Origin of the sequence: Mesorhizobium sp. M8A.F.Ca.ET.218.01.1.1, assembly GCF_004791165.1 — a bacterium.
In the GTDB taxonomy this organism is placed as follows: domain Bacteria; phylum Pseudomonadota; class Alphaproteobacteria; order Rhizobiales; family Rhizobiaceae; genus Mesorhizobium.
Genome location: NZ_SRUZ01000010.1, coordinates 54474 through 111934 on the forward strand (window position 1 = coordinate 54474; position 57461 = coordinate 111934).

Annotated in this window: 50 protein-coding genes and 1 tRNA gene (2 of these 51 cut by a window edge); 17 read left to right on the top strand and 34 right to left on the bottom strand. The window is 62.8% G+C overall.

Features of this window, described 5'->3' with window-relative positions; translation table 11 throughout:
• On the top strand, positions 1-387 hold the 3' portion of the coding sequence (locus EN861_RS29570; RefSeq protein ID WP_135867287.1) for a VOC family protein. Its footprint begins 39 nt before the window's first position; only the last 387 of its 426 coding nucleotides appear in the window; its start codon lies off the left edge, out of view; it ends in the stop codon at positions 385-387.
• A 9-nt stretch (positions 388-396) separates the two neighbouring features.
• Here EN861_RS29570 and EN861_RS29575 read toward each other — a convergent pair whose 3' ends face one another.
• Positions 397-1347 (bottom strand): trypsin-like peptidase domain-containing protein, encoded by a 951-nt coding sequence (locus EN861_RS29575; protein WP_135867288.1) that lies wholly within the window; start codon positions 1345-1347, stop codon positions 397-399.
• Positions 1348-1517: 170 nt separating this feature from the next.
• Here EN861_RS29575 and EN861_RS29580 point away from each other — a divergent pair, with 170 nt between their 5' ends.
• From EN861_RS29580 to EN861_RS29595, 3 genes are all read left to right on the top strand, one after another.
• The gene (locus EN861_RS29580; RefSeq protein WP_135867289.1) at positions 1518-2390 is read left to right on the top strand and encodes a S1C family serine protease; all 873 of its coding nucleotides are present in this window, start codon (positions 1518-1520) and stop codon (positions 2388-2390) included.
• Between the two features lie 8 nt (positions 2391-2398).
• The gene (locus tag EN861_RS29585; protein WP_135867290.1) at positions 2399-3031 is read left to right on the top strand and encodes a helix-turn-helix transcriptional regulator; all 633 of its coding nucleotides are present in this window, start codon (positions 2399-2401) and stop codon (positions 3029-3031) included.
• 233 nt (positions 3032-3264) lie between these two features.
• Complete coding sequence (locus EN861_RS29595; protein WP_135867291.1) at positions 3265-4131, top strand: NAD(P)-dependent oxidoreductase; 867 nt, start codon at positions 3265-3267, stop codon at positions 4129-4131.
• Here EN861_RS29595 and EN861_RS29600 read toward each other — a convergent pair.
• From EN861_RS29600 to EN861_RS29610, 3 genes are all read right to left on the bottom strand, one after another.
• Positions 4128-4421, bottom strand: coding sequence for a type II toxin-antitoxin system RelE/ParE family toxin (locus EN861_RS29600; protein WP_127276902.1), 294 nt, complete (start codon positions 4419-4421; stop codon positions 4128-4130). The genes EN861_RS29595 and EN861_RS29600 overlap by 4 nt on opposite strands.
• Entirely contained in the window at positions 4418-4657 is a 240-nt protein-coding gene (locus EN861_RS29605; RefSeq protein ID WP_245464295.1) for a type II toxin-antitoxin system ParD family antitoxin, read from the bottom strand. Before EN861_RS29605 ends, EN861_RS29600 begins: the two co-directional genes overlap by 4 nt.
• Before the next feature lie 393 nt (positions 4658-5050).
• Positions 5051-7294 (bottom strand): OmpA family protein, encoded by a 2244-nt coding sequence (locus EN861_RS29610; RefSeq protein ID WP_135867292.1) that lies wholly within the window; start codon positions 7292-7294, stop codon positions 5051-5053.
• 198 nt (positions 7295-7492) lie between these two features.
• On the opposite strand from EN861_RS29610, the gene EN861_RS29615 reads away from it, so the two are divergent.
• Together EN861_RS29615 and EN861_RS29620 are read left to right on the top strand one after the other, a co-directional pair.
• The gene (locus EN861_RS29615) at positions 7493-7939 is read left to right on the top strand and encodes a YcgN family cysteine cluster protein (protein WP_127276920.1); all 447 of its coding nucleotides are present in this window, start codon (positions 7493-7495) and stop codon (positions 7937-7939) included.
• A gap of 250 nt (positions 7940-8189) precedes the next feature.
• The gene (locus tag EN861_RS29620; RefSeq protein WP_127276908.1) at positions 8190-8549 is read left to right on the top strand and encodes a hypothetical protein; all 360 of its coding nucleotides are present in this window, start codon (positions 8190-8192) and stop codon (positions 8547-8549) included.
• Between the two features lie 202 nt (positions 8550-8751).
• Here EN861_RS29620 and EN861_RS29625 read toward each other — a convergent pair whose 3' ends face one another.
• A complete protein-coding gene (locus EN861_RS29625) occupies positions 8752-9462 on the bottom strand; it encodes an SIMPL domain-containing protein (RefSeq protein ID WP_127276910.1) in 711 nt (236 codons plus the stop codon).
• Between the two features lie 134 nt (positions 9463-9596).
• On the opposite strand from EN861_RS29625, the gene EN861_RS29630 reads away from it, so the two are divergent.
• Positions 9597-9672 (top strand) — tRNA-Ile (locus EN861_RS29630).
• Between the two features lie 179 nt (positions 9673-9851).
• Here the strand turns inward: EN861_RS29630 and atzF are convergent.
• The 8 genes from atzF to EN861_RS29670 are packed head-to-tail and all read right to left on the bottom strand — an operon-like array spanning position 9852 to position 18146.
• Positions 9852-11672, bottom strand: a complete 1821-nt coding sequence (gene atzF / locus EN861_RS29635; RefSeq protein ID WP_135867293.1) for an allophanate hydrolase — start codon at positions 11670-11672, stop codon at positions 9852-9854.
• On the bottom strand, positions 11669-12019 hold the full coding sequence (locus tag EN861_RS29640) for a cupin domain-containing protein (protein WP_127870081.1): 351 nt from the start codon (positions 12017-12019) through the stop codon (positions 11669-11671). Before EN861_RS29640 ends, atzF begins: the two co-directional genes overlap by 4 nt.
• Positions 12012-12680, bottom strand: a complete 669-nt coding sequence (locus EN861_RS29645) for a cysteine hydrolase (RefSeq protein ID WP_127870082.1) — start codon at positions 12678-12680, stop codon at positions 12012-12014. The genes EN861_RS29640 and EN861_RS29645 overlap by 8 nt, the downstream gene beginning before the upstream one ends.
• The gene (locus EN861_RS29650) at positions 12680-14209 is read right to left on the bottom strand and encodes an ABC transporter ATP-binding protein (protein WP_135867294.1); all 1530 of its coding nucleotides are present in this window, start codon (positions 14207-14209) and stop codon (positions 12680-12682) included. Before EN861_RS29650 ends, EN861_RS29645 begins: the two co-directional genes overlap by 1 nt.
• Before the next feature lie 10 nt (positions 14210-14219).
• Positions 14220-14921 (bottom strand): isochorismatase family cysteine hydrolase, encoded by a 702-nt coding sequence (locus tag EN861_RS29655; RefSeq protein WP_127870084.1) that lies wholly within the window; start codon positions 14919-14921, stop codon positions 14220-14222.
• Between the two features lie 31 nt (positions 14922-14952).
• Positions 14953-15879 carry an ABC transporter permease gene (locus tag EN861_RS29660; protein ID WP_127278475.1) on the bottom strand — a complete coding sequence of 309 codons (927 nt, stop codon included), beginning with the start codon at positions 15877-15879 and terminating at the stop codon, positions 14953-14955.
• A complete protein-coding gene (locus EN861_RS29665) occupies positions 15879-17003 on the bottom strand; it encodes an ABC transporter permease (protein ID WP_135867295.1) in 1125 nt (374 codons plus the stop codon). Before EN861_RS29665 ends, EN861_RS29660 begins: the two co-directional genes overlap by 1 nt.
• 15 nt (positions 17004-17018) lie before the next feature.
• On the bottom strand, positions 17019-18146 hold the full coding sequence (locus tag EN861_RS29670) for a BMP family ABC transporter substrate-binding protein (RefSeq protein WP_127278477.1): 1128 nt from the start codon (positions 18144-18146) through the stop codon (positions 17019-17021).
• A 335-nt stretch (positions 18147-18481) separates the two neighbouring features.
• Between EN861_RS29670 and EN861_RS29675 the strand changes: the two genes are divergently transcribed.
• The gene (locus EN861_RS29675) at positions 18482-19153 is read left to right on the top strand and encodes a GntR family transcriptional regulator (RefSeq protein ID WP_127278478.1); all 672 of its coding nucleotides are present in this window, start codon (positions 18482-18484) and stop codon (positions 19151-19153) included.
• Positions 19154-19228: 75 nt separating this feature from the next.
• Here EN861_RS29675 and EN861_RS29680 read toward each other — a convergent pair whose 3' ends face one another.
• The 9 genes from EN861_RS29680 to EN861_RS29720 all read right to left on the bottom strand — a co-directional run bounded on the left by EN861_RS29680 (position 19229) and on the right by EN861_RS29720 (position 27814).
• Positions 19229-20140 (bottom strand): ABC transporter permease, encoded by a 912-nt coding sequence (locus EN861_RS29680; RefSeq protein WP_127278479.1) that lies wholly within the window; start codon positions 20138-20140, stop codon positions 19229-19231.
• On the bottom strand, positions 20137-21237 hold the full coding sequence (locus tag EN861_RS29685) for an ABC transporter permease (RefSeq protein WP_135867296.1): 1101 nt from the start codon (positions 21235-21237) through the stop codon (positions 20137-20139). The genes EN861_RS29680 and EN861_RS29685 overlap by 4 nt, the downstream gene beginning before the upstream one ends.
• Positions 21234-22757 carry an ABC transporter ATP-binding protein gene (locus EN861_RS29690; RefSeq protein ID WP_135867297.1) on the bottom strand — a complete coding sequence of 508 codons (1524 nt, stop codon included), beginning with the start codon at positions 22755-22757 and terminating at the stop codon, positions 21234-21236. The genes EN861_RS29685 and EN861_RS29690 overlap by 4 nt, the downstream gene beginning before the upstream one ends.
• A 2-nt stretch (positions 22758-22759) precedes the next feature.
• Entirely contained in the window at positions 22760-23854 is a 1095-nt protein-coding gene (locus EN861_RS29695) for a BMP family ABC transporter substrate-binding protein (RefSeq protein ID WP_189343778.1), read from the bottom strand.
• Positions 23855-23893: 39 nt separating this feature from the next.
• Complete coding sequence (locus tag EN861_RS29700; RefSeq protein WP_135867299.1) at positions 23894-25273, bottom strand: amidohydrolase; 1380 nt, start codon at positions 25271-25273, stop codon at positions 23894-23896.
• A 1-nt stretch (position 25274) separates the two neighbouring features.
• Positions 25275-25934: a glutathione S-transferase family protein gene (locus EN861_RS29705; RefSeq protein ID WP_135867300.1), complete on the bottom strand. Its 660-nt coding sequence runs from the start codon at positions 25932-25934 to the stop codon at positions 25275-25277.
• Positions 25931-26776: an aromatic ring-hydroxylating dioxygenase subunit alpha gene (locus tag EN861_RS29710; RefSeq protein ID WP_135867301.1), complete on the bottom strand. Its 846-nt coding sequence runs from the start codon at positions 26774-26776 to the stop codon at positions 25931-25933. Before EN861_RS29710 ends, EN861_RS29705 begins: the two co-directional genes overlap by 4 nt.
• Positions 26773-27423 (bottom strand): Rieske (2Fe-2S) protein, encoded by a 651-nt coding sequence (locus EN861_RS29715; RefSeq protein ID WP_135867302.1) that lies wholly within the window; start codon positions 27421-27423, stop codon positions 26773-26775. The genes EN861_RS29710 and EN861_RS29715 overlap by 4 nt, the downstream gene beginning before the upstream one ends.
• A 157-nt stretch (positions 27424-27580) precedes the next feature.
• Entirely contained in the window at positions 27581-27814 is a 234-nt protein-coding gene (locus EN861_RS29720; RefSeq protein ID WP_127276597.1) for an acylphosphatase, read from the bottom strand.
• A 910-nt stretch (positions 27815-28724) separates the two neighbouring features.
• Between EN861_RS29720 and EN861_RS29730 the strand changes: the two genes are divergently transcribed.
• The 5 genes from EN861_RS29730 (at position 28725) to EN861_RS29750 (ending at position 34432) form a co-directional block, all read left to right on the top strand.
• On the top strand, positions 28725-29651 hold the full coding sequence (locus tag EN861_RS29730; protein ID WP_135867303.1) for a transcriptional regulator: 927 nt from the start codon (positions 28725-28727) through the stop codon (positions 29649-29651).
• Positions 29652-29755: 104 nt separating this feature from the next.
• Positions 29756-31261, top strand: a complete 1506-nt coding sequence (locus EN861_RS29735; protein WP_127870095.1) for an alpha-N-arabinofuranosidase — start codon at positions 29756-29758, stop codon at positions 31259-31261.
• A gap of 114 nt (positions 31262-31375) precedes the next feature.
• Positions 31376-32650 (top strand): extracellular solute-binding protein, encoded by a 1275-nt coding sequence (locus tag EN861_RS29740; RefSeq protein WP_135867304.1) that lies wholly within the window; start codon positions 31376-31378, stop codon positions 32648-32650.
• Between the two features lie 58 nt (positions 32651-32708).
• Positions 32709-33593, top strand: coding sequence for a sugar ABC transporter permease (locus tag EN861_RS29745; RefSeq protein ID WP_135867305.1), 885 nt, complete (start codon positions 32709-32711; stop codon positions 33591-33593).
• Entirely contained in the window at positions 33590-34432 is an 843-nt protein-coding gene (locus EN861_RS29750) for a carbohydrate ABC transporter permease (protein ID WP_127276611.1), read from the top strand. The genes EN861_RS29745 and EN861_RS29750 overlap by 4 nt, the downstream gene beginning before the upstream one ends.
• Positions 34433-34483: 51 nt before the next feature.
• On the opposite strand, the gene EN861_RS29755 is transcribed toward EN861_RS29750, so the two are convergent.
• From EN861_RS29755 to rocF, 5 genes are all read right to left on the bottom strand, one after another.
• Positions 34484-35569, bottom strand: a complete 1086-nt coding sequence (locus EN861_RS29755; RefSeq protein ID WP_135867306.1) for an ABC transporter ATP-binding protein — start codon at positions 35567-35569, stop codon at positions 34484-34486.
• A gap of 351 nt (positions 35570-35920) precedes the next feature.
• The gene (locus EN861_RS29760) at positions 35921-39124 is read right to left on the bottom strand and encodes a multidrug efflux RND transporter permease subunit (RefSeq protein WP_135867307.1); all 3204 of its coding nucleotides are present in this window, start codon (positions 39122-39124) and stop codon (positions 35921-35923) included.
• Positions 39121-40227, bottom strand: a complete 1107-nt coding sequence (locus tag EN861_RS29765) for an efflux RND transporter periplasmic adaptor subunit (RefSeq protein ID WP_245511731.1) — start codon at positions 40225-40227, stop codon at positions 39121-39123. The genes EN861_RS29760 and EN861_RS29765 overlap by 4 nt, the downstream gene beginning before the upstream one ends.
• 583 nt (positions 40228-40810) lie before the next feature.
• Positions 40811-41866 carry an ornithine cyclodeaminase gene (locus EN861_RS29770; RefSeq protein WP_127870102.1) on the bottom strand — a complete coding sequence of 352 codons (1056 nt, stop codon included), beginning with the start codon at positions 41864-41866 and terminating at the stop codon, positions 40811-40813.
• A gap of 2 nt (positions 41867-41868) precedes the next feature.
• Entirely contained in the window at positions 41869-42801 is a 933-nt protein-coding gene (gene rocF / locus EN861_RS29775; RefSeq protein ID WP_135867308.1) for an arginase, read from the bottom strand.
• 133 nt (positions 42802-42934) lie between these two features.
• Here rocF and EN861_RS29780 point away from each other — a divergent pair, with 133 nt between their 5' ends.
• Positions 42935-43375, top strand: coding sequence for an Lrp/AsnC family transcriptional regulator (locus EN861_RS29780; RefSeq protein ID WP_095771477.1), 441 nt, complete (start codon positions 42935-42937; stop codon positions 43373-43375).
• On the opposite strand, the gene EN861_RS29785 is transcribed toward EN861_RS29780, so the two are convergent.
• Positions 43372-44424: a RelA/SpoT domain-containing protein gene (locus EN861_RS29785; RefSeq protein WP_189343774.1), complete on the bottom strand. Its 1053-nt coding sequence runs from the start codon at positions 44422-44424 to the stop codon at positions 43372-43374. The genes EN861_RS29780 and EN861_RS29785 overlap by 4 nt on opposite strands.
• Positions 44425-44626: 202 nt before the next feature.
• Here EN861_RS29785 and EN861_RS29790 point away from each other — a divergent pair, with 202 nt between their 5' ends.
• The gene (locus EN861_RS29790; RefSeq protein ID WP_127280187.1) at positions 44627-45694 is read left to right on the top strand and encodes a cyclic nucleotide-gated potassium channel; all 1068 of its coding nucleotides are present in this window, start codon (positions 44627-44629) and stop codon (positions 45692-45694) included.
• Between the two features lie 879 nt (positions 45695-46573).
• The gene (locus EN861_RS29800) at positions 46574-47722 is read left to right on the top strand and encodes a porin (RefSeq protein WP_135867310.1); all 1149 of its coding nucleotides are present in this window, start codon (positions 46574-46576) and stop codon (positions 47720-47722) included.
• A gap of 343 nt (positions 47723-48065) precedes the next feature.
• Here EN861_RS29800 and EN861_RS29805 read toward each other — a convergent pair whose 3' ends face one another.
• From EN861_RS29805 to EN861_RS29825, 5 genes are all read right to left on the bottom strand, one after another.
• Positions 48066-49742: a sulfotransferase gene (locus tag EN861_RS29805; protein WP_135867311.1), complete on the bottom strand. Its 1677-nt coding sequence runs from the start codon at positions 49740-49742 to the stop codon at positions 48066-48068.
• A 146-nt stretch (positions 49743-49888) separates the two neighbouring features.
• The gene (locus EN861_RS29810; protein ID WP_127278546.1) at positions 49889-52111 is read right to left on the bottom strand and encodes a mechanosensitive ion channel family protein; all 2223 of its coding nucleotides are present in this window, start codon (positions 52109-52111) and stop codon (positions 49889-49891) included.
• A 168-nt stretch (positions 52112-52279) separates the two neighbouring features.
• Positions 52280-53191: a formylglycine-generating enzyme family protein gene (locus tag EN861_RS29815; RefSeq protein WP_135867413.1), complete on the bottom strand. Its 912-nt coding sequence runs from the start codon at positions 53189-53191 to the stop codon at positions 52280-52282.
• A gap of 121 nt (positions 53192-53312) precedes the next feature.
• Positions 53313-54869, bottom strand: coding sequence for an arylsulfatase (locus EN861_RS29820; RefSeq protein ID WP_348630913.1), 1557 nt, complete (start codon positions 54867-54869; stop codon positions 53313-53315).
• A gap of 82 nt (positions 54870-54951) precedes the next feature.
• Positions 54952-55140, bottom strand: coding sequence for a hypothetical protein (locus EN861_RS29825; RefSeq protein WP_135867312.1), 189 nt, complete (start codon positions 55138-55140; stop codon positions 54952-54954).
• A gap of 891 nt (positions 55141-56031) precedes the next feature.
• On the opposite strand from EN861_RS29825, the gene EN861_RS36480 reads away from it, so the two are divergent.
• Positions 56032-56433 (top strand): helix-turn-helix domain-containing protein, encoded by a 402-nt coding sequence (locus EN861_RS36480; protein WP_245464380.1) that lies wholly within the window; start codon positions 56032-56034, stop codon positions 56431-56433.
• Between the two features lie 308 nt (positions 56434-56741).
• On the opposite strand, the gene EN861_RS29840 is transcribed toward EN861_RS36480, so the two are convergent.
• Positions 56742-57461, bottom strand: partial view of a trifunctional glycosyltransferase/class I SAM-dependent methyltransferase/polysaccharide deacetylase gene (locus EN861_RS29840; protein ID WP_135867314.1) — the 3' portion only. Its footprint extends 2193 nt past the window's final position; the window shows 720 of its 2913 coding nt (coding positions 2194-2913); its start codon lies off the right edge, out of view; it ends in the stop codon at positions 56742-56744.

Sequence of the window (57461 nt, forward strand, 5' to 3'; positions counted from 1 at the left end):
GATGTCGCCGGCACGGCGGCCTTCTATGTCGAGCATTTCGACTTCCGGGCCCTGTTTACGAGCGACTGGTACGTGCACCTGCGATCGGTGGACAACAGCAGGGTGAACCTCGGCATCGTCCAGGGCAACCACGAGACGATCCCGGAGGAGGGGCGAGGGCGGACCTCGGGCCTGCTGATCAATTTCGAGGTCAGGGATCCCGATGCGGTCTATGAGCGGATCCTTGCTGCCGGCCTGCCGATCCTGCGCACGCTGCGCGACGAGCCCTTCGGCCAGCGCCATTTCATCACCAAAGACCCCAACGGCGTGCTGATCGACGTCATCAAGCCGATCCCGCCCAGCGAGGAGTTCCTGGCGCAGTATGCGGAAGGCGCGGCGGGGGCTTGAGCGGCCGCCTCAGCTCGCCCTTGCCACCGGTGTCACCGCCACATGGCTGACGCCGGTGCGGCGCACCACGGTGCACTGGGTCTCGCGGCCGATGCGCTCGGCGTCGAGCATGCGCACGAGGTCGTCGACGCCGGTGACCGGTCGTCCGTCAATGGCGGCGATGATGTCGCCTTCCTTGAGACCCGCCTTGGCCGCCGGGCCGTCCTTCTCGACACTGCGCAGCCGTACGGCCGTGCTGGTCGAGACCTGCGACAAGAGTGCTGCGCGGCGCGGCAAATTGACGGTGTCGGCGGAGATGCCGATGAAGGCGCGGCGCACCCGGCCGAAGCGGATGATCTCGGAGATGACGAATCTTGCGGTGTTGGAAGCGACGGCGAAGGCGATGCCTTGCGCGCCGTGGATCATGGCGGTGTTGACGCCGATCACTTCGCCCGCCGACGACACCAGCGGCCCACCGGAATTGCCGGGGTTGAGCGCCGCATCGGTCTGGATGACGTCGTCGATCAGCCTGCCGGTCGAAGCGCGCATCGAGCGGCCGAGCGCCGAGACGACGCCAGAGGTGACCGTCCACTCGAAGCCGAGCGGATTGCCGATGGCAATCGCGATCTGGCCGCGCCGCAGCCGCTTGGAATCGCCGAGCGGCGCCACATCGGCGAAGCTGCCGTCGGCGCGCACCAGGGCGATGTCGGTATCGGGATCGCGGCCGAGCACGCGGCCCTCGCTGGAGGCGCCGTCCGGCATCGAAACGCGCACCGTCTTTGCATCGCCGACGACATGGAAATTGGTGACGACCAAGCCGTCCGGCGCGATGACGAAGCCCGAGCCATGGCCGCCCGGGCCGCCGATGCGCTCGATGCGGCAGACCGCCGGGCCGATGCGGTCGACGGCGTCGGCTACTGTTTCGGAATAGGCGTCGAGCAAGGTGTCATCGGATTGGATTTTGGGGGCGGCGAGGGCCATCAGTTGGGTTCCGTGTTTTCAGGCTTTTTCGTGACTATATGTGCGGAGCGGCCCGAACCGCCGCGACCTGACCAGATGGCCAGTCGAACCCGTAACTAGCCGTCAGGCGAGTACCTGCAGGCGCGCCGTCGAGCGATATCTGGGACATGCAAGAAACCCAGGAGACCCTTATGAGCGACTTCAATCTGAGCGCGTTTTCAGACGCCATCGCCGATCTGGCCGCCAAGGCCGCCCCCGCAACGGCGAGCTTCACCACCCATCATCACCGCACGGCCAGTGCCTTCCATTGGAGGGACGGTTATTTCGTCACCGCCGAGGAAGCCGTCGAGGCCGGCGAGGAGATCGAACTGACGCTGGCTTCGGGCGAGACAGTGAAGGCCGAGCTGGTCGGTCGCGATCCTTCGACGGGCGTCGCCCTGATGAAGCCGGCGGATGCGGCCAACGCGCCTGCCCTTGCCAAGGCCGATGCCGTTCGGCCGGGCAACATCGCCATTGCCATCGGCAACAGCCAGGGTTCGGCACTGGCTGTGTCCGGCTCGGTCGGCGAGGTTGGTCCGGCCTGGCGCTCGATGCGCGGCGGCGCCATCGACCGGCGCATCAATCTGGCCGTCGGCGCCGGCGGCCGCTTCGAGGGCGGCCCGGTGCTCGACGCCAAGGGCGCGCTGATCGGCATGCTGCTGTTCGGGCCGCGCGGGCGCGCGCTGGTCATGCCGTACGAGACGATCGAACGGGCCGTCGCCACCTTGCGCGAAAAGGGCCATGTCGCGCGCGGCTATCTCGGCGCCGGCCTGCATCCGGTTCGCGACCGCGACGCGCATGGCGCAATGGTGATGAGCCTCGACGACAATGGCCCGGCCAAGGCCGCCGGCCTCTCGCTCGGTGACATCATCGTGGCGTGGAACGGCGAGGCCGTGCATGGTCCGCGCGACCTTATCCGCCGGCTCGGGCCCGACAGCGCGGGCGCTTCGGTGACGTTGGGTGTCGTGCGCGGCGGCGAGCAGCGCGACGTCGTGCTGACTATCGGCGAAAAGCCGCTGAGCTGAGAGGATCGATGGAAACACTCGCCAGCGACCGGATCGGGACCGACAGTGCGGCTTCGCGGCGGCTGGTGGTGCTGATTGCGCTTGCCGATGCCGGACGCGCCGAGCGCCTGGCGGCATCGCTTGCCGCCAGCGACGACCTGTTGCCGATGGTCGTTGGCGGCGGCAGGGCCGACGTTGCGGTCGTCGACGACAGGAGCGGTGATGCCGTGCCGGCCTCGGTGCCACGGGTGCTGCTCTCGGCGCGTGCCAGCGCAGAGCGGCCTGCCGGCGAAGTGTTTGCCGTCATGCCCGCCGGCGCGGACGACCTGCTGATCGCCGCGGCGGCGCGGTTGGCCGCCGCTGGCTACAGCATATCGGGCAATGGCCGCGCGCCCGGACATCGCGAGGATTTCCACGCAGGCGAGCCGTTCGAGGATGAAGTTTTGGACGAGCACGCCGCCCGGCCAGCGCTGTCCCCGCGCGAGGCGGAAGTGCTGGCGCTGCTTGCCGAAGGGGCGCCCAACAAGGTGATCGCGCGGCGGCTCAACATTTCCGTGCACACGGCGAAGTTCCATGTCGCCGCGATCCTGATCAAGCTCGGGGCCGCCAATCGTACGGATGCCATCGCCATTGCGATGCGTCAGGGGCTGGTGCTGGTCTGATATTGCTCAGACGGCCGTTTCGATATCGGTCAGTCGAAGGTTATCGCCCTTGAAAAGCAATGGCATGGCTTCGAGCCTTGCCGTGGCGTAGGCAATGCAGTCACCGAAATTCAGCTCCGCCGGGTGCCATCGGCCTCCGCAGCGTCACCATGGCTTCCTGTCGCAAGCTCTTGTATCCCGCCGCGGCGCGGGCAAGGATCGCGCCGACGAAAAGTTGCAGGGAGGCGAAGAAAATGTCGCTCGAGGGAAAGACGCTGTTTATCTCCGGCGGGTCGCGCGGCATCGGGCTGGCGATCGCGCTGCGGGCCGCGCGCGACGGCGCCAATGTGACCATCGCGGCCAAGACCGCCGAGCCGCATCCGAAGCTGCCGGGCACCATCTACACCGCCGCTGAAGAGATCGAGCAGGCGGGCGGCAAGGCGCTGCCGGTGCTGTGCGACATCCGCGAGGAGGCGCAGGTCGCCGAGGCGGTCGCCAAAACCGTCGAGAAATTCGGCGGCATCGATATCTGCGTCAACAATGCCAGTGCCATCCAGCTCACAGGCACGCTGGAAACCGACATGAAGCGCTACGATCTGATGCATCAGATCAACACGCGCGGCACCTTCCTCGTGTCCAAAACATGCATTCCGCACCTGAAGTTGGCCAAAAACCCTCACATCCTGAATCTGGCGCCGCCGCTCGACATGAAGGCCAAATGGTTCAAGAACCACGTCGCCTACACCATGGCCAAGTTCGGCATGTCGATGTGCACGCTGGGCATGAGCGCGGAATTCGCCAGGGATGGCATCGCGGTCAATTCGCTGTGGCCGATCTCGACCATCGACACGGCGGCGGTGCGCAATCTCCTGGGCGGGGCGACCGTGGCGGCGATGAGCCGCTCGCCCGATATCATGGCCGACGCCGCGCATGCGATCTTCATGCGGCCGTCGCGCGAGGCAACAGGCAATTTCTACATCGACGAGGAGGTGCTGCGCGCCGAGGGCGTCAACGATTTCTCGGTCTATGCGCCCGGGGCTACCGGACCGCTGGCGGGAGATTTCTTTGTGCCGGACGAGGTGTTTGCGAATTCCGATACGAAGATCAGGACAGCCTTCTAGAAATGCCTGGGATAGTCCATGCGCTGATGCAAAATGCGTACGACGTTGATGGATCCCTGGCCCATTCGCAGAAACACCACGTGTGACCCGACGGCATACTTCAACAAATCCGGACGGATATTCGAGGCGCTTCTCGCGATCGTTGGGAATTGATCTATAAGTTTGACCACGGAGTGGATGGTGCGGATATACGCCTCCGCTCGCTCCGCGCCCCATTCACCTAAGGAATGGTCCCATATGGCGTCCAGGTCTGCTTTCGCCTTCGGCGAAAACCGGACGGTCCGCTTCACCGGTGTTTCTTGGACTTGAGAAAAGCCTCGATGTCGAATGGCTCGGGATCGCCAGAGTTGTCCCCCTCATCAATAGCAGCCCGAAGCTGCTCAAGCTTCAGTTCCTGTTCTTCCAAAAGACGCAGGCCTGCGCGAACGGCTTCGCTGGCTGAGCCGAAGCGGCCGCTCGCGATCTGTCGCTGGATAAAGGCGTCGTACTGATCACCCAATGTGATGGACGTGTTCTTGGGCATCATCAATCTCCGATACCAATAGATGGTATCAATTCGTCGGAAAGTTGACAAGCATTGGAGCGCGGTCTCTCATTCACGCCTGCCTTGCTCAGGCCCCTCAGCCGGCGTTGGCAGCGTATTCGGCCACCAGACCATCGATGGGCTTGATGCAAAAAACCCCGCCGGAGAGGGCCGGCGGGGCTCGATGCGTCCCGCTGGAGTCGGGACGGGGCAGGGAACGCCCAGTGCAGAATCTGGGGTGCGAAGCCCGGTGATTCAATGAGCCGGCTCCAAGGGCTGTACAATTCTTGTTGACCCGGCAGCGCTGCTGCCAGTTCCAGCCCATCCCGGTGACCGGGATGAGCTGCTATTGCCGACCTGATTCCAGAAATCACCGCAAGGCGCTGGAAACGCAGGTCAATTGTTGCTCGCCACCGGCGCCACCAGCGAGGTGATGCGACGGATGGCGACGCGCCTGTTCTCGCGGTTGGGCGCCGAGGTGTCGACCTTCAGATACTCCTCGCCATAACCCTGTGTCGTCAGATTCTCGGGCGGGATGCCGAAGGCATTGGTCAGCGCTTCCGCAACCGCTTCGGCACGGCGATCCGACAGTGCAAGGTTCGCCTCCGGCGTTCCGACGGCGTCGGTATGGCCCTCGATCAGGAAGGTCTCGGCTGGGTTCTTCTTCAGCAGTTTCTCCATGGCGTTGGCGACGCCCTCCAGTTTCTGCACCTCGGTGTCGGAGATCGAAGAAGAGCCGAATTCGAAGTTCAGCGTGTCGAGGTCAATGCGCCGAGCAATGTCACGCACGCGGGCCGAACGCTTGACCTCGTTGATCGAATAGAGGCGCTGCACCTTCTCCACCGGCGGCTGTTCGAGGAAGGTATAGTAGTCGTCGTCGCTTTCGACATCCTCGGAATCGAGAATGTAATCCCGGCGCGGGATGGTCAGCCGGATCGGCGGCAGGTCATCGCCGGGATCGCGCCAGTCGTTTTCGTCCTGGTAGCTGCGCTCGTCGACATAGCTCAGCACATATTCGCGACCGTCGGGCGCGATGCGCGACCGCTGCAGAATGTCGCCGTAGCGGTTGCGGATGGTGACGATCCGGAAGCCATTGTCGCGCTCGACCGTCTCGCGCGTGCGGCCCTGCGGCAGGTCCTCGTAGTAGACGTCCTTGGCGCCGCGGGTCAGGCGCGGGCGATCATTGCTCTGGACGAACGTCTGATCGTTGAACTGGATGATGACCCGGTCACCGATCTCCTTGAGCACGTCGACGCCCTTGGGCCGGCGGCGATCACGAATGTCCTCGTCAGGCGCGCGCTCGAGGCGCTTGCCCTGCTCCTGAGTCACAGGCACGATCTTTTCGGGCCTGATCGCCTCCTGGGCGGTCCTATCGTCCGTTGGGGGCGGACCCTGATCCACCGGCGCCACTACCGGCTTGCGGCCCTGGTTACCGCCCTCCTGGGCATTCTGCCCGCCATTTTGCTGCCCACCATTCTGCTCTTCGCCATTCTGGTTGGCGGGCTTGCGGCCGCCCTGGCCATTCTCGCCGCGACCCTTGCGCTTGGCATCCTTCTGGCTGTCGAGGATGGGGGCGGCGTTCTTGTCGGCGGGTGCTTCCCCCTGAACGGGGTTTTCGCCCTGGACAGGCGCGGCCTTCCCGCCGGTGGCGGGCTGCTCTCCCGTCGCCGGCTGTTCGCCGGTGGCGGGCTGTTTGCCGGTCAGCGGCTGTTCGCCGGTCGCAGGCTGCTCACCGGTCGCCGGCGGTTCGCCAGCCGGTTTCCTGCCGTGTTTCTTCGTCTTGTCCTGCGACTGCTCGCCCTGGGCGGCAGGCTGCTCGCCGGCGGGGGCCGGTTCAACCTTCGGCGTCGCTTCGCCGGCAGGAGCTTCCTTGGGCGTCGGGGCGGTCTCCGGCACGGCGGCCGGCGCCTCTTTCTGCTGATCCTGCTTGTGTTTCCTGCCGGGCTTGACCGGCTGGTTGTCGTTGGCGGGCGCTGCCTCGCCGGCGGGCGCCTGTTCGGTCTGCTGCTGCTGGTCGCGCTTCTTCCTGCGCGGCTGCTGCTCGTCGGTGGCGGGCGCTGCCTCGCCGGCGGGCGCCTGTTGGGTCTGCTGCTGCTGGTCGCGCTTCTTCCTGCGCGGCTGCTGCTCGTCGGTGGCGGGCGCTGCCTCGCCGGCGGGCGCCTGCTCAGCCTGCTGCTGCTGGTCGCGCTTCTTCCTGCGCGGCTGCTGCTCGTCGGTGGCGGGCGCTGCCTCGCCGGCGGGCGCCTGCTCGGCCTGCTGCTGCTGGTCGCGCTTCTTCCTGCGCGGCTGCTGCTCGTCCGTCGCCGGCGCTGCCTCGCCGGCCGGTGCCTGCTCAGCCTGCTGCTGCTGGTCGCGCTTCTTCTTGCGCGGCTGCTGTTCTTCGGCCGCGGGGGCGGGCTTCTCGGCGGCGGGAGCGGACTCCGTCTGCTGCTGCTGCTCGCGCTTCTTCTTGCGCAGCTGTTCCTGGTCGCTCTGCCCCTGATCGGTGGGCGTGTCCTGCGCCAGGATGATCAGCGGCGTCGCGCCGCGCTGCATGGGGCCGAACGCGGCTGTCCCCTGGAGCGGGGACGCGCCTAACGGCGCGGATGCCATCAACAGGCCAAGGGCTGTGCCTGCCAGAATCCGTGGTTGGCGTTTCATCGAAATTCTCCTTGTGGGGTCCCATCCTTGCCGAAACCGCTTTTAACGAAATTGGTTCCAGCGGCGCATCGTTAGGGGCCGTACGGGGCTATTGGCCGGCCTTTTGAAGGCAAATTCGTGTCATTCGAACGAGTTACCGCGCCATTTCCCGCTCTTGCAGCGCTTGACCTCGGCGTCGGCTGGGGCCACATGCCGGAAATGGAAACGCCGTTCTGGAAAACCAAGACGCTGGAAGAGATGAGCCCCACGGAGTGGGAATCGCTCTGCGACGGCTGCGGCAAGTGCTGCCTGTCGAAGCTCGAGGACGAAGACACCGGCGAAATCTACTGGACCAGCGTCGGCTGCCGGCTGTTCGACGCCGAAAGCTGCCGCTGTGCCGACTATGCCAACCGACTGGCGCGCGTTCCCGATTGCGTCGGGCTGACGCCGCAGAATGTGCGCACCATCAGCTGGCTGCCCAGCACCTGCGCCTACCGGCTGGTGGCCGAGGGCCGCGACCTCTACTGGTGGCACCGGTTGGTATCGGGCAGTGCCGAGACCGTGCATGAGGCCGGCATCTCGATGCGCGGCCGGGTCAAGGCCAGCGAGACCGACCTTGCCGAGCCGGAAGACTATTTTGACTATATGCTCGACGACGAGCCCTGAGGCGCGGACATCGGCAGGAGTTTGCCTGTCGGGAACAAGGACGAGGGAGGCGTTTGGCGCGGATATTGTTTGAATGCCGGCAAGGGATTTGGCCGGCGAGGGATTTGCAAATGACCGGGGCTTTGCCCCGCCGGCGCCAGATGAACCGCAGATGAACGGGCAGTTCGTAAACAGTTCAGGCAGGCCAGTGCATTCTCCCGCCATCGGTTTCACGAGGACGGGCGCAAGCCCGCAACAAGGAGAGAGAACCATGTACACCACCATCAAGACGGCAGCGCTTTCGGCTCTGGTCGGCCTCGGCGCGCTGACGGCCATCCCCGCCCATGCCGACAGCCTCTATCTCGGCTTCGGCAACAACCAGGATCCGCGCTTCGGCGTCTATGCCGGCGACGACGGCTATCGGCATCGCCGCGACGACTGGCGCCGCGACGGCTGGCGCCGCGGCTGCTCGCCGGATCGCGCCCTCGACAAGGCCGAGCGCATGGGCCTCTACCGAGCCCGCATCGTCGATGCCAACCGTCGCGTGGTCAAGGTGATGGGCCGTCAGGACGGCGACCGTGTCGTCATCGTGTTCGCCAACGAGCGCGGTTGCCCGGTCATCTATCGCTGAGGCTTAGGCCTGGAGGCTGATCTTCTGCGAAGACCAGCCTGGAGACACGACCTTCCATGAAGGTCGGTCTGGACTAGCGGAGCCCCTGTCCCATTGGGCGGATGCGGCTCGAAAAAACCCCGCGGGAGCGATCCCGCGGGGTTTTTCATGCGGGCCAAGGGACGGACGATGGCCGGCAGGACCGGCCATCCACTCAACCCGGTTACTTCAGTTCGAAGGTAACGGTGACCTGGACATTGTAGGCGTTCTCGCCGGCCTGCACCGGCGCTGCCCCGGCCGCGGCGTCGAAGGCTTTGGCGTTGATCGGCATCGGCGCCGGCCTGATGTTCTGATCCGTGATCTCGAGCACCCGGCCGAGGCTGACGCCGGCCGCCTCGGCCAGCGTCCTGGCCTTGGCCGTGGCGTCGGCGACAGCCTTCTTGCGCGCCTCGGTGACGGTGGCCGCCGGATTGTCATTGGTGAAGGCGATGCCGCCGCCCTGGTTGACGCCGAGCGACACCGCCTTGTCGAGGACCTCGCCTGTCTTGTCGACGTCGCGCACGCGCACCGAAAGCGTATTGGTCACCTGATAGGCGATGAGTTCGGCCTCCTGGCTGCCGTCGGGCTTGTTGGTGTAGTTGTAGCGGGGGTTGATCTGGATGCCCGCGGTCTGCAGGTCGCGATCCTTGATGCCTGCGGCCTTCATCGCGGCGATCACGGCGGCCATGGCGTCATTGTTGGCGTCGAGCGCGGCGCGCGCCGTCTTGGCTTCGCGCATGACGCTGAGCGTCAGGATCGCCAGATCGGGAGCCACGGTTGCTTCGCCCTCGCCGGACACGATGATGCGGGGCGGCGTCGGCAGGTCGGTGGCTCCAGCCATCGCCGGAAAGGCGATTGCAGCGGCGAGCGCGAGGGGCAAAAGATGTTTGGTCATGAAAATCTCCTTGGTCTGCGATCAGGTCGCAAGGGTCGCGTAGAGCGCGATTATGGGTTGATTTGGGCGATCTGCGAAAGCCCGCCGGTAAAGCCTTGTGCGGCGATGCGAAAAACATTAATCCAGCCCGCGTGGGGCCTGTAGCTCAATGGTTAGAGCCGGCGGCTCATAACCGCTTGGTTGGGGGTTCGAGTCCCTCCGGGCCCACCAAAAGTCTCATTCAAGTAGTTGATTTTGATAGATATTTCAGAGGCGGCCCACAACGTGGACTCGAACCCCTCTTTCTGACCAGAACTACCCCGGCGATTTTCCTTGCGATCTCGGAATCGCTTGGTCATTAAGTTCACCTTCGCCGTTTCCTGAAGCAGACATCGTCGGAGACTGCGTTTCTAGGTCGCGAGAATGTTGGCCCTTTCTTGGTCGCGTCTTACAAAACTGCGCCACCCGCCATAGGCGGAGATATCGGCGGCGTCAGTCAGGCCGGCGGTTTCCACCAAAAACCCCTTGGCTGCGCTGCCATCCTCGAGTTCGATCGTTCCTACGCCCAGCGGTGGGGGGATGGCGGCGACGAATCGTCCGAACGCCTCCGGACCCAGCCGCCAGACCTCGACGTCTATTCGCATTCCATCCCTGGAGACCCGGACAAGGCCCGGCTTGGGCACGGATTGGCCGGCAAGCGCGTAGAGCCGGTAGGCAGGTGTGGTTTTCGTTACTCTCGAGAATTGGGCGCCTAGGTCCCTTAGCTGACCGTTGAGCGGCATCCCCGACAGATGCGCGCCGACCACCACCAGATCAATCGTCTGGTCTTGTGCAACGTTGCCAGGCAAGGCACTCCCCGGCTGCGCCCAGCCGGTCGCGCCGAGCGGAAGAGCGCTCATGGCATGAACGTCGCGCGCGAGCGACGCCGTGAGCCAATCCCTGCCCACCATACCCAGCAGGGTCACGCTCATCGGCAGCCCATCGTCGCGCTTGCCGGTCGGCACGGCGATGCCGCACATATCGAGCAGATTGACGAAATTTGTATAGGTACCGAGCCGACTGTTGGTGGTGATCGGATCGGCAAGCACCGCCTGGAGAGCGTAATGCGTTGGTGCCGTCGGCACACAGAACAGGTCGACAGAGGCGATGATCGGGGCGAGCTTGGCCTTGTAGGCCTGAAGCGCATAGAGGCCGTTGAAGGCATCGGCCGCTGACAGGCCGCGCGCGCCGCCAATGATTTTGCGCGTTACCGGATGCATTGCGGCTTCGTTGGCGTCCATGAAGTCGCGGATCGCCGCGTAGCGTTCGGCAACCCAGGCTCCTTCATAGAGAAGATTTGCGGTGGCGTAGAAATCGGCGAACGGAATTTCGACCAGCCGGCAACCAAGCTTTTCCAGCAAGCCAAGCGCCGCCTCAAAGCCCGTCTGCATCGATGCGTCGCCGAAGAATTTCAAATCCGCCTTCTGCGGCAGGCCGACCGTCAGCACGGGTGGGCGAGCGGCAAGCGCCGGCACCTTGATGGCGCGCGAATAGGCATCGGCCGGGTCCTTGGCCGCCGCCACGCCGTACACTGCGTAGGCATCGTCTACGGTGAGCGCGAATACTGAGATGCAGTCGAGCGTACGGCAGGCTGGCACAACGCCGGCGGCCGAAAGCGCGCCGACTGTCGGCTTCAGCCCGACGATGTTGTTGAGACCGGCGGGGATGCGGCCGGACCCGGCGGTGTCGGTGCCAAGCGCGAAGGAGACGATGCCGCGCGCCGTCGCAACGGCGGATCCCGAAGAGGAGCCGCCGGGCACCAGGCTGGCATCGACAGCGTTCCTCGGGATCGGATAGGGCGTGCGCACGCCGACAAGACCGGTGGCGAATTGGTCGAGATTGGTCTTGCCCACCACCAGCGCGCCGGCGGCCTTCAGCCGCGCCACCACCGTGGCATCCTTGTCGGGCGTATAGGCATATTCGGCGCAGGCCGCCGTGGTCGGCATGCCGGCAACATCGATGTTGTCCTTGACGGCGAACGGCACGCCCCACAGCGGCTTGGCCACCGGATCGAACGGCCCGAGCTGTTTCGCCTGCGCCAGCATCTCTGCCTTGCCGGCGAGATGAATGAAGATGCCGGGATCGTGCGCCGCCTCGATGCGGGCGTGAACTGTATCGACCATGTCAGCAACGCTGACGCCGGCCGCATAGGCCGCGTGCAGGCCGCCGATGTCGAAGCGGATCTCGTTCATGTGGCCTCTCCCAGAATGATGACGGGCAGGTCCCACTGGATCAGCACGACGCAGCCGTCCTTGGTCCACACCGAATGCTCGGTCCCGACCGGGTTCAGGATGACGCTTCCCGTGGGATAGTCGCCATTCTCGTCGCTCTGCGTACCCTCGAGCACGACGATGGTTTCAAGCCCGACATGGCGGTGGCGCGGTACGCCGGCGCCGGGCCGGTAGTCGAGGATCGCCACCGACGGCTCGACCGGTCCGCCCTTGAGCAGCCAGTGCACCGTGATGCCTTCGCGAAAAGGCTCGAATGCCAGCTCGCGCCAGCCGCCACCGACGAGGCCGGCAAAACTCAGATTAGCCATCGGCAAGTCCTTGCAGCACCTGGTCGGTCGTCGCCGTCCAGCCGACAATGGCGCCTTGCGCCCGGATCATGGCGATGGCCGCCGCCTTGAACTCGGGAAAATAGCTTTCCGTCGCATCTTCGGCGAGCAGGCACTCATAGCCGCGATCATTGGCCTCGCGCATCGTCGTCTGGACGCAGACTTCGGTGGTGACGCCGGCGAAAACCAGTTGCCGCGCGCCGAGCCGCTTCAGTTCCTCATCAAAACTGGTCGCGTAGAAGGCGCCTTTGCCCGGCTTCTCGATGACGACCTCGCCGGGCAGCGGCGCCAGCTCGTCGAGGATCGCCGTTCCCGGCTCGCCAACGATCAGCACGCGGCCCATCGGCCCGACATCGCCGATGCGGATCGACGGATTGCCGCGGTCGCGCTTGGCAGGCGGCAGGTCGGAGAGGTCAGCCCTGTGGCACTCCATGGTGTGGATCACCGGCAGGCCGGCGGCGCGGAACCCCTCGATCAGTCTCTTCACCGTCGGCACGATCGCGGTGACCCGGCTGACATCGTTGCCGAGGCTGGCGCCGAAGCCGCCCGGCTCGGCGAAATCGCGCTGCATGTCGATGACCACCAGCGCCATCGTGTCGGACTTGAATGCAAATGCAAACGGCTGCGCATCGATTTCAGCCATCAATGATGTCCCGCCATATGTTCGCCGATGGTCTGCACGCTCGCCTGCGCGATCGGCGTTTCGTAGACCAGCGCGCCGTCCGACATGACGAAGATGCGGTCCGACAGTTCCAGCAGTTCGTCGAGGTCCTCCGACATCAGCAGCACGGCGGCCCCGGCATTGCGCGCCTTCATGATACGGGCGCGGATCTCGGCCACCGCCGAGAAGTCGAGGCCGAAGCATGGGTTGGAGACGATCAGCAGATCGACCCCGCCGGTCAGTTCGCGCGCCAGCACCGCGCGCTGCACATTGCCGCCTGACAGCGAGGCGATGGGCGACGACAGCGATGCGGTCTTGACCTTGAACTGTTCGACTAGCCTGGCGCTGAAAGCACGGATCGCACTGGCATTGATCCAGCTCACCGGTCTGCCATTGCCGTCCATGTCGAAGGTGCGAAAGGAGATGTTCTCGGCCACGGTCATTTTCGGCGCGCAAGCATTCTTCAGCGGCTCCTCGGGAATGAGCCGGACATTGAGCGCGCGCGCCTCGGCCCGCGTCGCTGCGTAGGTGGCGCCGCGCACCAGCACCTCGCCGGCCTCGCGCGGACGCTGACCGGCCAGCACTTCCAGAAATTCCTTCTGGCCGTTGCCGGAAATACCGGCGATGCCGACGATCTCGCCCGATCGCACACCGAGATCCTCGATACGGATCGACTTCAGCCCGGTGCGGTCAGGCGCCTTCAGCGATCTGACCTTCAGCACGATCTCGGCATCCGGCTTCGGCGCCGCACGGCTGTCGAGGGCGGCGATCGGCTGGTCGCCGATCATCATCGCGGCCATCGCCTTATGGTCCAGGTCGGCGACGCGGCCGGTTCCCGTCAGCTTGCCCTTGCGCAGCACGCTGACATCGTCGGCGAAGGCGGTCACCTCATGGAATTTGTGCGAGATCATCAGCACGGTGAGGTCGCCGGCTTTCGTCATGTCGCGCACAAGCCCCAGCACCTCTTGCGCCTCGCCGGGCGTCAGCACCGAGGTTGGCTCGTCCAGCACCAGGAAGGAGCGGCCAAGATAAAGCTGCTTGATGATTTCGAGCTTCTGCTTTTCGCCAGCAGCAAGCTCCGCCACCTTGACGTCGAGCGGCAGCTTGAACGGCATGCGCTCCATGAACACGGCAAGGTCGCTGCGCTCCTTGCGCCAGTCGATGATGCCAGGAACCTTCTCGCGCGAGATGACGAGGTTTTCCGCCCCTGTCAGCGATGGCACTAGGGTGAAATGCTGGTAGACCATGCCGAGCCCAAGCGCCGAAGCGTCGCGCGGACTGGCGATTGCCACCTCGCGGCCGTCGACCAGCATGTCGCCTGATGTCGGGTGATAAAATCCCATCATGCATTTGACCAGCGTCGACTTGCCGGCGCCATTCTCGCCAAGCAGCGCGTGAAAGGAACCTGCCGGCACTTTCACCGACACGGCGTCCAGCGCGGTGAAGCCGCCGAAGCGCATGGTCATGCCGATGGTTTCGACGCCGACGGCTTTTCGGACGCTGTCGCTCATCGCGGCCTCCTCATGGCAACTGAGCCACGAGCGCCGTCGAATTCGACACCGTGCCGAAGACGCCGCCTTGCATCTTGATCATCTTGATCGCCGCCAGATGGTTGCCGTGGTCGGTCGCCCCGCAGCAATCCTCCAGCATCATGCATTCATAGCCGCGGTCATTGGCCTCGCGCATTGTGGTGTGCACGCAGACATCCGTGGTGATGCCGGTCAGTACGATGTTCTCGATGCGGCGCTGGTTGAGGATCAGCTCCAGGTCGGTGGCGCAGAACGAGCCTTTGCCAGGCTTGTCGATGATCGGCTCGCCCTCGATCGGGTAGAGGTCGGGGATGATGTCCCAGCCCGGCTCGCCGCGCACCAGGATGCGCCCGCACGGGCCGGCATCGCCGATACCGGCATTGATGCGGCGCGAACGCCAGCGCTTGTTGGCCGGCAGGTCGGCGAGATCGGGCCGGTGCCCCTCGCGCGTGTGGATGATGGTATACCCCTTGGCCCGCATCGCCGACAGCACCGCCTTGATCGGTTCGATCGGCGCCCGCACCAGCGATAAATCGTAACCCATATGGTCGACATAGCCGCCTGGCCCGCAGAAATCGGTTTGCATGTCGATGATGATCAGCGCCGTGTTGTCGGGCCGCAGGTCACCATTGTAGGGCCACGGATAGGGCTCGGCATCGATGGTGTGCTGGGCAATCTCGGCTCTGGCGTTCATAGGCAAAACTCCAGTCATTTGGTGCCAAGTCTCATTTGGTGATCGACAATTCGCCTGGCGCGCCGGCAAGCGTTCGTGTCGGCGAGGAGGTGACGATCATGATGATGAGGGTGAGGATGTAGGGAGCGGCGTAAAACAGGTAGTAGCCTTGCGTGACGCCGACCGATTGCAGCGCCGGGCCGAGCGCGCCGGCTCCGCCGAACAAAAGGGCCGCGGCAAAGCAGCCGAGCGGGTTCCAGCGCGCGAAGATGACCAGCGCCACCGCCATCAGGCCCTGGCCTGACGAGATGCGCTCGGTCCAACTGCCGGGATAGTATAGCGATAGGTAGGCGCCGCCGATGCCGGCCAGCGCGCCGCCGACGCCGGTGGCGAGCAGCCGCACCGTGTCGGGGTTGAGGCCCATGGCGCGTGCTGCATCGGAACTGTCACCGACGACACGCACTATGAGGCCGGCGCGCGTGTTGCGGAACGCCCACCACAGTATGACGGAAAGCACCGCGCCGATCAGGAATAGCACGTTGACGTCGAGCGCCGCCTGCACCTGCGGGATATCGGACCAACCGCCGAACGGAATGGCCGGCAGGTTGGGCGCCTTCGGCTTGATGAACGGCTTGCCGAAGAAGAAGGCGAGGCCCGAGCCGAACAGCATCAGCGCGATGCCGATGGCAATGTCGTTGACCCCACGAAATTTGCAGATCCAGCCATGGAACAGGCCGAAAAACAGGCCGGCGAAAGCTGCGGCAAGCAGGCCGAGCCACGGCGAGTTGGTCATCACCGCGACCGCATAGGCGGTCATGGCGCCGAAGACGAGCGTGCCTTCCAGCCCCAGATTGATGCGGCCGGAACGCTCGGTGATCGCCTCGCCCAGCGAGACGAAGATGAAGGGCGTCGACACGCGGATGGCGCCGCCCAGAATGGCCAGCGGCACGCCCCAGAGGCCGATCTCGGTCGCGTCCATCAGGAGGCCCTTTTCCAGAGGTCGGGATTGAAGGCCTTGAAGCGGCCGTAAAAGGTTTCGCTGAACAGGATGACGATGAAGATCATGCCTTGCAGCACCAGCACCGTGGCGTCGGGCAGGTCCATGCGGCGCTGGATCAACCCGCCTGAGGCGTCGATGCCGCCAAGCAGGATGGCGACCGGAATGATGGCCAGCGGGTTGTGGCGGGCGAGGAAGGCGACGAGGATGCCGGTGTAACCATAGCCGGCGGCGAGCGAGGCATTGGCGCTGCCTTGCACGGCGGCGACCTCCAGCATGCCGGCAAGCCCGGCGAAGCCGCCCGCCAGTGCCGTGAAGCCGACGATGAGCGGTCCGACGGCCAGCCCCTGCACCTGTGCCGCGCGCACATTACCGCCGGCGATGCGCGCGGCAAAACCCCAGCGGGTCTTTTCGATGAGCACCCAGGAGAGAACGCAGGCGACCACGCCAACGACCAGCCCCCAATGCACGTCCATGCCCGGAATGTTGCCGATGCGGTAGATGTCCGCCAGCGGCTGGGTTGAAGGTTTGTTGAGCGAGGCCGGGTCGCGCAGCGGCCTTTCCACCAACTGGTTCATCAGCGCGATGGCGATGTAGGCCATCAGCAGGCTGGAGATGGTTTCGTTGACTGCCCGGTAGTGGCGCAGCGCGCCGACGGCACCGATCCAGATGCCGCCGGCGGCCATGCCCGCCACGCCCATGGCAAGAATGACGATTGACGATGGCGAGCCGCTGAGCGCCACGCCGATGGCAGCAGCACCAACGCCGCCCAGCACGATGGCGCCCTCACCGCCGATGACGACGAGGCCAAGCCGCGCCGGGAGTGCCACGCAGAGCGCCGCCAGAAGCAGCGGTGCGGCCCGCGACAGCGAGTTCTGGATCGAGAACCAGGAGCCGAAGCCGCCCCGCCACATGGTCTCGTAGAGCAGGATCGGCGACTTGCCGACCAGTGCGATGAACAGGCTGAACAGCGCCATGCCGACGACAAGTGCTGCGAGCGGAATGACGAAGGCTTCCGCCCGCCGCGCGATCCATTCCAGCACCGGAGGATATCCCCTGGCGCCGAAGAGTGCCGGCATGCCGGCCCCTGTCACCGTGTCCACCATCGTCCCACCCCCAGATCAGGCGGTCGAGCCGACGACGCCCTCGACCAGATAGTCCATGCTTTCGAGCTCGATCGCTGTCTCCGGGAAAGCCTGCCCCGCTGTGGCGACGACGGCGCCCTTGTTGCTCTTCAGCGGCCCCTTGATGACGGCGAAGCCGCCCTTCATCATTTCAGCCAGGGTGGCGTCGAACTGCTTGCGGCCTGCTTCGCCGACGGCGGGCCCTAGCGGGCTCATCTTGACGAAGCCGTCGGCAAGGCCGCCACGCGTGAAGTTGGGCAGCGGCGTGCCGGCGACGAGATCGTCGACGAACATCTTGTAGACCTTGGCCCAGTTCCACTCGGCGCCGGTGAGATACTTTTCGGGCGCCAGCGGGCTCTGGTTGGCATGGTAGCCGCAGACGAAAGCGCCGCGCCCGGCGGCGGTTTCGACCACCACTTTCGGGCTGTCGACATGGCAAGTGATGACGTCGGCGCCTTGGTCGACCAGCGCATTGGTGGCTTCTGCTTCCTTAACCGCCAGAGACCACTCGCCGGTGAAGATGACCTGGCAAGTGATGGTCGGATCGACCGAGCGCGCGCCGAGCAGGAAGGAGTTGATGTTGAGCAGCACCTGCGGAATGGGCTTGGCCGCGACGAAGCCGAGCTTCTTGGTCTTTGAGGTGTGGCCGGCGACAACGCCGTTGAGATACTGGCCCATGCCGATATAGCCGAAATAGGAGCCGGCATTCATCGGGTGCTTCGCCTTGTCCCACATGCCGCCGCAATGGCGGAACTGCACGTTGGGGAATTTCGCGCACATGGCCAGCATGTGGGGGTCGAAGTAGCCGAAAGAGGTCGGGAAGATCAGCGAGGCGCCGTCGAGATTGATCATCGATTCCATCGTCTTCTGGACGTCGACCGTCTCCGGTACGTTCTCCTCCTCCACGACAGTTATGCCCTCGATGGCCTTCAGCGTCGCCGCACCTTCGGCATGCGCCTGGTTGTAACCATAGTCATCCTTCGGCCCGACATAGATGAAGCCGACGGTGGCGCTGGCGGCAAAGGCCCTGCTGACGGGAAAGGCCGCGGACGCAAGCCCGAGTGCCGCTCCGGCGGCGGAGGTCTTGAGCAGCTGGCGGCGGCTAAGCAAGAATCGGTCGGTCATTTCTTATGCTCCCCTGTAGGACCTTTTCCGGGTCGGTTAACGCCTTCTCAAGAAAGTGCATGCAATTGCTATGCCAATCCAGAAATTAAAATTTACCCAATAAAATCAGTAATAATATCTTTTGGCATTGCACAATCGAAAGGCAACTGCATGCACTTTTTGCCTTGAAATCAGACAATTTGACAGGAAGATTAAAACATAGGCATACAGGGTACGACTGAGTCGGAAGCGGACTTTCGTTCGGCCGGTTCATGGTCTGGAAATGAAAACGGAGGCTTGGAGGAGGCGTGTCGGGAAAGCGCAGCTTGGTCCGATTGGGAACGACCGTTGATCAGATGGTGAGGGCCATCGGCGACCGCATCGTCACCGGCGTACTGCGCCCTGGTGAAAAGCTCGACGAAACCTCGCTTGCCGCCCGCTTCGAGGTGTCGCGCACCCCTGTGCGCGAGGCGCTCGGACAGCTAAGCGCCATGGGTCTGGTTGAAAGGCGACCGAACAGAGGCGCCATCGTCGCCGTCGTCACCCAGGAATATCTCACCTCGATGTTCGAAAGCATGGCTGAACTTGAAGGCATATGTGCGCGCTTCTGCGCCGAGCGCATGACCGTCAGCGAGCGCCGCGCGCTCGAGGCCGAGCACGAGGCCTCGGCACGGCTGGTGCGGCTGGGCGCCGAGGAAGACTATGAATATTTCAACACCGAGTTTCACAGCCGGCTCTATCGCGGCGCTCACAGCACGCACATCTATGAGCTGACAGCGACGACGCGCAGCCGTCTTGCCCCTTTCCGGCGTGCCCAGTTCAGGTTGGCCGGACGCCTTGCCAAATCCTGGCAGGAGCATGACGCCATAGTCACCGCGATCCTGCGTGGCGACAGTGCCGCTGCGGGGGCGGCCGCAAAGGACCATGTCGCAATCGTCAGCGTGGCAAGCGCAGTTTTTGCCGTCGGTGAGCAGCCAAGTGGCCCAAGAGCAGCAACGCCATTCGCCGCCACCTTATCAGGCAAATGACCTGAGCTTCTGAGGCTCATCCACTTTCGAGTATGTTGGCCCCTGAGGCCTGCTCACAAGCGGCATTGGAATTGCTCAGTGTTCGAAAGGCTCTCCCAGCGAAGCCACGCCGTTGAGCTTGAGCAGGCGCCGGTTCGAGGAAATGACGCCCAGCACGACGATTGTCACGAGATAAGGCAGGCTCGACAGAAGTTGCGAGGAAATGTCGAGCCCGGTCGCCTGGGCCGCGAGGCTTGCGAGGGAGACGGCGCCGAAGAGGCAGGCGCCGAGGAAGATACGGCTGGTGAGCCAAGTGCCGAAGACCACGAGCGCGATCGCGATCCAGCCGCGCCCGGCGATCATGCCGTCGGCCCAGAGCGGCGTGTAGACCACGGCCGCGTAGGCACCGGCGAAACCCGCAAACGCGCCGCCGAAAGCGACAGCGGCGAAGCGCACGGCAATCACCGGATAGCCCAGCGCATGGGCCGCCTTGGGATTCTCGCCGACGGCGCGCACGACAAGGCCGGTCTTGGTGTAGGCGAATATCGCCCAGATGGCGACGGTCACGGCCAGCGAGAGCCACACGATGACGTCCTGAGCGAAGAGGCCGCCGATGACCGGGATATCTGAAAGCCAGGGCAATGAAAGCTTCGGCAGGCCTTTGACCGTAAGGCTCTCATAGCTCTTGCCGAACAATGCCGAGAGGCCCTGGCCGAGTATGCCTATAGCGAGTCCCACCGCGACCTGGTTGGCGCGGAACCCCAGCGCGATGATGGCAAAGACAAGGGAAAGAGCCGCGCTGGCGAGGCCCGCGGCGAGGAAACCCAGGAGGTGACCGCCGCCGTGATAGACGATGATGAAGGCGACGACCGCTCCCATGGCCATCATTCCCTCCACGCCGAGATTGAGGACGCCGGCCCGCTCGGCCACCATTTCGCCCAGCGCGGCCAAAAGGAACGGCGTGGCCGCCGCCAGCATTCCGGCGACGATGAACTCGAGGGCATTCATGGAGTGCTTCCGTGAGCGGCATGGCGCCATTCGAGCCGGTAGCGGACGAAGGCCATGGCGACGAGATAGGCGAGCAGCAGGCTACCCTGGAAGACCCGGACAGCGGCGATCGGCAGATTTGCCGAGACCATGGCGTTGTCGCCGCCGATATAGAGGGCCGCCATGAGCAGCGCGGAAAAAACGATGCCTATCGGGTGAAGGCCACCGAGATAGGCCACGATGATGGCGGCGTAGCCGTAGCCGGTCGAGATGGAGCGCTGCAACTGGCCGAGCGGCCCGGCCACCTCGGCAGCCCCGGCGAGGCCAGCCGCTAAGCCACCGATGAGGAGCGAAAGCCAGATCGCGCGTCCTTCGTTGAAGCCGGCGTATCCGGCCGCGCGCGGCGCAAGGCCGCCGACCTGCAGCTTGTAGCCGGCGAAACTCCTTTGCATGAAGACCCAGGCCGCGAGGGAGAACGCGAAGGCGATAAGCAGCGAGACGTTGACGCGGGTGCCGGGGATCAGGATCGGTACCATCGCGTCGTACTGGAACATCACCGACTGCGGGAAGTTGAAGCCGGCCGGGTCCTTCCAGGGGCCAAGAAGCAGATAGTTGAGAAGTTGCGCCGCAACGAGCGCCAGCATGAGCGACACGAGAATCTCGTTTGCGTTGAGCCGCACGCGCCAGAACGCCGTGAGCGAGGCCCAAAGCGCGCCGCCCAGCGCGCCGAGGACGAGCATGGCGGGCCAGATCCACTGACCTGTTGCCTGCGGGAGCCAAATGGGAATGGCCGACGCGAAGATCGCGCCGAGGATGAACTGGCCCTCGGCGCCGATGTTGAAGATCTTTGCGCGAAAGCCGATGGCAAGCCCCTGCGCGATCAGCAGCAGCGGCCCCATCTTGAGCAGGACTTCCGAGAATGAGGCCCAGGAGAGGAAGGGCTCCAGAAGCATCGCATGGAAGACGGCGCCCGGGTCGCGGCCCATCAGCAGGTAAAGCCCGAGATTGAGCAGCGTCGCCAGACCGAGCGCGGCGGGCGGGGCGACCAGCTTGATTGCTGGCGAGGCGTGTTCACGTCGAATCAGCACGGGAAGGGAGGGTCGGAACGAAGCGCTCATGCGGGGATCTTTTCGGCCGTCGAATGCGCGCCGATCATGTAACGGCCGATCTCCTCGGGCCTGGTGTCGCGCGTCACTAGCGGCGCGCTCAGCCGACCCTGATGGATCACCTGGATCGCATCGCAAAGCTCGAACAGTTCCTCCAGTTCCTCCGAGATGACCAGAATGGCCATGCCTTCGTTGCGCAGGGCGACAAGGCGCTGGCGGATGGCGGATGCCGCGCCGACGTCCACTCCCCAGGTGGGCTGCGCCACAAACAGCAATTTAGGGGACAGCATAATCTCGCGGCCCACGATGAATTTCTGGAGATTGCCTCCCGAAAGCGCCCCCGCCTCGGCCTCGGGACCCGGTGTACGCACGTCGTACTGCCGCACGCAGTCTTCTGTGAAGGCCTTCGCACGGGCCGTGTCGACGAGGCCGCGTTTCAAGAGGCCGGAGGGATGTGCGGTCAGCAGGCTGTTGAGGACGAGCGACATTTCGGGCACCGCGCCACGGCCCAGCCGTTCCTCCGGAACGAAGGCGAAGCCCAGCCGCCGGCGGGCAGCCGCATCGAGCGCGCCGACATCCTTTCCCATGATGAAGATACGCTGTGACTGTTCGCGCGGCAGCATCGTCTCGCCCGAGATCAGCGCGGCGAGTTCGCTCTGCCCGTTACCCGAGATGCCGGCGATGCCGAGGATCTCGCCCGCCCGGAGCGTCAGGCTGACATCGGAAAGCGCCGCGGCGAAGGGATCGTCGGGTCGATGGTCGAGGCCGACGATTTCAAGGCGCTTTTCCCCGCCGGAATGTGCGACTGCCGGCATGGGCTGCGGCATGTCGCGGCCGATCATCATGCGGGCGAGGTCGTGCGCGTCGTGGTCGCGGGGATCCACATTGCCGGTGATGCGACCGCCGCGCAGGATGGTCGCGCGGTCGCAGACCGCACGGATTTCCTCCAGCTTGTGCGAGATGAAAAGGATGGACACGCCGCCGTCGCGCAGCCGCCGCAATGTCTCGAAAAGCTTCTCCACCGATTGCGGCGGCAGGACGGAGGTCGGTTCGTCGAGGATCAGGAGCTGCGGTTCGGTCATCAGGCAGCGGATGATTTCCACCCGCTGCCGCTCTCCAACCGAGAGCGCGTGCACATGGGCGAGCGGATCGACTTCCAGGCCGAAGTCGCGGCCGAGCTTGCAGATGCCTTGCGCAAGGTCCGATTTCCTCCCGGGCACGACCAGCCGGACGTTCTCCACCACCGTCAGCGTCTCGAACAACGAGAAATGCTGGAAGACCATGCCGATCCCCTTGCGCCTCGCATCCGCCGGGGACGCGAGCGCCAGGGGGTCTCCTTTCCAGGTCGCTGTTCCGGCGTCCGGCTGCTCGACGCCGTATATGAGCTTCATCAGCGTCGATTTGCCCGCACCGTTCTCTCCGAGGATCGCGTGGATAGAGCGCGGAGCCACGTCCAGATCGATGTCCCGATTGGCATGGATCTGGCCGTAGCTCTTGGAGATGCCGCGCAGCGACAGGAGCGGGGCGGTCATGGTTACTTGGGCAGCGGCGTGGTGACACCCTTGACGTGCCAGTCCATGGCGACGATCTCGGCCACGGCCATAGTCTTGCCGGCGGGGACGCCTTCGCTGCCGTCGGCCTTGGCGATCGGACCGGCAAAGGGCGAGAAGCTGCCGTCGGCGATCTTGGCTTCGACTTCCTTGATCTTGGTCATGATGTCTGCTGGGATGCCCGGGTTCCAGTCGACGACCTCGACGACCTTGTCGCCGACCCCCAGGAAGGCGCTGGCGCCCTTGAAGGTACCAGCAAAGTGGGCGTCGACCGAGGCTTTGAAGAAGGGCGACCAATCGGTCGCCACGCAGCCGAGATAGGTCTTGGGCGCGTATTTCTTCATTGACGAGTTGAGGTTGAAGGCGGGGATGCCTGCCTCTTCGCAAGCCGCGACGACGGAAGGCGTGTCCTGCGCGTTGGAGAAGATGACGTCGCATTTCTGCGCCAGCAGCGCCTTGGCGGCTTCCTGCTCCTTGGCCGGGTCGAACCAGGAATTCACCCATACGACGGAAACCTCGACATCGGGCTTCACAGCCTGCGCACCCAGCGTGAACGCGTTGATGGAGGTTATCAGCTCGGGGATGGCGAAGGCCGACACCGAGCCGAGCTTGCCCGTCTTCGAAAGCGAGGCCGCCGCCATGCCCATCAGATAGGTGCCCTGGGAATATTGTGCCGCGAAGGGTGAGAAGTTTGGCGCCACCTCGAAACCGGACGCGTGCAGCACGGTGACATCGGGATTGCGGCGCGCGATCTGCAGGGCGCCGTTCTGATAGCCGAAGGAGCCGGCGATGAGGACCTTGTTCCCGTCCGCGACCGCCTTGTTCATGATGCGGTCGGCGTCGGGGCCTTCCTGAATGTTTTCGAGGATGGTGACCTTCACCTTGTCGCCATAGGCGGCCTTGACCGGCTCGAGCCCGTCGGCCAGCGCACGGCCCCAGCCGACGTCGCCGACCGGCGAGGGGACCACCAGCACGATGCCCAGCGGTCCGTCGGCGGCGAGCACGCGGCTGCCCACCGCGGCGACGAGCCCGGTAGCGGCGGCGCCCTTCATCAAGGTTCTGCGGGTAAGATTTGTCAGCATGTCGGTTCCCCTTGCTTTTGGTTTTGGTTTTGGTTGCTAGAATTCCACGGTGGCGAGCGCCGCCTCGGCTTGCGCGAACAGCCTTGCCTCGTCGAGCCCGGGGAATTCTCCCTTGGCCCAGACGATGCAGCCGTTGATCATCGTCATGTCGGTCGGCGTGCCGATGCCCACCTTGGCCAGCAGGCTCAGTGGATCATGCCGCGTGCCGACATAGTCCATGCGCCGCGTGTCGATGGCGAACAGGTCGGCGGCCATGCCGGGCGACAGCCTGCCGATATCGCCGCGCCCGAGCAGCGCCGCGCCACCTGTCGTCGCATAGCCGAGGAAATCGACCGGCGGCGGAACCGGGTGGTCGCGTGTCGACGCCGCAAGGCATTGCAGCATGTAGGCTGAATGGATGCAGTGCATCAGGTTGGAATTGTCATTCGAGGCGGCGCCGTCGCAACCCAGTCCTACACTCAGCCCGAGGGCCGACATCGCCGGTATGTCGGTGATTTCGGCGCCGACGAGATAGACCGGCTCCGGGCAGTGCGCCACGCCGGTGCCGATAGCGGCCATCTTGCGCAGTTCGTCGTGGGTCAGTTCCCAGCAATGGGCATAGAAGGCATCCGTCCCGGAGAAACCGATCTCGGCGCAATAATCCACCGTGCGCAGGCCGTGGCGGGCTTGCATGACCAGACTTTCGCCTTCGCCGACATGGGTGTGCATGCGCACCTTGCGGTCGCGCGCCAGCGCTACCGATTCCACGAATGTCTCGCGATAGCAGTTGACCGGCTGGCAGGGCGCGACCACGACCTGACGCATGCTGAACTTACCGTCATCATGGTAGGTGTCGATCAGCCGGGCGCAGTCGGCGATGAACTCGTCCGTCGTTTCCAGCATGGCGTCGGGGATGGTCGAGCCTTCCGATTTCGGCAGCGTGTTGCCGCCACGTCCGGCATGGAAGCGCATGCCGAGCAGTTCGGCCGCCTCGAACTGTCGGTCGATCAGCCTTTTGCCGGCATGCCGCGGAAAGCAGTATTGATGATCGAATGCCGTCGTGCAGCCGTGCTTTATCAATTCCGCCATGGCCGTGACCGATGAGTGATAGAAGCACTCCTCGGTCAGCCGTGAGAAGATGGGATAGATGCGGTCGAGCCATTCGATGACCGACAGCTTCGTCCAGTCCAGATCGGCGCGGTTGCGCACGAAGCACTGAAAGAAGTGGTGATGGGTGTTGACGAGGCCGGGATAGACGAACCAACCGGCGGCGTCCTGCGTGACGGTCCCCACAGGCAACACACCCTTATCCAGGGCTTCGCCGATGGCCCGTACAGCCGGGCCGTCGGTCAACACATCGACGTTGCGGCGGACGCGCGGACCGTCGCCATCGTCCACGATGACCGCGGCACAGTTCTTCAACAGATAACCCGCCATTTCAGGCCTCGCCTACTTCTGGGACGGGCTCGGGTTTGAGCTCATGCAGCCGGTGGATGCCAGGCATCTCGATGAAGCCGTCGAGACCGCGGATGGCCCGCGACCATAGACGGATCGTGGGATAAGGATCGAGCGAGACCTCGCCGTCCGGCGCCAGCGCCACATAGGGGAAACAGGCGATGTCCGCGACCGTCGGCCGGTCCGATGCGAGGAAGCGCTGGCCGCGGATACTCTGTTCTACGAGACCAGCTTCCAATTCCCGCAGGGCTGCCGTCCCCTGTCCCTTAAGGGCATCGATGTTGCCCGGGCGCAGCAGCATCTCGTGCAGGCGCGCCGCCCCCAGGCTTGCTGTCAGTCGATGCGAGAACGAAAGCCATTGTTGGACACGCGCCGCTTGCACGGCCGTATCGTTGCCCAGCCATTGCGGTGCCGCCTTTGTAGCGAGGTAGACAAGCATGGCCGAGGATTCGGTCAGGACGAGGTCGCCGTCCTCAAGGATCGGGATCGAACCCGCCGGGTTGAGCGCCATGAGTTCCGGACCGCGATGCTCGGCACCGGGATGGAAGTCGACGGGCCGGATGCTGAGCTTCACCCCTGCCAGCGCCGCCATCAGGCGCACCTTGTAACAGCTCGGCGACAGCACGTAGTCGTAGAGCTTCATTGCGCCACCAGTTGCGCGCCGTAGGTGTAGCCATGGCGCTTCAGCCAGCGCCGGTAGGCAACCGAAGTCAGGTCGGCTCGCGTGGGAATCTCCATGCCGGGGTCGAGCGGCAGCAACCTCGGGATCTGGTTTTCGAGGATCGACCGGTCCTGGACGAAGATCGTCTGCTGGAAATGGATCAGGTCCGTCATCGGCGTCTCGTCGTCGAACAGCGCCATCCAGGGCCACACGTCACACAGGTCTTCGGCAAGCGGCTGCACGAACAGCGTAATGACGTCCCATTCGCCGGGATGCGGCGGGCAGGTCTTGTAGAGGATCGAGCATGTCGGCGCGGGCACGCGATACATGTACTCCGTCGTTATGCCGCCCTCCGCCGACTTCGCGGCCTGCGGCTGGTAGAACTTCACCTGGGTAGCCCAAACCTCGTCTTCGTCCTCGCGGATTTCGACCTTGTAGTTCTGGACCTCCGTGTGCGGTTCGGAGCCCAATATGTCGGTGTGGACGAATGGAAAATGCGCAATGTCCAGGAAGTTCTCCACCGCGCGCAATGGCGAACAGCGCACGCGAACCACGCCGACATCGACGAGCCGGCGGCCAGGCTGATCGGCCTCGGGGATCGCAAACAGCGGCTTTTTCGGATCGCCGAGCGATGACCAGACATGGCCATAGCGGATGCAGGTTGGGAGGACACGTCCGTTGCCGCCTGTGACCTTGGCGGTTCCGTCTTCGCCGCATCTCACCTCGATGGGCTCGCCCATCAGGGCCGTGCCGCGCCCATGCGCGTCGAGCTGGCTCGCAAGGCCGACCGGATACCATTCGTCGATCATCGCGTTGCGGGTCATTGGACGGCCCCACCGCTCCGAATTCTCTCGGCCGCCCGCCGCAGCGTTTCGGCGGCCCTCGACGCGGCGATCCGTTCGGTCGGATTGGCGTCCTCGCCCACCAGAACATGCATAAGCGTCCGGGCTTCACCATCGGGCGCAAGCAGCAGCCGAAGCGTCAGGCCATCGTTGCTATGGTCGAGCAGGCCTCCCGCGGCCTTCGCGCCCGCGGCCGCCTCCAGCGCCGCGACGTTCGCTTCCACCATCATGGAACGCAGCGGGGCAACGCCGTCGAGCCGCGGCGGAGGGGCAGCGGCTTCGCCGGCGGAAATCCAGATGACACCGTCGCCATCCTCGACATGCTGCGTTGCAACGCGAATCGTGTCCGGCGGAGTCAGCGCCGGATGAGCGGGAATGCGCAGGCAATTTCCCTCCTGAGCATAGCCCCAGCCGTGATAGATGCAGGACAGGGTCTCACCGCGTACAAAGCCGTGGGAAAGGCGCATGCCGCGATGGGGGCATCTGTCCGCAAACGCCGATGCTCGGCCCGAACGGCTTCGCCAAAGCGCAACCGGCCCAGCCGGGGACTGCGCGGGCATTACGGTTCCCGCCGGCAAGTCCGCGGAGAGGGCAACAGGTATCCATGAGCCGGTCGGATAAGGCGGCATACATCAACTTTCAAACAACACCAGCATCTTCCTGAGCGCAGCTTCGCGGTCAAGCATATGCTAATAGGCGGGTCACGTTTGCACAACATTTCCTCACGGGCAATAATGCCCAAAAAAGGTGCATGCACCTTGGCAGGCAGAAGCCGCAGGCCGGAAACTAGCCCGATTCGCTCTCGATCGGCGCCCGATGGATGGCCTCGACCCAGACATCGATTGGTCCAAGCGAGCATCCCATCTCCATCATGTCGATGAGTTCGGCCGGGCCGACAATGTCGAGTTCGATGCGATCGGGACCGGCAACGCATATGGCCTGCGCGAGCCCGAGCTTGGCGGCATGACGCTCGATCCACGGCAGGAAGGATGCCGCCTCCACATCGCCGAGGATCGTCATGCGCTCCCGCCAGGGGAATCGATATTGCTCGCTCACAGAAAACCTCGGCAATGAAACAGATATCTATCTATCTGCATTGTGCTCAATCGCTGATGCATCTAACCAAGCGCCATGAGAAGGTCGAGTGTGGGCTTGTGACCCCTCAGTCGTCTATGACGTCCGCAAAATCCCTGGTCAACATGCGTCCATCGACACTTTGTGAGACAAGACAGACTTACCGCTTGCATTAAAACTAGTCCTGCTGCCCGACCTTGGGTTCGCCAGACCATACGAGAGAATACGAAGGGAATGGGTTGGCGAACCATCCTCTAACATATTGATTTTCCGTGGAAAACGACGCCCCTCCGGGCCCACCATCGTCGTTATTTATCAATGCTTTATGGCCATTTTCTTCCTCGTGTTAGCCAAGTGGGAGGCGGCGAGCCTCCGCGCATCACTTTGATTTTGTTGCCTTACGGTGGGCTGCTGAGGGCTAAGGGCGTCAAGGGATTGACATATCGAGTGCGCGCTGTGCGCGCTTCATCCAACCCCGCTCAAACATGGGACTGGGAAAGTCCTGATCGGCTGAGCATGAGGACCTAGCGCTCATCCTGATCAGACCGACGGATCCGCGCTCAATGATCTCTGTCGGCAAGACGAGCCGTTCTGGGGCGCGCATTTCACCTTTCAAACGGCGCATGAGAAGTTCCGCGACGCTTTTGCCAAGTGCATGGGCATGCTGACGGCCAGGCATTCCCCCGGACTGGTCAACGCAGGCAACGCGCCGCCGTTGTGGCCGTGCTAGTCAACTACTGAATGACGAAGTCGTTACGAAAGATATGCCAGCCAGGAGGTTCAATTCATAACGCCACCGTCTTTATTTGTATCTGATCTGCTGATACATAACCCCGTGTGACGACTGCGGGGCCATATGTCGAATGAAATCATGGTTGTCGATCCGCTTGAGCGGCTTGACTTGTTGAAGAGCCTCGCGAGCGAGGTCCGGGTCCGGATTCTCGATCTGCTGCACCGCAAGGGGCCGAAAAACGTCAATCAAGTGGCCGAAGATCTGGGTCTTCCGCAATCAACGATTTCCGCAAACATCCAGGTTCTTGTCGATGTCGGTTTGATCGAGACGAAATCACAGAAGGCGCGCAAGGGAAGCCAGAAGGTTTGCTATTCGACCTTCTCCGAGTTGGTTGTCGTCTTTAAGGACCGCCCGCCGGCGCAGGATCTCGGCGTCATAGAAGTGGCGATGCCGCTTGGACTCTATACGAGATGCGAAGTTTCCGCTCCCTGCGGCCTGTGTTCAAAAGACGGCGTCATCGGACTTCTCGATGTGCCCGACACCTTCCTCGATCCTGACCGTATGCGGGCAGGGCTGCTGTGGTTCACGCGCGGCTTCGTCGAATACCAGTTTCCCAACAATGCGACGCTTGCCAATGCCAAAGTCGGCGGATTGGAACTAGCGATGGAGCTTTCGTCGGAGGTCCCGGGCACATCGAAGGATTGGCCATCGGACATCACGGTAGCGATCAACGGACACGAGATAGATACCTGGACGGCCCCAGCCGACTATGGCGACAAGCGCGGCAAGCATACGCCCGGCTGGTGGAAGCTGGCCGGATCGCAATATGGCGACCTCACACACTGGCGCGTCACGAACAACGGCACCTATCGCAACAACAACAAGGTTTCCAAATGCTCGCTGGCTGATCTGGAGCTTGAGCGGCACCGCTCGATCCGGATACGAATCGGCGTGAAGGAAGATGCGCGTCACCCCGGCGGCATAAACATCTTCGGTAGCGGCTTCGGCAATTACAGCAACGACATCGTTCTGCGCCTGCTGAAGGCTTGAGAGCGTATTAGGCCCTTGACGGGCGAACGAACTCCGCCCTTAACTGACCCGCGACCCGGATACGGACCGGAAAGTCGGATTGATAATCCGCAGTGGGAGGGATCATGAAGGCCAGAGTCACGGCGAACGCGGCCTATGCCGTCGCGGATATCGACAAACGTCTTTACGGCTCGTTCCTCGAGCATCTTGGTCGGGCGGTCTATACGGGCATCTACGAGCCCGGACATCCGCAAGCGGACGCAGAGGGGATGCGCAAGGACGTGATCGAGTTGGTGCGTGCGCTCGACACGCCGATCTGCCGTTACCCGGGCGGCAACTTCGTGTCCGCCTACAATTGGGAAGACGGCATAGGCCCAAAGGAGAACCGCCCGCGGCGGCTGGATCTTGCCTGGCGCACCACGGAGCCGAACCTGGTTGGAATCCACGAATTCGCCGACTGGGCCGAAAAGGCCGGCACCGAGATGATGCTTGCGGTCAATCTCGGTTCCCGCGGCCTCGACGAGGCGCGGGCGTTCGTTGAATACGTCAACCACCCGAGCGGCAGCTACTGGTCCGACCTCAGGGCCAAGAACGGACGCGCGCAGCCCTGGAACTGCCGCCTCTGGTGTCTCGGCAATGAAATGGACGGTCCCTGGCAGGTCGGCCACAAGTCGGCGGAAGAATACGGCCATCTGGCCAACGAGACGGCCAAGGCGTTGCGCGGCCTCGACCCAACGGTGGAACTGGTCGTCTGCGGCTCGTCGCATTCCAATATGCCGACCTATCCGCAGTGGGAAGCAACCGTGTTGGAAGCGACCTACGAGCAGGTCGACTACATCTCTCTCCACATGTATTTCGAAAACTACGAGAAGAATACGGCCGAATATCTCGCTCTTCCGGCGAAACTCGACCGCTACATTGGCACGGTCTCCGGCATCATCGACTACGTGAAGGCCAAGACCCGCTCGAAGCGGGAGGTGAAGATCTCCTTCGACGAGTGGAACGTCTGGTACCATCAGCGCAAGCGGGACGCCGAGCGTATGCGCGGCTGGGACTGGCCGGAAGCGCCCAGGCTTCTGGAAGACATCTACAATTTCGAGGACGTGCTGCAGGTCGGCTGCATCATCAACACCTTCATTCGACGGTCGGATATTGTTCGCATCGCCTGCATTGCGCAGCTGGTGAACGTAATCGCGCCGATCATGACCGATCCCGGCGGCAGCGCCTGGCGGCAGACGATCTACTGGCCTTTTATGCTGGCCTCCAAGCACGGCCGCGGCACCGCGCTGCAGCTCGCGGTCGAGGTGCCTACCTATGACGCGGCCGCTGCCGACAAGGTGCCATGGCTCGACATTGCGGGCGTGCATAATTCGAACGCCGGCACGCTGACCTTCTTCGCAATCAACCGGCATGGGTCCGAGACGATAGAGGCCGACGTCGCCCTAGAGCGGTTCGCCGCCAAGTCCATCGAGCATACGATCATCCGTCATGACGATCTCGAGGCCTGCAACACGAAGGACGCGCCGGACAACGTATCACCGGTCAAAGGCAATGGGGCAGCGCTCAGCGGCAAGGGAATGACGCTGAACTTGCCGCCGCACTCCTATTCGATGGTGCGCGTGACACTTTGAGTTAATATCCGAGTATCAGATATATACCGTAAAATCCGTTGCAGGCGAAGTGGTTTGGTGTAGCATTGAAACGTTCAAGGCGGATCTAACCGCCGTACTCGGGAGGAAGCTGAGATGAACTTTCGCAAGATGATGGCCCTAGCGGTGGTTGCGGCCGGAGGATTTTGGGCCGTCGCGGCCCAGGCCGAAGAAACCGTCGCATGGTGGGATTTCCTCGGCGGCGGTGACGGCGTGCGCATGAAGCAGATGATCTCCGACTTCAACGCCGCCCACGCCGGCAAGATCAAGATCGACGCCACGACGCTGGAGTGGGGCACGCCCTTCTACGCGAAGGTGCAGACCTCGGCCGCGGTCGGTGAGGCGCCTGACGTCATGACCTATCATGCCAGCCGCATCCCCTTGGCGGTGAGCCAGGACATTCTCGAAGAAATCACCGCCGACGATATGAGCAAGATGGGCCTCTCGGCCTCGGACTTCGCCCAGACGACGATGGGCGCCGTGACGGTCGACGGCAAGCAATACGCGGTGCCGCTCGATACCCATCCGATCGTCCTGTACTACAATCGCGTCCTCCTGAAGAAGGCAGGCGTGCTCGGCGACGACGGCCGTCCCGTGGGTATGAGAAACAAGGAGGAATTCACCGCGACACTGCAGAAGTTGAAGGATGCCGGCGTCGAGTTCCCGCTGGGCAGCGTCACCGCCGACGGCAACTTCATGTACCGCACCATTTATTCGCTGGTGTGCCAGCAAGGCGGCGAGCTTCTGACGGGCAACGAGTTCCTCGCCGGCGACAATCCTCAAAAGCTGGCGAAAGCGTTAGCGGTCCTGCAAGGGTGGACGAAAGCCGGGCTGCAGTCGACCTATACGGACTATCCCGCGACCGTCGCCCTGTTCACCTCGGGCAAGGCCGCGATGATGATCAACGGCGTCTGGGAAGTTCCCACGATGACCGACCTCGCCAAGCAAGGCAAGCTGTTCGACTGGGGCGCCGTCGAGATCCCGGTGATCTTCGACAAGCCATGCACCTATGCGGACAGCCATTCATTCGCAATCCCGAAGAACAAGGGCAAGGAAATCAGCCCGGAAAAGCGTGCTGCCGTTCTCGAGGTGATCTCCTGGATGGACAAGCACTCGCTGTTCTGGGCCACGGCAGGGCACATCCCGGCCTACAAGCCAGTCACCGAAACCGGTGAATACAAGGCAATGGAGCCCAATGCGACCTACTCGACGCTGACGGCCAACATGATCTTCGATCCGAAGTCGCCCAAGGCTGGTGTCGCCGGGCCGATCTTCGACATCATGTCAAATTATTTTGTGCCGACCCTCAATGGAGAGATGGACCCCGGCGAGGCGGTGAAATCCATCAAGGAAGAGTTGAACAGCATGTAGGGCTCAAGGCTGGGGCCGCCCCGCCCAGGGCGGCCCCAGCCGTGTTCGAGGAAGAGCCATGCTTCGCAACTCCCGCACTGAACGTCTTGTCGCGCTGGTGCTGGTCGCTCCCTTCCTGGCGATCTATCTGCTGGCGTTCGTCTATCCGACGGTCCAGATGTTCCGCATCTCCTTCACCCATGCGCCGCTGATCGGCGCTGGTCGATGGGTTGGTCTCGACAACTACCTGCGGCTCGACAACGACCCGATGTTCCGGCGCGCGCTCTGGAACACCGCTTATTTCGTGCTGATGACGGTCGTCCCAGGGACACTCATCGCCCTGTTGATCGCGCTAGGCGTGTCGCGGCTCAAGGGCCGCTTCCAGTCGATCGTGCTGGCGCTGTTCTTCCTGCCCTACATCCTGCCGGTGTCCGTCGTCTATCTGATCTGGGACTGGACGCTGAATTTCCAGTTCGGGATCGCGATGCATGTGCTGGACTGGCTCGGAATCCCGCGCGTGCCGGTCTTCAAGTCGCGCGTCTGGTTCTTGCCGGCTGTGGCCGGGGTGACGATCTGGTGGACCGCGGGCTTCTCGATCCTCCTCTTCCTCGCCGGACTGCGGTCCATACCAGCGGAGATCTACGAAGCCGCGGCGCTCGACAACTCGACGCGATGGACCACGTTCCGGCGCATCACCTGGCCGCTGCTGTGGCCGATCACCTCGCTGGTGTTCACCATCCAGCTCATCCTGCAGCTTAAGATCTTCGACCAAGTCTATCTGTTCTCGATCGGCGGCCGGCCGAACGACAATATGGTGCTCGTCTACTACGTCTTCCAGAAGGCCTTCCAGCAGAACCAGGGAGGCAGGGCGGCGGCCGTCGCCGTGACCCTCTTCGTGCTTGTGGTGGTCGTCTCGGTCCTGCAATTCCAACTGCTCCGGTTCGCCGAAAGGCGGCGCCGATGAACGCCGTGGCTGCGCAACGCTGGAACTTCTGGGGCGGGATCATCACCGCACTGACGCTCGTCTGGGCCATCCTATGGGCGTTCCCGCTCTACTGGGGTGTGATCTCATCGCTCAAACCGGACGACGAGGTCGTGCGGCCCTACATCGAACTCTGGCCCGAGACGCCGACGCTGGAGAACTACGTCAGCGCCCTGACCACCACGCAGATAGGCGCCTGGTACGTCAATTCAGTGGCGGTCGCGGTCGGCGTAACGGTCATCACCATCTTCATCTCGATGCTGTGCGGCTACGCAATCTCGCAGTTGCGGTTCCCGGGGCGGATCGCGCTTTGGTGGCTGATCCTTGCCTCCTTTATGGTGCCGACTTCGGCGCTGATCATCAATCACTTCGTGCTGGTCGCCAACCTCGGCCTGCTCAACAGCTGGGCCGGAATCATGTTGCCGCAGCTTATCCACCCCGTCATCATCATCGTGTACAAGCAGTTTTTCGATCAGGTCCCGAAGGACTTCCGCGAGGCCGCGGTCATGGACAATGCGTCCGAATTCGGGATCCTCTTCAAGATCTACATGCCTATGAACTGGGGGGTAACCACCGCGCTGTCGATCGTCTGCTTCATCTGGACGTGGAACGCGTTCTTGTGGCCGTTCCTCTCGGTGACCCGCACCGAGATGATGACCATCACGGTCGGCATTACGCAGGTCAACGACGCCTTCGGTGTCTACTACGCGCGCCAGCTGTCGGCAGCCGTACTGGCCGGCCTGCCGGTGGCACTGGCCTACCTCTTCTTCCAGCGCCGGGTGACCGAGGCTATAACGCTCTCGGCAGGTATCAAGGGCTAGAGCCCCGGCAGGTGCACCGCAATGCCGGAGGGCACGACCCGCTCGGCGGGTTCAGGCTCCGTCGGCGCGTGCGTGCCAGGCCGATCCGTCCGCGGCGAAGAGATGCAGGGCCGTGGCGTCGAACTTCAGCCGAACGGCGTCGCCCGGTTTGACGCTCGAAAGCCCGCGATCCTGTGCCGTCACCTGCGTCCCATCCGCGAGCCGCGCATAGACGAGCGTTCGCTCGCCAAGGCGCTCGACAACGGTCGCCGTGGCGAATGCTTCATTGCCCTCGGCGACGACAGTCAGCGATTCCGGCCGCACTCCGAGTTCGCGCCAATCCATGTCGATTGGCGCGCCGGGAAGTTCGACGAGCGATCCATCGGTCAAGCGCGCATTGAGCCTGTCGCCCGAGCCCGAAACCGTGACAGGCAGGATGTTCATCGCCGGCGACCCGACGAAGGTCGCGACGAAGCGCGACGCCGGACGTGCATAGACATCGACGGGTCTTCCCATCTGCTCTATCCGGCAATCGTTGAGGATCACAATGCGGTCGGCGAGCGTCATCGCTTCCACCTGGTCGTGGGTGACGTAGATCATCGTCGATTTCAAACGCTGATGCAGTTCGGCAAGCTCGACGCGTGTACGGGCTCGAAGTGCTGCGTCCAGATTGGAGAGTGGCTCGTCGAACAGGAATGCCTTGGGCTCCTTGACGATCGCACGCCCGATGGCCACGCGCTGGCGCTGCCCGCCGGAGAGCTGCGACGGCCGCCGGTGAAGCAGCGCTTCGATCTCCAGGATACGCGCAGCCTCGGCGATCCGCTGGCGGATGACATCCGGCGCAACCCGAATGTTCCTCAGCCCAAAGGCCATGTTCTCCGCGACGGTCATATGTGGGTAAAGCGCATAGTTCTGGAAGACCATGGCAACGTTGCGCCTGCCAGGCGCAAGGTTCTCCGAGCGCACCCCGTCGATCGTCAGCGTCCCCTGGTCAATGCTTTCGAGGCCGGCGATCATCCGGAGCAGCGTCGTCTTGCCGGAACCGGACGGACCGAGAAACACGACCAGCTCTCCTGGCTCAATGTCCAGGCTCACGTCGCGGATCACTTCGACAGCGCCAAAGTGCTTTGATACGCCCGACAGCGCGATTCCCGTCATGCTTGCGATCCTTCTTTCCTACATAATTTCGGATAAATACCCGATGTCAAGGAATGTGGGGCTGCGGCACAATGAGCGGCTCATTCCTGGTCCCCGGAACAGCTGCCAGCTGTCCTGCCAACAGCGGGCGGTTTGAGAGGTTCGCCAGACCATACGAGAGAATACGAAGGAAATGGATTGGCGAACCAGCCGCTAACGTATTGACTTCCTGTAGAAAACGATGACCCGGCGGGCTCACCAAAACGACCGCGTAAGTGGCTGATTTTTGACCGTTTGGTGGGGGTCGTGTGCAGCGCGTCGCGCCGATTTTCTGGAGTGATAAGCCGCGCCGGACGCGGCGAATTCCTAACCCTACTCGGCGGCCGTCTCCGATGGCGCCTCTGCCGGGCCCGAAGGCTCGGCCTCGGCACGGGGCTTGCGCCGTGAAAACAGCGACCTGAGCGTGACGTAGAACACCGGCGTCAGGAACAGGCCGACGAAGGTGACGCCGAGCATGCCGGAGAACACCGCGGTGCCGAGCGACTGGCGCATTTCCGCGCCCGGGCCCGTTGCGATCATCAGCGGCACGACGCCGAGGATGAACGCGAAGGCGGTCATCAGGATCGGCCGCAACCTGAGCCGGCAGGCTTCGACGGCAGCCTCGGCGGCCGACAGGCCGCGTTCCTGCGCCTGCCGCGCGAATTCGACGATCAGGATCGCGTTCTTGGCGGCAAGCCCGATCAGCACGATGAGGCCGATCTGCACGAGGATGTTGTTGTCCAGCCCTCGGAACGATACGCCGAGCAACGCCGCCAGCACGCCGAGCGGCACCACCAGCACAATGGCGAATGGCAGCACCCAGCTTTCATATTGCGCCGCCAGCGCCAGGAACACGAACAGCACCGACAGTCCGAAGATATAGACAGCGGCATTGCCGGTGTTGCGCTCCTGGTAGGCGAGCTCGGTCCATTCATAGGAGGTACCGGCCGGCAGCGTCGCGGCGGTGATCTTTTCCATCGATGCCAGCGCGTCGCCCGTGGAAACGCCGGGCGCGGCGTTGCCCTGCAGCGGCACCGAGACGTACATGTTGTAGCGCTGGACCAGCGCCGGGCCGGTGACGTCGCGGATCTCGATCAACGTGCCGAGCGGAACCAGCGCGCCGGTCGCCGAGCGCACCTTCAGTTTCAAGATGTCGGCGCGATCGAGGCGGAACGCCTGGTCGGCCTGCGCCCGCACCTGGTAGACGCGCCCGAAAGCATTGAAGTCGTTGACGTAGGCGGTCCCCAGATTGATCGACAGCGTCTCGAAGATGTTGGGGATCGGTACGTTCAGGATGCGCGCCTTGTCGCGATCGATCGCCAGGAAGAATTGCGGGCTCGACGCCGAGAAGGTGGTGAACACGCCCGTCAGCCCCGGCGTCTTGTTGGCCTTGCCGGCGATTTCATAGGCAAGCGCCAGGATCTGCCGCATGTCGGCGCTGTTGCGCTCCTGGATCTGCAGCTTGAAGCCGCCGGCATTGCCGACACCGCGGATCGGCGGCGGCGGCAGTGCGATGATGAAGGCTTCCTTGATGCTTTGCAGGCTGCCGAACAGATTGCCGATGACCTGGGTCGCCGACTGGCCGGCTTTCAGTCGCTCGTCAAATGGCTTGAACCTGGCGAAGATCACGCCCGCGTTGCTGGCGTTGGTGAAGGTCGCGCCGGAGAAGCCGGCGAAGGCGACGGCGTAGTCGACGCCCGGCGTTTTCTGGATGATCTGCGACGCCTGCTGGATGACCGCATCGGTCCTCGACAGCGAGGAGCCGTCCGGCAATTGGACGACGACGATCGCATAGCCCTGGTCGAGCGACGGAATGAAACCGCGCGGCACCGTCTGCACCATGTAGACCGTGGCGTAGATGAGGGCTGCGAAAACAGCCAGCATGGCGGCGATCGCTATCCACGATCCGACCAGCACGCGGATGATGCTCGAATACCAATGGGCGACCCTGTCGAAGCCGCGGTTGAAGCCGTCGGCGAGCGCCCGTCCGAACCGCGCCAGGAAAAAGCGCGGCGGCGCCGCAGCGGTGTGGTGCGGCTTGAACAGCAGTGCGGCCAGCGCCGGCGAAAGCGTCAGCGAATTGAATGCCGAGATCGCCGTCGACACCGCGATGGTGATCGCAAACTGCAGGTAGAACTGCCCGGAAATGCCGGGGATGAAGGCTGTCGGTACGAACACGGCTATCAGCACCAGCGAGATCGCGATGATGGCCGTTCCGACTTCGTTCATGGTCAGGTGCGACGCCGGATTGGGCGCCAGCCCACCGGCGATGTTGCGCTCGACGTTCTCGACCACGACGATCGCATCGTCGACGACGATGCCGATCGCCAGAACGAGGCCGAACAGCGTCAGCATGTTGAGCGAGAAGCCGGCGGCGTAAAGCACCGCCAGCGTGCCGATCAGCGACACGGGGATCGCCACGATCGGCACGATCGCCATGCGCCACGATTGCAGGAAGACGATGATGACGATGATGACCAGCAGCATCGCCTCGAGGATCGTCTTGTAGACCTCCTGGATCGACTCGGCGACGAACTCGGTCGGATTGTAGACGATGTCGTAGCTCAACCCCTTCGGGAAGTCGCGGGAAAGCTCCTTCATCTTGTCCTGGATCTCCGCGGCCGCGGCGAGCGCATTGGTCCCCGGCCGCTGGAAGATGGCGAGCGCCACCGCCGGTTTGCCGTTGAGATAGGAGTTGGTGACGTAATCCTTGGCGCCGAGCTCGATGCGCGCCACGTCCTGCAGCGAGATCAGGCGGCCGTCGTCGGTCGATTTGACGATCACGTATCGGAAGTCGCGTGCATCGTTGAAGCGGCCTTGCGTGGTGACCGTGTACTGGAACGCCGTGCCGGTGTTGGTCGGCGGCGCGCCGATCGAGCCGCCCGACACCTGGACGTTCTGGTCACGCAGCGCCTGCACCACATCGCCCGAGGTCATCCCCAGGGCGGACAGTTTTTCCGGATCGAGCCAGATGCGCAGCGAATATTCGCGTTCGCCGAAGATGATGAGGTCGCCGACGCCATCCAGTCTGAGCAGTATGTCGCGCACCCGCGAGCGGGCGTAGTTCGAGACGTAGAGCTGGTCGTAGGTATTGTCGGGCGACAGCATGTGCACGACCATCATCAGGTCGGGCGAACTCTTGGTGGTGGTGATGCCGAGGCGGCGGACTTCTTCGGGCAGACGCGGCTCGGCGACCGACACGCGATTCTGCACCAGCACCTGCGCCTTGTCGAGATCGGTGCCCAGCTTGAAGGTGATGGTCAGCGCCATCGCCCCGTCGCCCGACGAATAGGACGACATGTAGAGCATACCCTCGACGCCGTTGATCTCCTGCTCGATCGGCGTTGCCACGGTCGCAGCGACCGTCTCGGCGTCGGCGCCCGGATACTGCGCGCGTACGACGATGGTCGGCGGCGCGATCTCGGGATACTGCGCGACCGGCAGCTGGGTATAGGCAATTCCGCCGAGGATCAGCAGGACGATCGAAACGACCGACGCGAAGATTGGGCGGTCGACGAAGAAATGTGCGAACCTCATTGCTGCAACCCGGCGGTCTCGGCCTTGGGCGGCAACGTCACCATCTCGACCTTCACCTTGGTGCCGGGCCTGGCGTGCATCAGCCCGTTGACGATGATCGTCTCGCCGCCGGTCAGGCCCGAGCGGATCACCCGGTAGCCGTCGAGAAGCGGGCCGGTGCGCACAGGCTTCGCAGACACCATCCCGGCCTCATCCACCAGGAGCACGATGCGGCGATCCTGATCGGCGCCGATCGCCTCGTCGGGCACCAGCACGCCGCCATGCGGCAGCGACCCCGGCACATTGATGCGCCCGAACATGCCTGGCTGGAGAATGCCGTCGGCGTTGGGAAACGTCGCACGCACCCGCATAGTGCCGGTCGCATTGTCGATCCGGTTCTCGGCAAAATCGAGCTTGCCTTTGAATACCGCCTCCGCGCGGTCGGCGACACGAACCTCCACATCGAGCCCGCCGGCGCCTTCCTGCATGGTGCCGCCACGCGCCTTCGCGTCGCGGGCGTAGCTGAAATACAGGCGCTCATCGACGTCGAAATAGAAGTCGATCGGATCGCGCGTAACGATGGTGGTCAGCAAGGTGGAATCCGGCTGCACGAGGTTGCCGACCGACACCAGCCGGCGGTCGATGCGGCCGGACAAGGGCGCCTTGATCTCGGTGAATTCCATGTTCAGGCTGGCCGTCGTCAGCGCCGCCGTCGCGCCCTGCATCTGCGCCTGCGCCGAAAGGTATTCCCGCCGGCGGTCGTCGACCGTCGCGGTTGAGATATTGCCGGTCTTGGCAAGTTCGTCGGCGCGATCGAGCTGCATCTTGGAGAATTCGAGCAGTGACTTGGCGACGTCCACTTGCGATTTGGCGGCATCATAGGCCGCCTGGTACGGACGCTGGTCGATGGTGAAGAGCAGGTCGCCCTTGTTGACCAGTGCGCCGTCCTGGAAGCTGACCTTGTCCAGATAGCCGCTGACGCGCGAACGGATGGCGACCTGGTCGACGGCTTCGAAGCGCCCGACGAACTCGTCGTCTTCGACGATTTCACGGACCACCGGCTTGGCCGCCGTCACCAGGGGTAGCTGCTGCTCCTGCGCAAACGCAGTACCGCTGAAAGCCATGCCGAGCAGTAATGCCGCCGACAGGGCGGCGCGGGCAAGCCAGCCGGCCGATCGACGGGGTCGCCCGCCCGCGTCGCGATGCAATTGCCCGTTCCCTGGGGTGTCCATCTGCGTCCTCGCTCGCTAGACCCGGGGGGGTCGGTTGATCCGCTTCTACGCTCAGGCTTTCGTCGAGATCAGAGCACTGCAGTATTGTGCACGGCAACATGATCATTTTCCATGTGGGCTGAAATGTCCAGCCTGTGGCTGCCGCGCCACCGGGCTAAAACCAGTCGCGTTTCAATGGATTCAGGATTCCTTGATGGACGGCTTATGATTCATATTGGTCGAAGGAGACCGTATGGGCATTTCCATGCCGGCGGGACTGGCGTGTTTGCCGAAGTTACCTCGGTGGCCCGGCTTGTGGCCAACCTCTCGGCCACGCGAGATGGGTGACCAAAAGCGTTATGTTGTTCCCCGCATTGGGAATGCTAGATTTGCCAGGACGCGGCAGCTTTGCGCCTCATTCGGTCGTCGACGTCGGCTTTACGTCCGCCCGAAAGCAGGCATCCAGAAAACCACGGGCTCGTTTTGGTCGAGGTCCTCACGCTGCCGTTTGCACGGCCGCCCTCAGCAGCATTCCGAAGAGGTCGCGTGGCTCGTCGGGATCGGCGAGCAGGTCGAGCTCCTCATAGAGGCCGGTCGCTCGCAGTTGGTCGCGCACATAGCGCAGGGCCGAAAAATCCTCGATGGCGAAGCCGACTGAATCGAACAGCGTGATCTGCTTGGCTTCGCGGCGGCCTTGGGTCTTGGCGGCGATCACTTGCCAGAGCTCGGTCACCGGGTGGTCGGGATCCAGCTGCTGGATTTCGCCCTCGATGCGTGTCTGCGGCGGAAACTCGACGAAAATGTCGGAACGCAGCAAGATGTCCCTGTGCAGTTCGGTCTTGCCCGGGCAGTCGCCACCGACGGCGTTGATGTGGACGCCGGCGCCGACCATGTTGTCGGTGAGAATGGTGGCGTTCTGCTTGTCGGCGGTAACGGTCGTGATGATCCCGGCGCCTTCAACCGCTTCCTGCCCTGTTTCGCAGATCGTGATGTCGAATCCCATGCCAGCCAGGTTCTTCGCGCATTTCAGCGACGCGGATCTGTCGATGTCGTAGAGCCGGAGCCGATCGATACCGGTCAGCGCCTTGAACGCGATCGCCTGGAACTCCGACTGTGCGCCATTGCCGATAATGGCCATGGTGCGAGCACCGCTGGGCGCCAGATACTTGGCCGCAACCGCGGATGTCGCGGCGGTGCGCAGCGCGGTCAGGATGGTCATTTCGGTGAGCAGCATCGGGTAGCCGCTGCCGACATCGGCGAGCACGCCGAAGGCGGTGACCGTCTGCAGGCCCTGGCGCATGTTCTTGGGATGGCCGTTGACGTATTTGAAGCCATAGAGGCGCCCATCGCTTGTCGGCATCAGCTCGATGACCCCGTCATGGCTGTGCGAGGCGATGCGAGGCGTCTTGTCGAAAAGATCCCAGCGACGAAAGTCTTCCTCGATGTAGCTGGCGAGCTCGGTCAGGAAGCGCTCGACGCCGATTGCGATCACCAGCTTCATCATGCGATCGACGCTGACGAAGGGGACGATGTTCAGTTTTGCCGCGGTCATGGTCAAAAGCTCCCTGAATGGCTGCGAGTCGGGCGGTCCATGATGCGGCGGCCCATCAGGCTCGCCGTCAGGTCGACCATCAGTGTCGCGGTTCGGCCACGATCGTCCAGAAAGGGGTTCAACTCGACCAGGTCCAGGCTGGAGACGAGCCCGCTGTCGGAAAGCATCTCCATCACCAGATGCGCCTCGCGAAACGTCGCGCCGCCGGGAACCGTGGTGCCGACCGCCGGCGCGATAGAGGGGTCGAGGAAGTCGACGTCGAGACTGACATGCAGCAGCCCGTCCTCATCAGACACGCGCGCCAGGAAGGCGCGCAGCAGCGGCGCGATGCCATGCTCGTCGATGGCGCGCATGTCGTGCACGATCACGCCCGCCTGGTTGAGCGCGCTGCGCTCGGCCGGGTCGACGCTGCGCAGGCCCATGGTGCAGATACGCTTGGGATCGACCGCCGCCGGCAGATCGGGAAAATAGCCGCTGAAACCCGCCTGGCCGCTGGCGTAGGCGAGAGGAACACCGTGCAGATTGCCGCTGGCGGTGGTGTCGAGCGTATGAAAATCGGGATGCGCGTCGAGCCACAGGACGAATAGGGGGCGACCGGCCTCCGAGGCACGGCGGGCGAGGCCCGACACGGTCCCGGCGGAGATCGAATGGTCGCCACCGAGAAAGATCGGCATGGCGTCCTCGCTTGCTGCGTAGGCCGCGGCGGCGATGGCGGATGTCCAGGCCGATATTTCGGGCAGGGCCTTCAGCGCCAGGTTGCCATGCACGACGCGCCTTACCGGAATTGGCTGGACGGCGCCCATATCCTCCACTGCATGGCCGAGGCCGGACAGCATCTCAGCAAGCCCGGCGGTCCTCAGCGCGCTCGGCCCCATTTCGCATCCCATTCGGCCGGCACCGTCCTGCACGGGCGCCCCGACGATTCTGCAACGCATTGTTTCTCCCGCGCTCCAAGTTCTGATGGCCGCGAGGGAACCATGCCGAGCCGGCGATACGAACAGGTAAAATTGGCAATCCGAAAAGCGTAGTTTATCATAATGGCAGCGAAACTGAGCAAAATGGTACCCCATGGATGCACTGGACGAACGGCTCGTGACCTTGCTGCGGCATGACGCCCGGCGCAGCGTATCGGATCTCGCCGTCGATCTCGGCGTCTCGCGCGCCACGGTTCGGGCACGCATGGAGCGGCTGGAACGGTCGGGCGACATTATTGGCTACACGGTGGTGTTGCGCGCCGACGCGGTCGATCAGCGCATCCGCGGCATCATGCTCATCGAGATCGAGGGCCATGCCGCCGACCGCGTGGTCCGGGCACTGGGCGGCTTCCCGGAAGTCTCGACCATCCATACCACCAATGGTCGCTGGGATCTGGTGGTAGAGCTCGGGACGGCATCCCTGACGGATTTCGATGCGGTGCTGCGGCGTATCCGGTTGATTCCCGGCATAACGGGCAGCGAAACGAGCCTGCTCCTGGCCACCCCGCGCACGACGCGGGCACGATTGACCTAGACTGTATTCGACGCCGCCTTTCCCGTGCAGATGGATTTCAGATTACGGGCAAACAGGGAAACGTTCCCAAAGTAATTCGGATACATTTCAACAAGTTTTTCGACCTTGTCTACCTCGACCAAGACCGCTTTTGCATCACTGTCCCTTAGCTCGTTTTTCTTCTCTATATCTTCCAACTTCCGCGCGCCGGACATAAGAGTTCGGAATGGCTCGACGGTCACATTATGATCTTTGCTGTATTGAATAAAGTAGTATCTGGATTTTCCAGTCGTCTGTGCGAAGTTCGTCGAGTAGAGAGTAATATTCTTGATGTCTTCTAAGGTGTTTGTCGCCCCTATACGTCTGTCGATATCGCGCAATTCTCGCACTCTGTCATTGTGATCCGGAGCACCGATATGAACGGGGCACTGCTCAATGTGCGCGAATTCCGCCGACATAAGCTGGAAAAGGCGTAGCCAATCTTGTTCGCCCTTTCCGTGCTTCAAATCCTGGCGCCGGAATAGCCCGACAGCCTCAACTGCGGTTGCCCATGAGTGCTGAAGTGTGGTCCGAACTTGCAGTTCGATGCGTCGACCCTCGAAAGCCTCGGTGTCGGCAGCTCTGGGTCGGTACCGGAAAACAATGTGGTGACTTCGATAGCCGTCCGGCTTCGGCTCATCGATATAGTTGAATTCCCGAGGGTGTATCTCATGGGGGAAGTTGTCTCGCATCGATGCGAGAAGCGAGCGGACACTTTTGATGTCGGGCATGATCGCTCGGCAACCGCCGATGTCGTTCATGGTGTCCAAATTGGTGGTGGACTCTCGAAGCTTCCGACGAATCGATGCCATGCGTTTCGGACGCGATGCCATGTCGCCCTTCAGTCGCAGGGCTCTCATGTGGTGACCGACAGAGAACTGGACGCTCCGCATCGGCAGAAAGTGCGAGGCGCGCCAGCTGTTGGCGATCGAGAAGATTTCGAGTGCGTCCACGTACTGGCCGGCAGTGATGTCTGGTCCGAAAAGCATGGGTTTTGCCAGCCGCTCGCCTGCCTTGCGAACGGCATTCATGCTGTATTCAAGGCGCGGGTACTGAGTCATTGGACCATAAAGTCAAGGTAGGGCGCCTCATTCTGGACTGGCGAGACGACCGCAAGCGAATCGGATCTCATGGACCGTATCTTTGAGTACGCGAAAGACGAAAGTAAGCACCTTTGCGCTTGCCTTGAAGGCATCCTATTCTGGAGAAATAGCATCCGCTCGTGGGCATAGAATGTCGGTACTGCCTTTCCTGAGAATTTACGCGCCGCTCAACGCGGTGCTGGCCGCGCCTGGGCTGCTGGCGGTGGCTGCGCTCACGATGCCGGGCATGTCGGGACGAAGCAGGCTGGCTCTGACTGCCGTGCTTGCGGTCATTTGGGGCGCCTATCTTCTGCAGATGGCCGAGACGCTGCTCAAGCGCTGGGCGGGAGACCTTCGGGACAGGACGCCGGCAATCGCCATCGATATGCTCGCGGTTTTGGTTCCGCTCGCTGCATTTCTGCTCGACGGCACGCCCGACCGCAGCCTCTACTGTGCTGTCTGGCTGCTGAAGCCGCTGCGCGACTCGACATTCTTCCCGGTACTGGGCAGGGTGCTGGCCAACGAAGCGCGCAACCTGATCGGCGTCACCACGCTCTTCGGCGTCGTTCTGTTCGGTGTCGCGCTCGCCGCCTATGTCATCGAGCGCGACATCCAACCGGAAAAGTTCGGCAGCATCCCCCAGGCAATGTGGTGGGCGGTGGTCACGCTGTCCACCACCGGTTATGGCGACGCCATTCCGCAAAGTTTCGCCGGCCGCGTCCTTGCCGGGGCGGTCATGATGTGTGGCATCGGCGTCTTCGCGCTCTGGGCCGGCATTCTTGCCTCCGGCTTCTATCAAGAAATCCGTCGCGAGGATTTCGTCCGCAATTGGCAATTGGTCGCCGGCGTGCCGTTGTTTCAGAAGCTCGGCCCGGCCGCGCTGGTCGAGATCGTGCGCGCGTTGAGACCTCGTAATTTGCCGGCGGGTGCCGTGATCTGCCGCAGGGGCGAGACCGGGGATCGGATGTTCTTCGTTGTGGAGGGGCGTGTCAGCGTCGCGACGCCACACCCGGTGGAGCTTGGCCCTGGCGCCTTCTTCGGCGAGATGGCGCTGATGAGCGGCGAACCGCGCATGGCGACCGTCAGCGCCGCAACGGCGGTCTCACTCCTGTCGCTGCACGCGGCGGATTTCCAGATGCTGTGCAGCAGCAGCCCTGAAATCGCGGAAATCATCCGCAAGACCGCGCGCGAGCGGCACGGCGCGGCACCGATGGCTTGACCGTGCCAGGTGTTCGTCAGGGGAGGACGCGATGGCAAGGCTGCCCCTGTCGACAATGGCTGACTGGAACTATGTGGGCGGCGGCTCTGTCGGCCACGCGGAGGTTCTGGACGGGACGTGGAAGTCCCCAGAGGCGCAGCCGCCGAGCGCTCGGGGGGGCAGTCATTCAGACGACGGACGGCCGAGGCACATCCGCACGCGCCTGATGCCGATGCCGCCTGGACACGATGTGAAGCACAGGTGGTGGCGCAGGATGTGGGCACGACCTGATCATCGGCGCCGAGGTCGACTTCCGCCTTGGCATCGTTCCAGGTGGCTCGGAACCATGCCTGGCTAAGCCTGGTGGCGGTTCGTTGGGCTGGCGCCTTTCGGTCGGAGGCAGCTTGATGACTTCCTTCCGCCCGGTCATCGGAATGGTGCGGCTGCGGCCGGATTTGCTGGTCCGGAAACTGAGGCGATGGCGAGGAGGCATCCGATGTCAACCAGCAAGAAATGTGAACGCGCCGAACATCGGCTTTCCGCGGATGCGGCGGATCCGCGGCAGTTTCCTGGCAGTTGACGCAAGGCCTTGCCATGATTCCGTCAGCCGATCGCCGGATTCGGCCGGGAATAAGCGGTTGCCGCGGACCCGATGGTTAACGAGAGCTTTCTGAGTGAGGCCAAATCGTGTCATTTGTGCAACAACGCTGGGGGATAGCAGCCGAACAGCCCTTTCGCCGGTACGATCGTTGTTGAACGCCGCCGGCTCATGGGTAATGTCGAATTCGAAGGAGCGGCGCGGTGCGCATCTTTTTCGGTAGTGGGGATGGGGCAGGGAACGCTGTCCTTCAGCAAAGAATACCCAGACCCGTTTTTTAACTTTTGACTGGAGGTCAGAAAATGAACATCAAGAGCCTGCTTCTCGGCTCCGCTGCGGCCCTGATCGCAGTTTCCGGTGCGCGCGCCGCCGACGCCGTCGTCGTCGCCGAGCCGGAACCCGCTGAATACGTCAAGATCTGCGACGTCTACGGCGCTGGCTACTTCTACATCCCCGGCACCGAAACCTGCCTGCGCATCGGCGGCTATATCCGTTACGACATCGGCGTCGGCGACGTGGGTTCGTTCGACGGTGCGACAAGCGCCGATCACGAGGACGGCGGCAGCAACGACACCTTCTACAAGCATGCCCGTTTCTCGCTGAAGACCTGGACCGGCCAGGAAACCGAACTCGGCACCTTGAAGACCTACACCGAGACCCGCTTCAACTTCCAGAACAACAACCGTGATTCGGGCAGGTTCGGACAGCTCAATACAGCTACGAACGGCGACACCGTCTCGCTGAACTTCGCCTGGATCCAGCTCGGTGGTCTCCGCGTAGGTAAGGACGAATCGGCCTTCGATACGTTCATCGGCTACGCCGGCAGCGTCATCCAGGATACGTTGGTTCCCTATGGCGGTTTCGACACCAACGTCGTGCAGTACTACTTCGACGCTGGCAACGGCTTCTCGGCCGTCGTCTCTCTCGAAGAAGGCTCGGGCTTCGACACGATCGACAGCTACGTTCCGCATGTCGTCGGTGGTGTGAAGTGGACGCAGGGCTGGGGCGCGGTCACTGGCGTCATCGCTTACGATAGCAACTATGAAGAAGTCTCCGGCAAGGTTCGCTTGGACGTTAACGCCACCGACCAGATCTCGCTCTTCATCATGGGCGGCTACGGCTCCGATGATAACCTCACCGACGGCACCTGGACGTTCCCGGCTGGCGGTCGCGGCTTCTACAAGCCGTGGAGCGGCAATTGGGCCGTCTGGGGCGGCGGCACCTACAAGTTCAACGAAAAGACCTCGTTCAACCTCCAGGCGTCGTATGACGAAGGCAAGAACATCGGCATCGCCGCGAACGTTGCCTATGACATCGTTCCCGGCCTCACGATCACGGCCGAAGTCGACTACTCGCATCTCGGCGACGACTCCGTGTCGAACTGGACGGGTATTACTCCTGGCAAAGACGACGCAATCGGCGGCATGCTTCGCTTCCAGCGTTCGTTCTAAAAGGCGCTGCCTTATTGAAATCGAAAACCCGGCGGGCAACCGCCGGGTTTTTTCATGTCGTCTGTATGGAACTTCGGACAGCCAATGGCATGGCCGCCCGCCTGCTGCCGCGCTTGCAGACGTGGAAGAACAACCCTCGCAGCGAAAGGAAAGGAGGAAGCCAAACTGCTTGGCAAGCGACGCGCGAAACGGCGGCAGGCCCGTGGCCAGGATACGCTGGCCGGACAGGTGAAGGAACGCGGCGTTCAGCCTGAGGAAAGCCTGTTAGACTGGTCTAACGGCGGAAAGCGTACGCCGGCGGGATTGGGTGCAACCAACTGCGCGCAGCATCAGGCACTACCGGTCAAAACTCAGCAAGATCGCCCAAGGCTTCGATCAACGGCTGAATCTCGCTTTCGTAATTCTTCCAACGCTTGACGGACGACGTATAGATCGGCTGGCGGACCTGCCAATTGCTATAGGTGTTTACGGAGCCGCCTTTGTCAAAAAAGCGCAGGCAGGCATCGTCCCACGGCAATCCGAGATAATCCATGAGCCGGCGCGACTGCTCCTCCTGATTTTCGATCAACGTCTCGTAGCGACTTTCGAAAATACGACCCGGAAAAACATTATCCCAATGCCGCATCAAGCGATCATACTCCCTGTAGTAAAGCCCCAGCGTCTCAAGATCGGCACTGTAGCTGTGGGCTTTATTGAACTGCAGGACGAAACAGGAGATGCAATTGTCGATGGCGTCGCGACGACAATGAATGATACGCGCTTTGGGGAAAAGAAGGCCAATCAGGCCGATCAGCTCGAAATTGTGAGGCATCTTGTCGACAATTCGCAGCGAGTCGGGAGCCCGCTCGCGCAGATAAGCAAGGTGCTCTTCGGCCAAAGTCCTGGTCAGTTCGGGAGTAATCATCGCGATGGATTGGCCGAAGTTCACACTGGAGCGGTCTGCGACACCGAGTCCATTGGCTGTTCGCCTGAGTTTGCTGAGTTCGCCGGCGCCATGAACATTGGGGTGACTGGCACAGATCTGCTCTGTCAATGTCGTGCCCGAACGAGGCATGCCCACGACGAATACAGGCGCCTCCGAGGGATTGCCGTACGCGGCTCTTGAAGCCACCAGTTCCGGCGTGAAGGTTGCGATCATGCCGTCGACCGAGCGGCGGTAAGATTGCAGATCGAATGTATGGCCCCCGGCTTCATTCCCCTTCTTAAAGTGATCCATCGCCTCCTTATAGCGACGGAGGTCGTTGAGAACCTTTCCCGCGGCGTGATGGAGCGCTGCCGCTCCCTCCGGCCCATGGCCCGGGTCTTGAAGCTCCGTCAGGATTGCCCCGAGTTCTGGCGGCTCTTCAGCGAATTTGCGCGTGCGTACGAGCGCGTTGTGGGCAGCCGGTACCGCGATGCGCCGTTCTATTGCCTCTTTCAGATGAACCGCGGCTTCGTCCATACGGCCGAGGCTTGCGAGCGCGCGGGGCAACCCCAACCGGGCTACGGGATGATCTCGGTCGATCCTGAGCGCCTTCTCAAAGAGCGGCAGCGCCATCTCCCCCTTGTCAAACGCATTGTAGGCATCGCCCAAGGCGCAAAGCGCTTCCACCAGATCCGGCTTCAAGTCCAGAGCGTACTGAAAGTGCTTGATCGCCGGCGTAAATTCGCTGACCTTCAAATAGGTCTCGCCGAGGCTAAGATGGTAGTAAGGATTCCGCGGATCCTCTGCCACCGCCCGAGCGAAATACCGCAGTGACTTTTCGTTGTCGAAATCGAGCCCGAGCGTTCCCAGGATATACAGGGCCAGCGGATGGTTGGGCGTGCGAGCCAGGACCCTGAGGCACAGTTCCTCGGCCTCGGACAGACGTTGGGCCTGCTGCAACTCGAGCGCCTGCCGTAAAAGCAAGTCGTCGGCGTGGCTGCGGTCGGGGCCTGCCTTGGACTGCGCTTTGTATGGCGCAGCCTTCGGTGATGCCGCCTTCGGCGAGGGTTGGGTCTTGAGGTGCTTTGCCCACGCGGGCGGCAATCGGTTGCTCATCCTGTCTGGCTAGCAAAAGGGGTTTGGAGAATCCAGCCTCAATAGCCGTTTTGCGCAGAGCGCCGGCGCGGCCCATCGATTTACCATTCTTCTGGATCGACCCTTATCAGTTTCCGTTCCAGTCGGTCCGGTGACGGCGCTCTTGCCTATTCCGTTGCGCCAGCTTTTTTTCTGCGACGAATAGTGTGCGATTGCGCGGCGGCCATTTTTAACGCGGGTGTGATCTCCAACGGCGCATTCTGTGCCTCATGCGGGGTCTGCAGCCCCTCGACGTGAACGGTCGGGAATGGGAGCTCGATGCCCTGCTCCTTGAAGACCTGGCGCAGCCGCACATAGAATTTGCGTTTCATACCGAAGGCGCCTCCCGGTCTGGTCATGGCCTTGACTCTCAATACGATGCCGTACTCACCGAACTCCTGCACGCCTTGCATCTTGATCGGGTCGAGCACCCAGTTTTTGAACTCGGGATCTTCCGCCAGTTCGAGGCCGATCCGCTTGATCAGCTTGCGAGCGAAGTCGATATCGGTGTCATAGCCAACGGTGATGTTGAATTTGTCGATAACCCAGTCACGGCTCTGGTTCTGGACTGCCCCGAGTTCACCGAAAGGTATCGTGAACAGCGGACCGCGATGGTGGCGCAGCTTCACCGAGCGCAGCGAAAAGCTTTCCACGGTACCCTTGTAATTGCCCGAGGAAATATATTCGCCGACACGAAACGCATCATCGAGCAGAAAGAACACGCCCGAAATGATGTCCTTGACGACGGTCTGCGCCCCAAAACCCACCGCAACGCCGACAACGCCAGCGCCGGCGATCAGCGGGCCGATCTGGATACCCAGCGAGGAGAGCATCATCAGCACCGCCATCACGATGATCGATGCGAGCAGAATGTTCTGGAGGATCGGCAACAGCGTGTGCAGTCGCGCCTGCTGCGGATCGAGGATCGGGCCCTCCTCCTCGCTGATCACAGGGTGCGGTACTTCGATGCCCAGCTTTCGTTCGATCAAAGCCTTGATGATCGACCAGCCGAAATCGGCTGCAAGCGCAATGACCACGACATTGATCAAGCCGCGCAATATGAACATCGTCGTCGTATCGCTGCCCTGCATGGATTGCATGTCCAGGCCCCAGACACGCGCGAGAAGGTAAGCCGCCGCCAGGATGAAAATCATCCTGATACCGCGATCGATGACAGCGATCGTCACCGCCGGGATCGTCGGCCGGCCGGCCTCTTCCGAACCCGGCCGCAGCACGAAATTAACCCCGCGCTGCGTCAGCACGATTGCCAAAGGCAGGAAGAATGCGGCCAAGGTAAACCAGAAGATTATGTTAAAGCCGGCAATGCGCTCCAGGAACAGAACGACGAAATAAGCAGTCAATAGCCATGTCGCTCCCGTGTGACCGCTTTGGGGCGCCCCGTCTCGCTTCCTTGGCCGGCGCCAAACGGCAAACAGAAAGAGCAACAGCAGGACGAAATCGGCGCCCAGCGACAGGACCATCATTCCGTCCGGATCGATGCCGAGACCCGGCAAGAGGTGGAACGCGGCGCCGAAGAAGGCGAAGACGCCGACGATCCGGGGTAGCCAATAGGACCAATGGTCAGCCGCTTCGTTGGGGACCGGCAAAGCACGAACCTCGACGGCGCTCTCGACCTTCATGAAGGAAGGGACGAGCGTGGCCATGACGTACATGCGCACACCCCATGTAACGACCGCCGCAATCAGGAATGTCAGTACAATCTCGCGGATGAGCGTCGGCCAGTCGAACAACATGAATGCGCCGGCGCTGCCCAGTGCGAACGAGACGATCAGCAGGCTGGAATAAAGCAGGCGGCCACCAATCTTCTTGGCTCGCCCCATGGGCGTATTCTTCGGTTGCGCGATAATCCAAAGGCGGAATGGGCGGGTCAACTTGTACGTTGCCCAAGTGAGCGCCAGGCCGGCTGCGATGAACAGCGCAATCAGCAGAAATACGCCTGCAGGCCTCTTGCCGGACATATCCTCCATGGTCTTTGCGCGAACGTGCGCGAACTGGCCCGGCAGCAAGGGCAAAGTCTGTACGATTCTTTCGATATGATGCTTGATCCGATCGAGCGTCGAGGATGCCATCGTATTCATCTGGCCTGGTGCGGCCACGGCATCGGACGATGCGTCGGCCGGCGAAGCTCCAGCCTTGGCAGGCGCTTCGGTTGGCCCGGCGTCCTGTTTTCGCTGCTCGACCACCCAGGCCTTCACGGACGGATCGTCGAGAAGCTCGAACAGCTGCTTGACCCTTTCAGGCGGCACGGTCGCCGGCGCCTGCGCCTCTGCCTGACCAGCCAGCAAGAGGGCGATGCCAAAGACGAGCGGCCTGGCAATCAGGACGAACATCGCAGTCAAATCTCCGAGACGTCGCGCCGCGCGTGCCAGATACCAGGCTCCCAATCGTCGAATCATGAGTGGCATCGTGCTGTGACCTTCCGATAGAATCGGCAAGCAACGACATCTATGCCCGCCGTTGCCCCTACCTTGAAGAAACCGATGTTGCTGTGCAAGACGTCACCGTTCCGGGCGAGCGATGCAGCGAAACCCAAGGTGGCAAGTGGATGTATCCACGGGCTGCGCCATGCGAGCGGCCGGTCGGTAACGCCGGCAATAGCTCGGAGCGCACAAGAAAGACCCACCCTTGGTGACCTTGCGTGGGATCGTGATATCGGGCGTCAGCGGATCATAGCTCGCCTCGCGCTCACCGCCGCGCGGATTGGTCATCGTGCAGCATGGGCTCTCGATCCGGCGGTGCTCCTGATACCAGTCCGCGGTCCACTGCCAAACGTTGCCGGCCATATCGTGGAGCCCATAGCCGTTTGCCGGAAACGAGCCAACGGGCGCGGTCCATTCGTAGCCGTCCTCGCAGCTATTTCGGTATGGAAATTCACCCTGGTACGTGTTGGCCATATGCTGGCCACCCGGGGTTAGTTCGTCGCCCCATACGAACTCCGAGCCGTTCAGTCCGCCGCGCGCGGCAAACTCCCATTCGGCCTCGGTCGGCAGCGCCTTTCCCGCCCAGTCCGCATAGGCTTGCGCATCCTCGTATGCGATATGGACGACTGGATGGGTTTCAAGGCCCTTGAGGGTGCTGGCCGGGCCGCGCGGATGCCGCCAATTCGCTCCGCGCACGTAGGCCCACCAGTTGTAGTGATTGCTGCGATCGATGCCGCGCGTGGGCCTGACGAACAACGCTGAAGCCGGCGCCAATGACTCGGCGCCCGCCGCAGGATAGTCCGCAGCATTTGCCGGACGCTCGGCCAGCGTAACGTAACCGCTGGCCTCGACAAAGCGCCTGAACTCGTCATTCGTGACGGTCGTGCGATCCATCCAGAAGCCGGCGACCATGACGCGGTGCGCGGGCGCCTCCTCGGGATAGTGGCTGTTCGAGCCCATCAGGAATTCGCCGCCTGGCACCCACACCATATTTGGAAATGGCGGGCTGCGCCCGGGAACGGAGCGTACGGACTCCAGATCCCCTCCAGGTGGCACAGCCGTGGCGACATCGTCCATGGTTTTGGCAGCTACGGACTTCGATCCTGCGCGTTTAGTCTCCAAGCTCATTGAACGCCGTGGCTGGATCAGCCGAAATGGGCGGTGCGCCGAAGGTCAGCTTGATCGCCTCTCCTATCAACAGCGGCGGCGCCATTTGCTTGGCGATATCCACGATTTTTCCTTTCAATTCCTTGACCTTGTCAGGATTCTTGTCGGCCAGATTGGTCTTTTCGGATTTGTCGGCTGCAAGATCGAACAGTTCGACCCGCTCCAACACACCGGCTGCCCATACGAGCTTCGTATCGCCTTGGCGGATTGCGCCGCCGGTCGGGTCGACATTGTAGACCATCTCGGTGCGGGGCGAGGGCTTGGCTTCGCTAATGGTTTCCCAAACATCCATGCCATCGAGCGGCTTGTTCTTGGTCGGTTTTGCCCCGGCAAGTCCGGCAAGTGTCGGATAGATATCAGTGACATGTATCAGGCCGTTCACGTCGCCAGCCTTCACCTTGCCCGGCCAGTTCACCAGGCCGCAGACGCGGGTGCCGCCCTCGTAAAGCGTGCCCTTGCCGCTGCGGTACGGCCCATTGTCGGCCGGTAGGCTGTTGCCGACCTTCGATTCACCCGCAAACATTGCATCTCGGACACCGCCATTGTCGCTCTGGAAGAGGATGATCGTATTGTCGCGCATTTTCTTCTTCTCGAGCTCGGCAACGACCCGGCCGATCTCGTCGTCCATGGCGGAAACCATGGCGGAGTAGAGCCGGCGCTGGTCGTCGGCAACATGGGCATATCTTTTGATATGTTCTTCGGGTGCCTGATAAGGCGAATGCGGCGCGGTGAATGCCAGGTACAAGAATAACGGCGCCTTCCCGTCATGCTTTTCGATCACCTTGGCGGCTTCCGTGCCGAACAGGGTGTTATCGTATCCGGGCTCCTTTAGCGGCTTGTTATTGCGGTACCAGTCCATCACGCCATGGGAAGCGTGCTTGAAGTGATCGATTTCGCCAACCAGGGCGCCGTAGAACGAATCGAATCCTCGCTGGCGCGGCCAGTATTCGGCCTTCGCGTGACCCAGATGCCACTTGCCCACCATCGCCGTCTTGTAGCCGGCGTCCTTGAGCATCTGAGGCAAGATGTATTCGTCCGTGGCTAGGCCGTAGCCGCCGCCTGACGGGATAACACCCATCTGCAGCCCATAGCGCAACGGATAGCGTCCCGTCATCAGCGCCGCCCGGGTGGGCGTGCACATCGGCTGGGCATAGAACTGTTCCAACCGCGCGCCCTCGGCAGCCAGCTTGTCGATGTTTGGCGTCTTGATGTCCGAGCCGTGGAAGCCAACGTCCTTCCAGCCCTGGTCGTCGGAGATGATGTAGACGATGTTGGGAGGTGTCCCTTGAGCCGCCGCGGGCTGAACACCGGCAAGGCCGGCAAGCGCGCCTGATAGACCGGCTGGAACCGCAAAGCGCGAAACGGCAGCCGCCGTGCCGGCCATCAATGCATCGCGCCGCGTTATTCTGTTGGTTGTGCCGGCTTCAGCCGGGAAGTCTCGATCGATACTCATACTCTCCCACCCTTCTCCCCTTAGGGGTAAATGCTTTTGAGATATCATCGTCACTCACTCTGAAGGCCGACGCTTCAGGACCACGTTCTGCTTCACGGCCGCCATGACGCAGCCACTTCACAACAATCCTCTATTGGGCGACCGCGAATTGATAGGTGAACCCCAACATCGGCCCCTGCTGAGTGAGTTTGTTCACGAAGCCATCGTGGCTATAGTTGTCGTGCACGGCCCGATAACCGACAAAGCCTGTTCTTGATAGCCCCCATTTCTCTTCCTCGTAGACCGTCAATCGCGACGAAGAGACGGCTTCATCGACCAAGTCATATTCGATGCAGCATCTTAGACTGGATGAAGTCTCGCTTTGCGCTAGATCAATTCGGCCGCGATGCAGCGGAACGTGACAGATTAACACACCAACACCCTGTGCAATACGCCCTTCCGGTCTCGGCGCCACACGATAATCATGGCAAAGGCGCTCGATGTTCTCGGCGCATCCGGCTGACCCAGAGATCTATTTCGTCCACAGTCCCCATTGGCCGTGAGTCGGCGATACTTTGCGCCGATTGATCTCGCGCAATTTGCATTTAAGTTACAGCTAATACAATCATCCTGCTATCCACTTTGCGCAAAGGACGTATTTTTGAGCACCTGGCCTTCATCGCCTTCGCACAGGGACGTACAGCTCGGCCCAGACGGGCTCGGCGATGCCGCCTCTGGGCTGCCTGTGAAGGTCGACAGGCTTTCGCCAGGGCAACTGCCGTCGCGACCCCGGCAAATCCGGTCCCACGGCAAGTGGGCGCTCGATCTGGCCGAATTCAACTGCGCCTTCCGCGCCAGCGGCGGCTTTGCCCCAGGTTCCGTGGCGATAGTGGGCATAGAGCAGGCCCGGGACTCAACGATCTGTCCGCTCAAAGACGACATGATCGTGACAATCCCCGCCGGCACGAGCGTAACAGCAACGGTCCAGCCCGGCCTTAGTTATACAGGCGCCGTTGTCCCGATGTCGATCTGGGTAGAGATCCAGGCACTTTCCGCTGGCACGATCTTGGCTAGGGCTGCAGACCACCCAAACGCCGTTCAGCTCACCACCACCGATGCGAAAATGTTTCGAAGCCAAATGGAGGCGATGGCAGATCGCTTCGAAGCAGCCGCAAGCGGTGCAGCTCTGCCGGAGCATACTCCGATCGCGTTGATGGAATATTTGCGAGGCATGGCTGACGCCTTCGCTGGCGCGCCTAGCAACGCAGGATTGGATCGGTCCTCCAGCCGTCATCTCAGGCAGGCATGGGCGGCCGAGGCTTTCATTCGCGCCCATATCCGCGAAGACATCCCCATCATCCGGTTGTGTAAGGAAATCGGCGTCAGCCGCCGTCAATTGGAGTACGCCTTTCGCACCACCTTTGCTCTAAGCCCGCTGGAATTCATCAGGGCGCTCCGTCTCAATGAAGCCAGGCGACTGCTCACCGCCCGGGGAGCGAGAGGCTCGAGTGTCACAAGCATCGCGATGGAGGTTGGGCTCACCCATCTTGGCCGCTTCGCAGCGAACTATCGCCAGCTCTTCGGCGAGTCCCCCAGAGAAACACTGCTTCGCGGGCGAAGGCCAGAGGATTGACCCGATACAGCGCGCGGTCGTCGCCGCTCCTGATAAGCATTTCGAATTTTGACATGACGCGCGGGCTCCAAGCTCGCGCTTGCTCGATCTCGGTCATCTTGCGTTCGAGAAGACGATCGTCGACCACAGGAACGACAGCTCCACCCGGTTGCGATGCGACAGCTTACCAAAATCCTGCCCCGATGCGAATGGATGGAAATCCTTTGTCTGTCTCGGGCCTTAGGGCGGCATGTGCGATACTGGTGCGAAGCGTCTCGTCGCTCTTGCGCACTGTGAGCGGAAATAATGACACCGACAAAGTTCGCCGTTCAATTGAGCACGGCCTCGACGGTGGCAACAAAGTCGTCGAGCGAGCGATCCCCACGAATCTCGATGCGCGGAAGGTCGATGGGATCGCTGTCAAGGTCCGCCGGCCCGTGTCTGCCGCCGAAGCCAATCCGATAGCCGCACTCCCTGGCCAGCCTGCCAAGCCGCCGGTCGGTGACGGAGAAGGGGGCCGCGAACGCCGAGGTTGGCCGACTGGTCCACCGTTCGACGAACATCCGAGAGCGCAGGAGCTCGGCCGCAAGGTCAGAGCTCGACAGACCATCGATGGCGCGATGCGTCGCCAGATGGCTTCCGAAGAATGCACCTTCGGCAGCGAGACGTCGCACCGTTCCGGCATCCATAAGCCGCGTCGGCGGACCGCTGACGGCGTCCCACTTTGCACTTTCACCCACCAGGTCCGTCACCAGGAACACTTCCGCGGTCAGGTCGTGCGCGCGCAAGATCGGCCAGGCATGGTCGGCAAAGTTCTGAAAGCCGTCATCGAAGGTGATGAGCACCGGGCGGCCAGCGAAAGGCTGACGGTTGGCGATGGACCATTCCAGTTGCTCGGACATGACCGCGTGAAAGCCATTGGCCCGCAACCATGCCATCTGGCCGGCGAACGCGGCGGGCGTGAGCCGGAAACGGGCGAGCGCGGCCGGACCTTCATCGGCGACGCCGTGATACATGAGGACAGGGATACGCTGCCGCCGCTCGCTACG

Coding starts and splice junctions, on each gene's coding strand:
- EN861_RS29685 (WP_135867296.1), bottom strand. CDS start 21,237: ATGAGCGCTTCGTTCCGACCCTCCCTTCCCGTGCTGATTCGACGTGAA.
- EN861_RS29705 (WP_135867300.1), bottom strand. CDS start 25,934: ATGAAGCTCTACGACTACGTGCTGTCGCCGAGCTGTTACAAGGTGCGC.
- EN861_RS29740 (WP_135867304.1), top strand. CDS start 31,376: ATGAACTTTCGCAAGATGATGGCCCTAGCGGTGGTTGCGGCCGGAGGA.
- EN861_RS29625 (WP_127276910.1), bottom strand. CDS start 9,462: ATGACCAAACATCTTTTGCCCCTCGCGCTCGCCGCTGCAATCGCCTTT.
- EN861_RS29655 (WP_127870084.1), bottom strand. CDS start 14,921: ATGAACGCCAGAGCCGAGATTGCCCAGCACACCATCGATGCCGAGCCC.
- EN861_RS29580 (WP_135867289.1), top strand. CDS start 1,518: ATGAGCGACTTCAATCTGAGCGCGTTTTCAGACGCCATCGCCGATCTG.
- EN861_RS29755 (WP_135867306.1), bottom strand. CDS start 35,569: ATGACGGGAATCGCGCTGTCGGGCGTATCAAAGCACTTTGGCGCTGTC.
- EN861_RS29680 (WP_127278479.1), bottom strand. CDS start 20,140: ATGAATGCCCTCGAGTTCATCGTCGCCGGAATGCTGGCGGCGGCCACG.
- EN861_RS29780 (WP_095771477.1), top strand. CDS start 42,935: ATGGATGCACTGGACGAACGGCTCGTGACCTTGCTGCGGCATGACGCC.
- EN861_RS29800 (WP_135867310.1), top strand. CDS start 46,574: ATGAACATCAAGAGCCTGCTTCTCGGCTCCGCTGCGGCCCTGATCGCA.
- EN861_RS29715 (WP_135867302.1), bottom strand. CDS start 27,423: ATGCCGCCTTATCCGACCGGCTCATGGATACCTGTTGCCCTCTCCGCG.
- EN861_RS29595 (WP_135867291.1), top strand. CDS start 3,265: ATGTCGCTCGAGGGAAAGACGCTGTTTATCTCCGGCGGGTCGCGCGGC.
- EN861_RS29665 (WP_135867295.1), bottom strand. CDS start 17,003: ATGGTGGACACGGTGACAGGGGCCGGCATGCCGGCACTCTTCGGCGCC.
- EN861_RS29790 (WP_127280187.1), top strand. CDS start 44,627: ATGTCGGTACTGCCTTTCCTGAGAATTTACGCGCCGCTCAACGCGGTG.
- EN861_RS29640 (WP_127870081.1), bottom strand. CDS start 12,019: ATGGCTAATCTGAGTTTTGCCGGCCTCGTCGGTGGCGGCTGGCGCGAG.
- EN861_RS29820 (WP_348630913.1), bottom strand. CDS start 54,869: ATGATATCTCAAAAGCATTTACCCCTAAGGGGAGAAGGGTGGGAGAGT.
- EN861_RS29735 (WP_127870095.1), top strand. CDS start 29,756: ATGAAGGCCAGAGTCACGGCGAACGCGGCCTATGCCGTCGCGGATATC.
- EN861_RS36480 (WP_245464380.1), top strand. CDS start 56,032: ATGGCTGACGCCTTCGCTGGCGCGCCTAGCAACGCAGGATTGGATCGG.
- EN861_RS29690 (WP_135867297.1), bottom strand. CDS start 22,757: ATGACCGCCCCGCTCCTGTCGCTGCGCGGCATCTCCAAGAGCTACGGC.
- EN861_RS29660 (WP_127278475.1), bottom strand. CDS start 15,879: ATGGACGCGACCGAGATCGGCCTCTGGGGCGTGCCGCTGGCCATTCTG.
- EN861_RS29730 (WP_135867303.1), top strand. CDS start 28,725: ATGTCGAATGAAATCATGGTTGTCGATCCGCTTGAGCGGCTTGACTTG.
- EN861_RS29785 (WP_189343774.1), bottom strand. CDS start 44,424: ATGAATGCCGTTCGCAAGGCAGGCGAGCGGCTGGCAAAACCCATGCTT.
- EN861_RS29670 (WP_127278477.1), bottom strand. CDS start 18,146: ATGACCGACCGATTCTTGCTTAGCCGCCGCCAGCTGCTCAAGACCTCC.
- rocF (WP_135867308.1), bottom strand. CDS start 42,801: ATGCGTTGCAGAATCGTCGGGGCGCCCGTGCAGGACGGTGCCGGCCGA.
- EN861_RS29815 (WP_135867413.1), bottom strand. CDS start 53,191: ATGGTGTGGGTGCCAGGCGGCGAATTCCTGATGGGCTCGAACAGCCAC.
- EN861_RS29760 (WP_135867307.1), bottom strand. CDS start 39,124: ATGAGGTTCGCACATTTCTTCGTCGACCGCCCAATCTTCGCGTCGGTC.
- EN861_RS29605 (WP_245464295.1), bottom strand. CDS start 4,657: ATGATGCCCAAGAACACGTCCATCACATTGGGTGATCAGTACGACGCC.
- EN861_RS29810 (WP_127278546.1), bottom strand. CDS start 52,111: ATGTTCGTCCTGATTGCCAGGCCGCTCGTCTTTGGCATCGCCCTCTTG.
- EN861_RS29610 (WP_135867292.1), bottom strand. CDS start 7,294: ATGAAACGCCAACCACGGATTCTGGCAGGCACAGCCCTTGGCCTGTTG.
- EN861_RS29645 (WP_127870082.1), bottom strand. CDS start 12,680: ATGGCTGAAATCGATGCGCAGCCGTTTGCATTTGCATTCAAGTCCGAC.
- EN861_RS29575 (WP_135867288.1), bottom strand. CDS start 1,347: ATGGCCCTCGCCGCCCCCAAAATCCAATCCGATGACACCTTGCTCGAC.
- EN861_RS29805 (WP_135867311.1), bottom strand. CDS start 49,742: ATGAGCAACCGATTGCCGCCCGCGTGGGCAAAGCACCTCAAGACCCAA.
- EN861_RS29615 (WP_127276920.1), top strand. CDS start 7,493: ATGGAAACGCCGTTCTGGAAAACCAAGACGCTGGAAGAGATGAGCCCC.
- EN861_RS29765 (WP_245511731.1), bottom strand. CDS start 40,227: ATGGCTTTCAGCGGTACTGCGTTTGCGCAGGAGCAGCAGCTACCCCTG.
- EN861_RS29650 (WP_135867294.1), bottom strand. CDS start 14,209: ATGAGCGACAGCGTCCGAAAAGCCGTCGGCGTCGAAACCATCGGCATG.
- EN861_RS29745 (WP_135867305.1), top strand. CDS start 32,709: ATGCTTCGCAACTCCCGCACTGAACGTCTTGTCGCGCTGGTGCTGGTC.
- EN861_RS29710 (WP_135867301.1), bottom strand. CDS start 26,776: ATGACCCGCAACGCGATGATCGACGAATGGTATCCGGTCGGCCTTGCG.
- EN861_RS29675 (WP_127278478.1), top strand. CDS start 18,482: ATGGTGAGGGCCATCGGCGACCGCATCGTCACCGGCGTACTGCGCCCT.
- EN861_RS29770 (WP_127870102.1), bottom strand. CDS start 41,866: ATGACCGCGGCAAAACTGAACATCGTCCCCTTCGTCAGCGTCGATCGC.
- EN861_RS29585 (WP_135867290.1), top strand. CDS start 2,399: ATGGAAACACTCGCCAGCGACCGGATCGGGACCGACAGTGCGGCTTCG.
- EN861_RS29720 (WP_127276597.1), bottom strand. CDS start 27,814: ATGACGATCCTCGGCGATGTGGAGGCGGCATCCTTCCTGCCGTGGATC.
- EN861_RS29620 (WP_127276908.1), top strand. CDS start 8,190: ATGTACACCACCATCAAGACGGCAGCGCTTTCGGCTCTGGTCGGCCTC.
- EN861_RS29700 (WP_135867299.1), bottom strand. CDS start 25,273: ATGGCGGGTTATCTGTTGAAGAACTGTGCCGCGGTCATCGTGGACGAT.
- atzF (WP_135867293.1), bottom strand. CDS start 11,672: ATGAACGAGATCCGCTTCGACATCGGCGGCCTGCACGCGGCCTATGCG.
- EN861_RS29750 (WP_127276611.1), top strand. CDS start 33,590: ATGAACGCCGTGGCTGCGCAACGCTGGAACTTCTGGGGCGGGATCATC.